The sequence below is a fragment of the Candidatus Methylospira mobilis genome (assembly GCF_009498235.1).
GTDB lineage: Bacteria > Pseudomonadota > Gammaproteobacteria > Methylococcales > Methylococcaceae > Methylospira > Methylospira mobilis.
On sequence record NZ_CP044205.1, the window covers coordinates 4,543,842 to 4,601,512 of the forward strand.

Here is a 57,671-nt window from a genome sequence, read left to right on the forward strand (position 1 = left end):
GAACGCAAGCAAACGCTTTTTGTCAACACCGAAAATAGCGTGCTGGCGCGCATGCTGATGTTGAAGCATTTGAATCCGCTACCCAAAACAGACCGCTTGCCCGACAGCTTCGACTTTTCGCTGGACCGCGACAGTCAGCAGTGTCCAACCGCTGAAGAGTTCGACCGGTTTGCCGGCGAGCATGCGCTGTGGGGGATGCCCTACGGTCTGCCCGGTTTGAAAAAAAACGAGGAAGACGCGCTGTTGCGCTGGCTCAAGGCCGGCTCTCCGTATAAACCTCCGGAGCCGCCGGGCGGCGTGTTTCAGGCGCATATCCAGCAGTGGGAGGCGTTTTTCAATGGGGACAGCTTGAAGCAGCGGCTGATGAGTCGTTATATTTTCGAACATCTGTTTCTCGCCAATCTCTATTTTGACGACGTTGCGCCGTTGAGTTATTTTCAATTGGTGCGCTCGAAAACGCCTCCCGGCGTCCCGATTGAATTGATCGCGACGCGCCGTCCGTACGACGATCCCGGCGTTGCGCGGGTATATTATCGGCTCCGGCCATTGCCGGGCACCGTGCTTGTCAAGACGCATTTACCTTATGCGCTGAACAGCCGGCGCATGGAGAAATACCGAACCTGGTTCCTCGACAACATTTCCACCGTCAATTTCCTGCCGTCCTACCGGCCGGAAGTGGCGTCCAATCCGTTTGAGACTTTCAAGGATATTCCCGTCAACAGCCGTTACCGTTTCTTGCTGGACGAAGCGCAATTCATCGTAATGGGCTTCATGAAAGGGCCGGTATGCCGGGGTCAGGTGGCGCTGAACGTAATAGACGACCGATTTTGGGTTTTCTTTGTCGCCCCGGAGAAAAAGCTAATGCCCGAAGCCGAAGCGTTTCTGGCGCAGGAAAGCAATAATTTGCGTTTGCCCAGCGAAGAAGGCAGTGAAATCGACCCGTTGTCGTCCTGGCTGAAATATTCCGCATTGCAAAACAAATACCTTGAATCGCGCTCCGCGCGTTTGACGCGGCTGTTCAAGGAAGGAAACGGCATCAACCTGGATTTGATCTGGAATGGCGATGGAGTCAATTCGAACGCGGCTTTGACCGTTTTTCGTAATTTCGACAGCGCTTCCGTCGTCAAGGGGTTGATAGGCGAATCGCCGAAAACGGCATGGGTGGTCGATTATACGCTGCTGGAACGCATGCATTACCTGCTGGTCGCCGGTTACGACGTATACGGCAACATCGGTCATCAGCTCGCCAGCCGGCTCTACATGGACTTTATGCGCATGGAGGCCGAATTCCATTTTCTTGGGTTTCTGCCGCAACAAGCGCGGGTGGAAGAACGCGACTACTGGTATCGCGGCGCCAGCGACAGCGTAAAGAATTATATTTTCGGCAATCGTTACAATGTCGATTTGCAGACGGCGATACGCTATGCCGGCAATAAGCCCAAGGAAGAGTTCTTTGGCATGTTAAAACAGCGATTATCGCCGGTTCTGGATCGGCGGCACGAGATTGCCGGAGATGCGGATCAGTTTGTCGCCGAACAATTGGCGCGTCTGGTTAAAACCCCCGGTTTAAGCGCTTACTGGATGCCGGAAACCGCATTTCTTCTCGTCGAGAACGACGACGCTGCCGAAAAGAGCAAACTGATCGGTATCTATACGCTTATCCATGATGATGCGCATAGCAATATTTCACAGCCCTTTCGGGAAAGCAACAACAGGCTTCCGGAAGAGGACCGCTTGAGTATCGCCAAAGGCATCATCGGCGCTTATCCGAATGTTTTTTTAAGGGCGCCCAAAAGCCGGCTCAGGGAGCTGGTTATCGAGATGCAGCATCTGAACAGCGAAAGCGATTATCAAGCCTTGTTAAGTAAGTTCGGCGTTCGCAGGACTCACCCGGATTTTTGGCAAATCAGCGATAGCATGCATCGGGAGTATGGCGCGACCGATCCGGTTGAAGCCGGCTTGCTGGACTATAATCGCTATGAAAATCGTTGAACGCGGTCTGTAAAACTGTGGTTTATCCTGCTCGCCATAGTTTCAGCATGTTTGAAGCGCGTAGTTAAAACAATCAAAACCTCGATTCAATGAGTCAAGCTGGTTTAGAATAGCAGGTTTGTTCACATCAGGAATGGATGGTGGTAGTCGTTATGAACACATCGAATAAGAATCTGCCGGCGGAAACCAGCGCGGCGCAACTGACACTGGGCATCCCCGGCTTTGCTTATGCCGATTTGTACGACAGCGCGCGTTTGCAGGATTTAACGGCGGTTTTCAACGCCAGAACGCAGGCGAATGATCCGGACGGTTATCAGGCGCTGGAAGACTACCGCTGTTCGGGCGGCGAAGGACTTACTCCGGAACAAATTTCGGAAGTCATCGTCCGCGTGGCGCCGCATGTCGGCGATTTTATCGCGGAACTGTTTCAGGTACGTGACGTGCGTGCGGAACAACAAGCCGAAACTCAAGCCGAGTTCGATAGCATTTTTGCGTTTCGCACAGAGATTGTCGGCAAGCTGGCCGCTCGCTTCAAGGGCGTCGACATCAGTTCCTGGCACATCGACACGCTACGCAGGCAGTTCAAAGACATCAGCGCGGCATTGATTCCGCTGGCGCAGCGCGATGCCGATCTCGAAAAAGCGGTTGCCGCACTCGCGCTACAGATTCATTTGCTGGTCTCGATGGAAACACCGGATGCGGACGCGATCGCCAAGCTACGCCACGCATTGAGCGTATCCACCGATATGCGCGAGCTTTCCGCGCTGGACGATGCCGCGCTGCTGGGTACTCTTCATGACCTGATATTGCGCTGGAGCTACGCGGCTACCCAGGATAATGCGCTGAAACACGATGTAAGCGATTGGGTCAGTTTCAAAACGCCGGAAAAAACCGATTTCAATCATCTGGTCGAACACGAAACCATTGAACGCGGCGGCTACAAGGCCTGGGGCGTCGCGCCGGAGCACCAGCGCCGCCGCGACGGCTTTGCGTTGACCGATCCGCGCTTTCCACTGCGCAAGGTGCTATACGAAGTCGATCATTGTATCTATTGCCATGACCGCGACACGGATTCCTGCTCCAAGGGCATGCGCAACAAGAAAGACGGCAGCTTCAAGACCAATCCGCTCGGCGTCACCAACAGCGGCTGTCCGCTGGAAGAAAAAATTTCCGAGATGCATGTGCTGAAGCGCAGAGGCGACAATATCGCCGCGCTGGCAATCGTCGCCATAGACAACCCGATGTGTCCCGGCACCGGCCACCGCATCTGCAACGATTGCATGAGGGGCTGCATTTACCAGAAAACCGAGCCGGTCAACATACCCCAGATCGAAACCAATGTGTTGACTTCCGTGCTGTTCATGCCGTGGGGCTTTGAAATCTACAGTCTGCTGACGCGCTGGAATCCGCTTAACGTCAAACGTCCCGTTGCTCTTGCCTATAACGGCAAAAACGTACTGGTGGCCGGCATGGGGCCGGCAGGCTACACGCTGTCGCATTACCTGCTGAACGAAGGCTTCGGCGTAGTAGGTATCGACGGTCTTAAAATCGAGCCGCTGCCGCCCGAACTGGTCGGCAACGCCGATACCCCGCCGCGCCCGGTTTTCGATTTCAACGAACTGTACGAAGATCTGGACAAGCGCGTGATGCTGGGTTTCGGCGGCGTAGCCGAATACGGCATCACCGTGCGCTGGGATAAAAACTTCCTGAAAGTGATTTATCTGAACCTGCTGCGCCGCGCCGCGTTCCGTTGCTATGGCGGCGTGCGTTTCGGCGGTACCCTGACAGTGAACGAAGCATGGGACATCGGCTTTGATCATATTGCGATTGCGTCCGGGGCGGGCAAACCGACCGTCATCGACCTGAAAAATAATCTGACGAGAGGCATACGTAAAGCGTCTGATTTCCTGATGGCGCTGCAACTGAGCGGCGCGGCCAAGGAATCGACTTTGGCCAATCTTCAGGTACGGCTGCCGGCAGGCGTGATCGGCGGCGGTCTGACTGCGATCGATACCGCCACCGAGCTGCTGGCCTATTACCCGGTGCAGGTGGAAAAAATTCTGCACCGCTATCAAAAACTGGTAGGAGTGTACGGCGAGGACAGCGTGCGCGCAAATTATGACAGCGAGGAATTGCTGATACTGGATGAGTTTTTGGGACACGGCCGCGTTATTCAGGACGAACGCGCTCGCGCAGCCGCTGCCGGCGAAAAGCCGCATTTCCAGCCCTTGCTGGCGCAATGGGGCGGCGTCACGATGTTTTACCGCAAAGGCATCAAGGACTCGCCCGCCTACCGGCAAAACCACGAGGAAATCGCCGAAGCGCTGGATGAAGGCATCTGGCTGGCGGAAGGCATGAGTCCGCTCGAAGCTTTGGAAGATCAGTACGGACATCTGTCGGCTGTCGTATTCGAAACGTTGGAGGAGCAGGAGGGCCGCTGGCGTAAAACCGGGGAGCGGGAAATAGCGTTGCGCAGCCTGTTCGTCGCGGCGGGCACTTCGCCCAATACCATCTACGAAAGCGAACATCCGGACACCTTCGTGATGGATAAAAAATTCTATCAACGCCATGAACCGCAAATCACTGCGGAAGGATACGTGCTGGCGGCTACGGCCGATCGCACCGAACCAAAAATCGGCAAACCGGCGCCTTTCACTTCTTATCAGCGCAATGGCCGCTACATCACTTTTTACGGCGACAATCATCCGGTCTACGCCGGCAACGTGGTCAAGGCCATGGCCAGCGCCAAACACGGCTATCCTTATATCGTCGACCTGTTCGCCAGGGTGCTTGCCGCACAGAACGATGAGGGACAGGCCGAACGCGACAAGGCGCTTACCTGTTTTCAGCAGCATCTCGACTCCGCGCTACGCGCGCAGATTGTTTCCATTACCCGGCTAACGCCGACCATAATCGAGGTGCTGGTGAAAGCGCCGCTGGCGGCCAAACACTTCCGGCCGGGCCAGTTCTACCGGGTACAGAACTACGAAGCGCTGGCGCCGGTGCGCGAAGGCACGGTTTTAGCCACCGAGGGATTGGCGTTGACCGGAGCCTGGGTAGACAAGGAGCACGGCCTGATTTCGCTGATTACGCTGGAAATGGGCAGTTCCTCGCGGCTGCTGGCGACCTGGAACCCCGGCGACGCGCTGGTGGTGATGGGGGTAACCGGCACGCCGACCGACATCCCGTCGGGCCAGACCGTGCTGCTGCTCGGCGGCGGCCTCGGCAATGCCGTGCTGTTTTCGATAGGCAAGGCTCTGCGCACGGCGGGCAATCAGGTTATCTACTTCGCCGGTTATCGCAGCAGCGAAGACGTATTCAAGGCGGAAGAAATCGAAGCCGCTTCGGATCTTATTGTATGGTCGGTCGATAATCGTCCCGGTAATACTGCGATCACGCCGACACGGCTTCAGGATAAAACCTTCGTCGGCAATATCGTCGAAGCGATGCTGGCTTATGCGCGCGGCGAGCTCGGCGCTACGCCTATCCATCTGGATGATGTCGATCACATCGTCGTCATCGGTTCCGACCGCATGATGGCGGCGGTCAAGGAAGCGCGCCGAGGGGTTCTGGCGCCCTACATCAAACCGCATCATGCCGCCATCGGTTCGATCAACTCGCCGATGCAATGCATGATGAAAGGCGTTTGCGCTCAGTGCCTGTGCAAACATATCGATCCTGAAACCGGCGCGGAAAGCTTTGTTTATTCCTGCAACAACCAGGATCAGGATTTGGACAGGGTAGACTTTCCGAATCTGCATGCGCGCCTGAGACAGAACTCTGTGCAGGAAAAGCTGTCTTCCTTATGGCTGAACTATTTGCTGAGCAGCAAAAAATTGGAAACGGCATAAGGTTTTCCTTCGTTGTACAGTCCCGCAGAATAGGCATACATCTACACATCCTGCGGGACTGCCAAACCAGCCAGGAGTTTGGGGCTATGGAACAATTTGAGAATGACGATGAGGGATACGCGTTCGCGGAACGGCCCAACAAGTCGGCCAACAAACGCGAATGTCTGGAGATGGAGGCCTTGGGCGAAGAGCTGACGGCGTTAACGCACGATCGGCTAATGAGCCTGGACTTGCCGGAAAAGCTGCTGAGCGCGGTACAGGAAGCGCAAAAAATCAGCCATGGCAGCGCCAGAAAACGCCAGCGCAAATTCATCGGCAAACTGCTGCGCAACACCGAGGTTGAGCCCATTCAGGCCCGGCTGGCGCATTACAAACAACTCAGCGCACTCTCGATCCACGATCAGCACCGCGTCGAACACTGGCGCGACAAGCTCGTCGCCGGGGACAACAGCGCAGTCAACGAACTGCTGGAAAGCTGGCCGGAAGCAGACCGTCAGAAAGTTCGTCAATTAGCGCAGGATGCAAAAAAAGAACAGGCGCTTGCCGCGCCTCCGAAGTCCGCGCGCTTATTGTTCCGGTACCTGCGCGAAATCATGTTACAGTCTGAAGATGAAGCGTAGAGGAAGCACTTGTTTGTTCAAGCTTACTATTTAACTGTCAATCATTAAAGGTAACTATTCAGCCAACGGAACCTGCACGGGTTTTCGGCGGAAAATGTTGTAGGAGCGGGCTAAAGCCCGCTCCTACACAGACAAGGCAACGGTAGCTGAATAGTTACGGATTTTGTTTGAATGCCTGAGAGTAGTTCAGTACGCCCCTAACTTAATCCCAAATACAGAACGAAAGCGCCTATGATTTTAACGACACTCAAAACGCCTGCAACTTTACTCGGTTATCTGCTGTTGCTGGCTGCAGCGTTTAATTGCAACGCCGAATCTTCGCAGCCGGCCGGCAATACTGAATCCGCCGGCATACAATCGCTGGTCGGCGAAGGCGTTCATCCCGGGCTGCACTGGGGTAAGTTCCCTGATTATCAGGCTCCGCTTAAGCAACTTTACGAAGGCAACGGCTATCAGCCGCTGTGGACTCAAAACGGAAAAGGGACGGCCCAAGCCAAGGCGATGATTGCCAGTCTGGAAACGGCGCATACGCGCGGTTTGAACAACGAGGATTACGATGCAGCCGTGCTGGGCAAATGGCTGAACGAACTCGAGGTCGACAAGGACCCGGCTGCCGCGCCGCAAAAAAGCGCATCCTTTGACGTAGCCCTCAGTTTGATGAGCATGCGCTACGCCTCCAATGTGTACGTAGGCCGCATCAATCCTCGTCATGTGAATTTTGGCCTGGATATCGAACCGAAAAAGCTCGATCTGCCGGCCATGGTCAAGCAGCTAGCCGCAAGCAGTAATCCCGATGAAATCATCGCCGGCCTGGAACCCAAGCTGCATCTGTACAGGCTGCTGAAAAATGCGCTGCATTCATTTGATGGACGCTCGTTGTCGACAACCAGCCCCGCGATCAATCTGCCGGCAAAATTTTCTCCCGGCGATCAGCATCCCGACGTATTAAAACTACGCCAGCTACTGCTCGAGGAAAAAGACAACAATCATTCCGAAGTGTACGACGACCAGCTGGCCGAGCGCGTCAAGGATTTTCAGCGCCATAACGGACTGGCGGCGGACGGCGTGATCGGTAAAGGTACGCAGGCGCAATTGAATATTTCGCCGGCAGGCAAACTCAAGCAGATTCAGCTCAGCATGGAACGTCTGCGCTGGCTGCCCGATCGGCTGGACGGGCGTTACATCATCGTCAACATCCCCTCCTTCGAGCTGTTCGGTTTCGATGCCAACGACGCGAAACCGGCCCTGACCATGAATGTGATCGTCGGCGAAGCCATAGACGGACGCAACACGCCGGTGTTTCATTCGGATATGACTTACATGAATTTCCGGCCTTACTGGAATGTACCCTATAAAATTGCCGCCAAGGAGTATCTGCCGAAACTGCTGAACAATCCCGGCTATCTGGAGCGCAACAACATGGAGCTGGTATCCAATCTTGCGCCCGGTTCCGCCGTCTATCAGCCCAGCCTGGACAATATCGAAATGCTGGCCAGCGGCGAAGTCAAGCTCAGACAGAAGCCCGGCCCCAAAAATGCGCTGGGACTGGTCAAGTTCGCGTTTCCCAACAATAACAATGTCTACCTGCACAGCACGCCGACGCCCAGCCTGTTCAAGAAGTCGAGGCGCGATTTCAGCCACGGCTGCATTCGTGTCGAGCGTCCGTCCGACCTTGCCGAGTATGTGCTGAAAGAACAAAGCGAATGGAGCCGGGAAAAAATAGATGAAGCGATGAACGGCGACAAAACCCGCACCGTCACGCTGAAGACGCCGATCCCGGTTTACATTTTCTACGCCACCGCGCTGGCTGAGGAAAACGGCGAAGTTCGCTATTTCCAGGATATTTACGGCCATGATCAGATATTGCAGGACTTGCTGGCGCGCGGTTTTCCATACCCGCCATAATCAAAAGCTTTGCATGCTGTTCATTCATATGGCTCGTCATACCGGCATGGATTGCCGGTATCCAATCGACAAGGATGTAACTCCGAAGCCATCCCTTCGGTTTCCGCTCAGGGCAAGTCGCTCAGGCTAGGCCATGACGTCTCGGTCCCGGCATTCCCCTTCGGCATGGACGCGCTCGACCGCGCTCGGGTTGTTGCCTTTGGCCCGGAACAGCTGGAAGAAACCGCTCGGCCAGCCGCCTACATACCGGAAAGGCTATGCCCGGCTAAATATCAGGGATATCGGCGTTTGGCATACATAGCGTCAGTGGGTCATCAAGAATAGGAACAAACCCAAATCGCGCGTAATACTTTGCCAGACCATCATCCTTTTCATCGACAAACAAGAAACTGCCGCCAATTAAGTTGAACGCAACTTTCGCCTGACGCACAGCATAGACAACGAGAAGTTCGCCAAGGTTCTCCACGACTACGTGCGGCATGCGGCAATGAGAAAATATGAAAAAAGAGTAGTATATTGACCGACCCTGTTTAAATTTCAAACGCGAAGAACACATGAATACAACAGATGCAATCAATCGCCGCCATTTCTCGCGCATACCTTTTCAGGTTGATGTGCTGTTACATTTCCATCCGGCACAAGAAATTCAAACGGCTCATTTGCTGGACATATCGCTGAAAGGTGCGCTGGTTAATATTATTCAATCCATCGCCAACACCTCTCACAGGGGAAAAATCTGCAGCATGGATCTTCAACTGGATGAGGGTGAAGAACATATCGTCATGGAAGGCAAGGTGGTTCATCAGGAAGGCCAATGCATTGGCATCGAATGCCAGCATATCGATCTGGACGGCATGACCAACCTTCGCCGATTGGTTGCTTTGAATATGGGCGACGAGAAACTGCTGGAAAGGGAGTTGGCCGAAATGTTGAAGTTGAAATAGGGGGCAACTCACGAAATGGAAAAAATAGCAGGCTAAGGTTGCGCCGAGGCTGGAATCCATCGGTATAGCGTTGGTACGGAAACAAGCAAGCAAGGGGCCAAGTCTAGTAGCAAAATAGCATTCCTTGTTACATTCTCACTATGTCCCACCCAGTCCGCAACTTATCTAGACATGACCCTATCGGTCCATCACATGGTTGACATTTGTATTTACAAATGTCAATGTTATGACTATGCAAATCCATGGCGTAACAGGTTTTGATTGGGATGACGGAAACGTGAGCAAGTGCCAAAAGCACGGAGTTTCTCTTTCCGAGATTGAAACCGCTTTTCACGGAGAAATGAAAGTTTTTCCTGATCTTGCTCATTCGCAAAACGAGACAAGATATATCGGACTGGGTAAGACGGAAGAAGGGCGCAATCTTTTTGTTTGCTTCACCTTGCGGCAACGCGAAGGGGAAGCTTATATCCGCCCCGTCAGCGCGCGCTACATGCACCGAAAGGAGGTTGAATATTATGAAAAAGCAATTACCCGTCCTCAACACTGACAAAGAAGCCGAGGATTTTATCGGCCAAGCCGATCTGACAGAATACGACTTGTCTTCTCTAACTCCCGTCCGCTTTGAATTTCAGCCAAAGGAACGCAGCATAACCATGCGTCTGTCCGAATCGCTGCTCGAAGCCATCAAGGAGGAAGCAGGACGTTCAGGGATACCCTATCAACGGTTTATCCGTCAAACGCTCGAAAACGCAGTGCATCCTAAACGCTAGAACTAAAAACAGGCGCGGGAGCCTTGGTCGTTCGTTTCGTCTCATGTTTGAGAGTATCGTGACCCCTGGAAGCCGCTAAAATCAAGGAGCGGGCTTCTGGACATCGGACAATTTGGCTCATTCTGTCCAATCACATCAAGCAGCCGTTACACGCCAACGAATTTTTGTGGTAAAAATACAATGCTACTAGACAAAGGTGAGATAACTTATGGCCGCATGTAAAAAATCCGCATCAGACGCGTCGAATGAGATAAAAAAGGCGATTTCATTGGCTTTCTATGACGAGTTTAAAAAAGGAAATATGGACTATTGTCCAAATGGAATTAATAAAACTTCGGCAAAAATGACTATGAATTGGCTTGACCATATGCTATATCCAGGAAAGTATTCAAAACCTTGGGGTCGAGGATGTAGCCTTATGCAATATAGCGTTATCTTAGAAAAAATCACACAGGATCATGGTAGTCAGAGAGCAAAAGAAGCGGCATTATCACAAATGGAGTATTGCAAAAAATATAAAAAGCAATCCCATCTAATGATATTAGAACGGTTTATAAATATTTAAAAACTCTATTGTCTTGCGATAATAGCCATACAAGCTTTGTCATGCGTAAATATGAGACAAAACGGCACGAACTGTCTAATCGGTAAACATGAGACAATTTGTGCCGTTTTGTCTGATTTTTCAAAATCCCCGCCTGCGGCGGGAAAGAAATAGTTAAATGGGGCGGATGCAAGCGCGCTATCTGTTCCATCGAAAAACCGTCAGATAAGAAGCCTGGGGCGACTGGTACACCGTTTCCAGTTCTGCAAGCGGATTTTCCAGCGAGCCGGTAAAAGGCAGCAATTTCGCCAACAAGGTTTCCCCGGTTTCCGCATTTTCGATGCGCCAGGCGCGTATGCCGCTCCCCGGCGTGTTTTGAATCAGATAACTGCCGCTCCCTTTCTCCTGCGCCCAGCGTTTTACTTCGGCAATTTGCGCGTGGATATCGCCGGCGCGCGGGAACTGCGCGGCTTCGATAGCCGGCTTTTTTCCAGCAAGCCGTTCGATCTCGGCCAGCCGCGCCAGATCGTCCAGGCACACCAGAAAATAGACCGGCGTAGCGGCGGGCAGGGTTGCGGCCATTTCCGCCAACGCGTCGTGCGCGTTCATCGTCAGCCAGCGCGCCAGTTGGCGCAGACGCGTTTCGTCGCCGGCAAACGGCCCCGCCAGCTCCGCCCAAAGCTTCCGCTCGCTGCGAGCGGCAAAAGCCGTGGCGATGGGAGCGCCGGCCCAGGCAGCGCGCCCGGTAAACCAGTCGATGCGTTGCGCGTTGTCCCACCAGGTTAAAAACAATGCGTTTGCTTCGGCGTGACGGTTTAAAGCCTCCATGGCATTGGCCCATAACTCCCGGCGCGAAAACAGCGCGTCCGGCCCGGTTTCGACCGCTTCGGCGTTTAGGCCGGGATACAGAACCGCCCGCCGCCTCTCGCCGTCGGCAGCGCGGTAGCTTACGGCATCGAGCGGAAACGAAACCTCTTCGCCTTGCCGCAGCCGGTAATGGTCTATGCGTTCGGCCGAATAATGTCCGCCCAAGGCCGGAAAACCGGGCTCGCCCGCGATCTGTTCTCCGGTTTTTTCCGCCGTCAATGCAGACGGCAAGCGCTCGATAATGGCGAGACCCAGTATCCATGCGCCGGCAGTAAGGCAGATCAGGCCTATCAGCAAACGAACGGAAATACTTTTCCTGAAGCCGTGGCCGGCTCCAACAGAGGCGCTACGCTTATCCACCCCGCGATTTTTTCCATTCGTCCGTCAGCAGCCCGGCGTATCCCCAGTTTTCCTCGTCTATCTCCTGAATGACGACATGCGTATGCTCCGGATTCTTGCCAAGCACGCGCACCAGGGAATCGGTGACCTCCCTGACCAATTGAGCCTTCTGTTCTCTGCTTGCGCCCTTGGTGATTTGGATATTGACATATGGCATGTTGCTCGTTTCCAAAATCCGTTATGAGCGTTTATTGCGCGTCAGGATGAATGCGACGCCCGCGCCGATCAATACCAGCCCCAGCAGATATCTGCTGGTTAAAAACTCGACAAAGCCGTTTTTAGCCGGTTTAGGCAGATTTCTCGCATGTTCTTCGCGCAGCACGGTGTTTTCATTCATGATGAACGCATAATCCTTCATCAGTTCCGACCAGCCTTCGGTATAGGTAAAGCCGCCCGGATTGGCGTGAACCAGACCCTTATACAATTTCACCAGGTCATGCTCCCACATGTCGGCATGAACGCGCTCAACCGCGCTCGGGTTGTTGCCTTTGGCCCAGAACAGCTGGAAGAATCCGCCCGGCGCATCCTTTTCCGGCGCGGGCGGGACCGGACGATTGGTTTTTTGGCCGGTCAGCTGTCCGTCTTTATACAAATTTTCGACGACATGCCTGGCTTCCTGTTCCACTTTCAACCCGGCTATCGTGCCTTTGTCCGCAGCGGTTAAATACGCTTCGGCAAAACCGGGCGAATGGCAGTCGGCGCAGGTTTTCAGCCAGGCCTCCTTGCGTTCGCTGAACCACGGATGCTGCAGATTGTCGGCTATGGCCGGCGTCGGATTAAAACCCCAGCGCACCTTGCGCACCAGATTATGGGAAAACTCACCTTCGAATTCGAAGTGGCAATACTGGCAGGTCGGCGCGGTGTAGCCGCCCTTGGTCAATGCATCCTTGAGCGGCGCTTCGAAATTCCATTTCGCCTTGCCTTGCGTCTGGTAAACCGTGCCGTGTTTGGACAACATGAAGTTTTCGAATTCGTTGTGATCGACACCGTTGTGGCAGGTGGCGCAGGCTTCCGGCTGGCGCGCTTCGGCGGCGGAGAAGGTGTGGCGGGTGTGACAGCCGTCGCACTTGTTCTGCTGGTAATGGCACATGTCGCAGCCCTGTGCGATTTCACGTTCGGGCATGCCGGCCCAGATCGCGGTTTCCACGTTCGCTTTCCAGTCCATGGAGTGCGACGGATGCCCTTTCGGCCATTGGCCTTGCGGCCAGGTTTGCGCCTTTTCCGATTCCGCCTCGGCAAATTGTTCGACATGGCAGGTTCCGCAGGCCGCCCGGTCCGGCATGATCAGCTTTTTGGCATGATCGACGGATTTGGCGCCAACGCCGGAATGACAATCGATACAGCCGACCTGGGCGAGATTTTCGCTTTCGCGAAGCAGGCCGCGTTGGCGCAGATTTTTTTCAACATCTTCGAGCTTTTGCTTCTTGTAGAAGCGCGCGTCTTCGCTGCTCAGATTCCGTATATTGTCGAGATTGGCGTGGATGCTGTTTTTCCAGGCATGAAACGCGCCGGGTGTGAGGCTCTGATGGCATTCGACGCACTGTTCGGCGGTTTTCTCGCCCTGCACCGAAGAAGGCGGCTGGTAGAAATCTTTGGGATTCCAGTATTTCTGGATTGGGATCGGCGACCACAGCGGTCCGTATTTGCCCTTTCCGGGATGGTCCTTGTAGTAGGCCGCGCTTAAATCCTGAAAGTCAGGCTCGTTGGCCTGGGAGAGCGCGGGAAGCAGCAGTGTTTGAGCGATGACCAGTACAAACAGTTTGAGCGCGGCGTTGTAATTCATTTTGCATACCCTACACTGACTCATTTTTCCCAATCAGCAGCGTCGCCGCCACCACCGCCGCCGGCGGGACTATCACGCTGAAAACCGGGATAGTCAGGCCCGCCAATACCAGCCCGCCAAAGGACAGCCACTCGATACGCCGTTTTTTGAGCAGCGCGAGCTGTTCGTCGAAGGTGGCGTCGCGCGCTTCCAGCGCATAGCCGCTGTATTCGATCGCCAGACTCCACGCAAAAAACGCCAGCGCCAGCGGCGGGGCCAGCATGTTGACGCCGGGTATCAGCATTATCAGCAGCAGCGCCAGCCCCCACCCGGCGGAAAAACGCAAGCGCCTGAGTTCGGAAGCGATACTGATACCGATCTGCTTCAGCGCCGCGGGTTTGGTTTTTTGGCTGTCTTCAGCGGAAATACCCGCCAGTTTGGCAGCCGCTTCGGCCAGATGACCGTAAAAGGGCGAGCCGATCAGATTGGCAACCAGCGTGAATGTGAAAAAAGCGAATCCGAAAAACAGCATGGCGAACAGCGGCCACAGCAGCCAGCGCAGCCATTCGAGCCACGCCGGTATCAGACGATCCATCACCTCGGCAAAATAATGCAGCGACAGCCACAGACCGAGGCCGTAGAGCAGCAGGTTGATCAGCAGCGGCCAGATCACGAAGCGCCTCAGTTGCGGGTGAGGCAGCATGGCGATGCCGCGCAACAGGCACTGCACTACGCCGGGTATGACCGGTAATGTTGTTGTGTTGTTCATAGTTGCCACTCCGTTATGATTCAATCCTGCAGCCACGCTTCCGCCAAACGGCTGGGACTATGCGGCGTTTCCGTGGAAACAGGGTGGGATCTACCCATCCGCACGCAATAGCAGACGCGCGCGGTATCCACCGCCAGCACCCAGGAAATCAGCAAAAAAAACGCCGTCAGCGCTGCATCCAGATAATCGTTAAAAATCAGCCGCGGTGCGGCGGTAGCCTGATCCGCCGGCAATGCGCCCGCCGACAGTTTCGCCGATAAATCGGCGGCGTGCGCGAGAAAGCCGATACGGATTTCCGGGCTGAACAGCTTTTCATAAGCCGCCGTGGATGTGACCGCTATCAGCCATAGCAGCGGAATCAACGTCACCCAGATATAGCGGGCGCTCGGCGACTTCATCAAAATGGTAGTGGCCACGCACAGCGCTATCGCCGCCAGCATCTGATTGGCGATGCCGAACAGCGGCCACAGGCTGTTGATGCCGCCCAGCGGATCGATCGTTCCCATGTACAGAAAATAGCCCCAGCCGCCCACCACCAGCCCCGAAGTCAATAATACGCCGGGATACCAGCCGGTTCTACCCAGCGCAGGCACCCAGTTTCCGAGCATATCCTGCAGCATGAAACGAGCGACGCGCGTTCCGGCGTCCAGCGTGGTCAGGATGAACAGCGCCTCGAACATAATGGCGAAGTGATACCACAGCGACAGCAGTTTTTCGCCGAAGGCGCGCGCAAACAGCGTGGCCATGCCCACCGCCAGCGACGGCGCGCCGCCGGTGCGCGCGAACAGCGAGGATTCGCCCATTTCACGCGCCAGGTCCTGCATCTGCACCAGCGTGACCGGGAAGCCCCAGCCGCTGATGCGCGCGACCGCATCGGCGGCTTCCTTTCCGACGATACCGGCGGGGCTGTTGATCGCGAAATACACGCCCGGTTCCAGCACCGTCGCGGCCACCATCGCCATGATCGCGACGAAGGATTCCATCAGCATCGCGCCGTAGCCGATCAGCCGCGCGTCGGCTTCGTTGGCCAGCAGCTTGGGCGTGGTGCCGGAGGAAATCAGCGCGTGAAAACCGCTGATCGCGCCGCAGGCGATGGTAATGAACACGAACGGAAACAGCTTGCCGCCGAAAATCGGGCCGCTGCCGTCGATGAAGCGCGTCAAAGCCGGCATCTTGACTTCCGGGTGCAGCACGATGATGGCGACCGCCAGCGCGCTGATGGTGCCGAGCTTCATGAACGTCGACAAATAATCGCGCGGGGCCAGCAGCAGCCAGACCGGCAGAACCGCCGCCAGAAAACCATAGGCGATGATCATCAGCGCCAGATCGGGACCGTCGAAATCGAACCAGCCGCGTAATGCCGGGTTATGGTCTATCCAGCCCCCGGCGGCAACCGAGCGAGCCGATCAGCAGGCCCACGCCCAACAGAGTGGACTCCATCACGCGTCCGGGGCGCAGATTGCGCATGTACAATCCGACGATCACCGCGATCGGTATCGTCGCCGCCACGGTGGAAGTCGCCCAGGGACTATGCTTCATCGCGTTGGTCACCACCAGCCCCAGCACCGCGATCAGTATGATCATGATCATCATCACGCCCACCAGCGCCGCCGTGCCGCCGATCGGCCCCAGCTCGTCGCGCGCCATTTGCCCCAGCGAGCGCGCATCGCGGCGCAGCGAGAAAAACAGGATCACGAAATCCTGCACGCAGCCGCCCAGCACCGCGCCCGCCAGTATCCACAGCGTACCCGGCAGATAACCGAACTGCGCGGCCAGCGTCGGCCCGATCAGCGGCCCAGGACCTGCGATAGCCGCGAAGTGATGCCCGAAAACCACCCAGCGATTGGTTGGAACAAAATCCCGCCCGTCATCAAGACGTTCCGCCGGGGTGGCGCGGCCGGCGTCGAGCATCAACACCCGCGCGGCGATAAAGGCGCTGTAAAAACGATAGCCCAGCGCGTATACGCAGATCGCAGCGATAACAAACCACAGACTGTTCAGCGTTTCTCCCCGGCTCCAGGCGATAACGCCAAGCGCCGCGGTTCCAAGAACAACCAGCGTCAGCCAGCCCAGAGTTTCGAGTAGCGGAGGATAAGTAAGCCGGTTGGCGTGCGATTTCTGCATGATGGTTCAGGTTGCCGGAAGGAGGAAAGTCAAATCGTCAATGAGGTATACTGAATTATTATCAGGAGGTGATGTGTTCTTGTTTATCTCTGTTCATCTGTCCTGCGTCAGGCGGTTTATGCGCGCACTGTGCGGCGAAGATCAATACGAGCGCTATCTCGATCACTGGCATCGTCATCACAGCGGCGCGGGCGCGCCGCTCAGCCGTAAAGCCTTCTTTCGCGAACAGACCGAACGCAAATGGAACGGCGTCAAGCGCTGCTGCTAGCCCGCTTCCGCCAGCAGACGCTCGATCATTCCCAGCGCCTGGCCCTGGTAGCCGCCGCCGAACAGGTTCAGGTGATTGAGTATGTGATAAACATTGTAAAGTGTTTTGCGCACCGGATATCCGGCATCGAGCGCTAATGTTTCACGATACGCCGCATAAAAATCCTGGCCGAAGCCGCCGAACAATTCCGTCATCGCCACATCCGCTTCACGGTCGCCGAAATAACAGGCCGGATCGTATATCAGCCCCTCATTGCGCGAGTTGCTGGCGGCATTGCCGCCCCATAAGTCGCCATGCAGCAATGAAGCGTGCGGGCGGTAATTCTTGAAAAAAGCAGGCAGCAACTCCATCAAGCGTTCGCCTTGCTGCTGCAAGCGCCCTCCATAGCCGTTGCGCGCGGCAAGATCGAGCTGAAAACCCAGACGGTTGGCGCGCCAGAAAGCGACCCAATCCAGCCGGTCCGGGCAAGGCGCATTCGGTTGCGGATTGGTTCCTATCCAATTATCGTCGCGCCAGCCGAAACAGGGTTGAACGATTGCGTGCATTTCCGCCAGCTTTTGTCCCAGATTCCGTGCTGAACCGCCTCCCAGCGCGTTCATGTCCAGCCACTCCAGCACCAATACCGCCTGATTGCCAATGATACCGCAGCAAAGCGGATTCGGCACATTTACGGTATGTGTTGCCTGAATCGCCTGAAGACCAGCGATTTCCGCTTCGAGTATCCCCAGACAGCGGGCAGGCAGACATTTAACGAAGTAATCCCGCTCCCGGCCTTTCGCGCGATAGCTTTCGCCTATACAGCCGCCGCTTACCGGTACTTTTTCCGTTAGATGAAAAGCTTGTCCGGAAGCATCGGCAATCAATTTTTCAAGCGCGCGCAAGCAAACCCCCTGTTATTTTTCGTAAATTTCGATGAAATATACGCCATGCGCGTCGATAGCTGTTGGCAAGTATACAGAACTGCCAGTAAACTCTGAGTGGGCGTACGGATAGGAGTTCAACAATAGCTGTTCCTTCTCTCCGCCGTTATTTTCGCGCATCCGAATCTCTTATCACGAGGAACTCATGGACTACTCCAGCTTTACCCGATTGAAATACGGCATTGCCGGTATTATTGCAAGCACTGCGCTGTTCGGCTGTGCCGATAAAACCACCAAGCCGGAAACGCCGCCCGTTGCCGCAGCTCCGGCTGCAGAAGCGCCAAAACCGCCCGTTGCCGCTAAAAAGCCGGACGCCATCGAAGGCGAACTGATAGTGCTGAAAGCAACGGTTAAAGCCATCAACAAGAAGAAGCGCATTGTTACGCTGCTGGATGAAAACGGCAAGCAGTTCCAGGTAACCTGCGGTCCGGAAATCGAAAACTTTTCGCAGATACGTATCGGCGACAAGGTAACGACCCAGTTCCTCGAAAGCGTCGAAATCGAAGTGACCGCCAGTAAGACCGCACCGCATGCCGACCAATCGGAAACAGTCGAGCGCGCGCCCAAAGGCAACAAACCGGAGCTGCTCGTAGTCGATAAAGTGGAAGTTTACGCTACGGTGCAGAGCATAGACTACAATACCCGGCAAGTGACCCTGCTCGGGCCGGAAGGCAAGGTGCTTAAAGTCAAGGCCGGCCCGAACGTAGAGCGGTTTAACGAAATCAAGGTGAACGATACGGTTATCGCCCGCTTGACAGAAGCTGTGGATGTCAAAGTCGAAGCGCCGGCAAAGGCGAGTAAATAGAGCCGCGCTCGCGCCCCCCTGGATTAATATTCTTTTTCTCCCTGTGTTCTTGTATCGAAGACGCAGGGACTCTCGCCTCCTTAAGTTCAAGTAATGATTAAGTCTCCCCTGTATTCGGGGCCGAGGAACTGTCTTAAACAAGTGAACCCGCAGGTTACGCTATGCATATATCGTAGACAGGCTTATTAAAGGCACCGGCAGCGTACCGTACCCTACGGATTATAGATGTAAGACAAGAGCGTAAAACTTAATCGGAAACATTCTTTCTGTTTCGTATAGCTTTGGCTATGCCGCTCAAATCACGCTGCGTGCCTCAATAACAGAGAGCGTCAGTTTCTAAGCAATACCTTTGATATGATGCGCCTATGACCACGGCATTAATAATGCCCCAAAGAATTCGCAATAGCCGCCACATGACAACCTCGAAAATTTCACCCCATAACCATAAGCGCTGCATAGACAGCGCAATGAGCAATGCCGAACAGTTATGCGCGCAAAGAGGTTTGAGGCTTACGCCGATACGTCGCAAGGTCTTCGAGTTGATTTGGGAAAGTCATCAGGCGGTGAAAGCCTATGACTTGCTGGAGCGTATCCGTCCGTTTGAAATGTCCGCCAAACCACCCACCGTATACCGTGCGCTGGAATTTCTGCTGGATTTGGGGGTTATCCATCGCGTTGAAAGCCTCAATGCCTTCATAGGCTGCATCGATTCGGGACGCACCCACGAACAGCTTTTACTGATTTGTACGGAATGTCAACAAGTGACCGAATGCTCCGCGCCGGAAGTCATGGGCGCACTCGCTGCCGAAATCCGCATGCAGGGTTTTAGCGCGCGCCAGAAAAGCATCGAGATTCACGGTACCTGCAGGACTTGCGCGCAAAACGCCGATACTAAAGACACCCTGCCGTCATAGACATCTTGCTCTCACCAAGGCGCGCAGGCGAGCGCGTGAGCGCTAGCCTTCAGATGGAAGCTCTTTTGAAACCGCTTTGTAGGCAAGGACTTTAGCCCGCGATCGCCCTTTTGTCGCGGGCTAAAGCCCGCTCCTACGAAATAGGCAACGCGAGCGGAATAGCTACCGTACTATTTATTGGCCATGAACTCGGCCATCGCATTGGCGCGATCTGCGGCGACAGCCTGCACATGCAGGCGCTTTCCGATCATGCTCATATAATCCGCGGTAGCCGGCAAATATTTGGCTATGAAATCCTCGCCATACATTTTTTGCGTCGTCATCGAAATCAGGCCGAAATGTATCCAGGCGACACTATCAGCAGCGGTGTAGACGTTTCCTCCGATATATGGTGAAAATTTCGCCAGTTTGGACAATCCCTTCAAACTGAGCTCCAACCTCTCCCTGACTTCGGTCCTGGTTTCATCCGATGCGGTGCCGCCGAAAAAGGCCGCCTTGTATAAACGGCGCGCGATCAACTCGACATTCAGTTCAACATGCTGTATCAATTCGCGGCATTTCGCGCGTTGGAACGCATCACGCGGATAAAGCGGAAGCTCCGTATAACTATCTTCGAGGTATTCGAGAATAGCCTGCGATTCCGATAAACAGCCGTGTTCGGTCTCTATAAAAGGGACCTTCCCCAAAGGCGAACGCGCCAGCAGAGCTTCGTCCTGTGACGGATATACCAGCTCCTCGCTGAATGCTATCTGTTTTTCCAGCAACACCAGTTTGATCTTGTTGTAATAGTTGCTTAAGCCAAAACCGCATAACTTAATCATCATCATCTCCTGAATATCCATCCAAACCGGTCATGACCGGACAGTAAGCGATAATATCCGAATCGTTGCCGTTCAACCATAAAAAAAGCCCCGGCGCCATGGCGTCCGGGGCTTTTTAACGAGTAGCGGGGATCAGTTGGGCACAACCACAAAATAGCCCAGAATCAGATAGCACACGACAGCAAGCGCAGCGTGGGCAAACACGATACCTTTCGGCGCTACGCCGGTTTTATGCTTGCGTATCGAAAGCACCAAACCCAGAGCGATAATAACGACCGCCAGGCCGATATTGATAAACACGCGAGTATCCCCTTGCAGCGCGTCCAGAATGACCAGCGCTGAGCCGATCACCGCCAGTATGGCATGAGCGACAGCGAACTGACGATCCGATGGACGTCCCTTAAAGTGGTCGACGGCCAAAAACAGGCCCATAATTGCAACCAGGGTAAAAACTAACAGTGCAAACAATAACATTATTAACTCCAAAGGAACTATTATTAAACAATATTTTACAAATGTGCCTTAAAAGAGTAATGTTTTTTAAAACAACAAACAATGGGACAATTTGTCGCACCGGTGTCTAACCGTTGAATCGCAACGAATCCGTTACATGCGGCGCTATCGTCTCATACATCAGCGCATGCAGTTTCGGGTTTGCGCCCAGAATATTTCCTGTTTCAAAGAGTTTGTCGCCTTCCTCAAAATCGGTAACGATACCGCCAGCTTCCTGTATCAACAGGATCCCGGCAGCAATATCCCAGGGCATCAAGCCGATTTCCCAGAAGCCATCAAGCCGTCCGCAGGCGACGTATGCCAGATCCAGGGCGGCGGAACCGGCGCGGCGAACGCCGGCGGCGTCTTTCATCAAATCACGGAACATGCCAAAGTAGGCATCGTTATTGCTTTGTTCCTTGAATGGAAATCCCGTTCCCAGCAAAGCGCCTTCGAAAACCAATTGTTTGGTCACGCGTAAACGGCGATTATCCAGCATCGCGCCGCCGCCGCGCTTGGCGGTAAACAATTCCTGGCGTAATGGGTCGTAAATGACGCCGCACTCGATCCTGTCCCGGTGTAGCAGCGCTATGGAAACGCAAAATGCGGGAAATCCGTGCAGGAAATTTGTTGTGCCGTCAAGCGGGTCGATCACCCAGGTATATTCACTCTTGCCAAAGCCCTGACGGCCACCTTCTTCTCCGAGAAAACCGTGTTGCGGATAAGCTTTATGCAATATGTTGACTATTTCCTGTTCGGCCTGTTTATCGACTTCGCTGACAAAATCGTTACGGCTCTTGGCCGTTATGTGGAGCGTATCCACGCGATCCAGATAACGCATAATTAAGTCGCCTGCTGCGCGCGCCGCTCGCACCGCCATGTTAAGCATTGGATCCATTATCAACACCTGTTGCTAGTGATTAAACTGAAGTCGGCCTAGATTAGCAAATTTCTGCTAATATCGTCGCTTTTTTACGCGATCAAAGAGAGAAGCTTCTTGCTGGGAAACATTCGTATCGTCATGGTGGCGACCAGTCACCCTGGAAATATCGGCGCAGCGGCGCGGGCAATGAAAAACATGGGATTGCACGATCTCGCTCTGGTTACGCCGAAGCTGTTTCCCCATGAAGAAGCCGACGCGCGCGCGGCGGGCGCTGACGACATCCTGAAAGCCGCAAGGGTTTTCAACACTCTGGACGATGCCATTCAGGACAGGCATCGCGTCATCGGGGCCAGTGCTCGCCTGCGTACCATACGCTGGCCGCAATTGACCCCGCGCGAATGTGCTGCTTCGATCGCGGAAGGGGGAAGCGCTCTTAAAAGCGCCATCGTATTCGGGAGAGAACACGCCGGTCTTACCAATGAAGAACTGGAACGCTGCCATTATCTGCTAAACATACCCTGTAATCCGGATTTCAGCTCCTTGAATGTCGCCGCTGCGCTGCAGGTTGTCAGTTATGAGCTGTTTCAGACCAGCCTGGGCGCGCCGCTTCAAACATTGGAAAGCGACATCGAACCTGCAACCGGCGAGGAAATGGAATCCTTCCACGGCCATTTGATTCAAACCCTGTTCGACATCGGTTTTTTACATGAACGTAAAACTTCGCCGGCTCTCACCCGGCGCTTACGGCGCATTTTCAATCGCGCCGCGCTGGAAAAAACCGATATAAATATCCTGCGCGGCATATTGACGGCGGTGCAGATCAGAACACGTATGGGGAAGCCGCCAACGCCGTAACGGCGATGGGTTTACGCTGCCCCTGTGATACCCGGGACGCGAATGAATTGCTGTTGTAAAAAAACCATGGGCCAGTTGCAAGCCAGCTTATTCAAACTATCAAATCTCATATAAATATCCGATTATTATCCGACCGCAAAATGCAGCTTCAAGCCCGTATCCTCAAGCCCGACAAGATGCGGAGGGAAAAGCACCAATGATTCCAACAGCTCAAAGGCTTTAATCAACTGGATAGTTACGAACTAAATTTAGTCATGACGTGCTTAAAAGCCAGTACAACACTAAGCCAAGGTGCCGCTACTGCGGTTTCGGGCAAGATAGTCATAAAGCACGCTGCCATAAGGTAGCGTCAGGTCGGCAATATAATGAGTACCGTTGATCACTTTCCTTACCGGTAGATCCGCAACCGGCGCGTTGACGTGCGGCACCAAATGCAGTCGTGCCGGACCGCGCCAAGCGCCTTTGATTTCGATGCTGAAAAGCTTATAAACAACCAGCTGTGCGATCGCCAGCGTTCCGTCGACATCGGGAACCAGCTTAAGATTGACCTGTGACTTGCTCAACTTTTCAGCTATCGCAACGGCATCCCTGCCGCCAGGTTCGATCAGGTTTTCATGCTTGTAGCCCATGGTGCCGAGCGCGACCCGTTGACCGGCATAATCGAGCGTGCCGGTCAGCGTATCACCGGCCACATGCAATGCCGGGTTGGCGTATTTTTTCGGAAAGCCCCAAATCTCGCGTCCCCCGGCCAGCGGCGGATCGCAATCGAGATACATCTGCGCTGTGAAGTTGACGGCTTCGCCGCGATAGGCGCAGGGTATGACCACGCCCGATTCGGTGTAATCGCCGAAGCCGGAACTGTCCGGCATGCGGATGAATTCGTAGCATACGGTGTTGCTGCCATCGGGCTCCAGCGGTTCCGGCACCGCTTCGCGGATAGCTTCCGGATCGGATTCGTAAGTGATGATCAAATATTCCCGGTTGACGAATCGATACGGGCCGTGTGGATAGCTGGGGCTTGCAATCGGCATCGAAGGTTGTTTCAGGATTTCCGCTATTTTCATGACTGCTTGCGTCCTTTGTTGGTTAATGCGCCGTCCAGCCGCCATCAACGGGTACCGCCGCGCCGGTTATCTGCGCGGCTGAATCGCTGCACAGGAATACAGCCAATGCGGCGATCTGTTCGACGGTGACGAATTGCCTGGTCGGCTGCGCGGCTAACAACACGTCGCGGATAACCTGTTCTTCGGTCATGTTGCGCGCTTTGGCGGTGTCCTTGATCTGCCCTTCCACCAGCGGCGTCAACACATAACCCGGACAAATCGCGTTGCTGGTGATGCCGGACTCGGCAAGTTCCAGCGCGACGGTTTTCGTCAAGCCCAGCAATCCATGCTTGGCCACTACATAGGCTGATTTGAACGGCGAAGCTATCAGCGAGTGCGCGGAACCGATATTGATGATCCGCCCCCAGCGATTGGCTTTCATCCACGGCACAGCGGTGCGGATCGTATGAAACGCGGACGACAGATTGATTGCGAGTATGGCGTCCCATTTATCGATAGGAAACGCCTCTATCGGCGCAACTTTCTGAATACCCGCGTTGTTGACAATAATATCCACGCTGCCGAAGCGCTGTTTGGCTTCTTCCAGCATCGCGGCGATCTGTTCGGGCCGGCTCATGTCCGCGCCGTTATATATCACACGCGCGCCGGTCGAGGACGCTAGTCCAGCGCGGGTTTTTTCGATTTCATCCGCATCGCCCAGCCCATTTATCACGATGTCTGCTCCAGCTTCAGCCAGTCCTTGCGCAATCCCCAAACCGATGCCGCTGGTGGAGCCGGTTATTAAGGCCACTTTATTTTTTAGCACGTCGTAGTCTCCGTTACCTGTCTGTAGATTGCGTTTCAAGGCGAGAGCGCATCTCTATCCTAGCCGATGATACCGCGGTTTAGATGAAAAGCTCATCCAACCCGCATTGCCGTAGCATGCTCCGCAGGTTCCCCCGCCTTCGCCCCGGTGGGAGAGGCGGGTTGGCGTTCGCTACGCGATTTGCATGCTAACAGCATTGCGGACAGGAAAGGAAGCTCCGCTTAATATAACGGCTCTCGATAGAACATCAGAAAACAGCCTATCAGCAGCATGGCGGCCATCGCGATAAAACCGGCGATACGTCCTTCCAGAGTCGAGGCCTGCGAAGGCTGGGTATCGGCGGAAACGCCGGCAAGTCGAAGTTCGAGCCAGCGACCGCTGGCCATGATGACCGCCAGCAGTCCCATGCTGGTATGGGTGGACTGTATCAGAAATTCGCTTTTCAGCTCGAACTGCGCGTGCGCATGCGTCAGCAACAGGATGCCGCCGAATGCGCACAGCAGCGGGAAAATGTACTGCAGTTTGCGCGTATGATCGCTGGTGCGCGCCTGCATTTCTATGCTTCCGAGCACAAACAACAGTATGGTTGCGATTCGGTGCTGAAATACTTCGCCGTTACCGAAGGTGCTTTCCCAAAAGCCGATCGGACCCAATGGCCAGGTTTCGGCGTCGCTGCGGAAAAACAGGAAAATGCCCAGACCGATGAAGCCGACCGGCCAGTAATTTGCCCAGCTGAAACGGCGCACATAGGACAGCATTGCAGTCAGGCTCATTACTGTCAGGAAGATGCCGGCAATATTGTGGTTGTAATCCGACCATTCGGCGCCCGCGACCGAAGGCACCTTGTTGACGACCGCGACGCGGCCCGGCTCCGCCGCCATCAAAGCCTCATGCGACGGCGAGTGTATCTTGGGCAGGCGCGGCATGAACATCTGCACCACTTCCTCGACCGTGGCGGTGCGATCGGGGATATCGATGGACGGTGGCTGCGAAGAAAGCGTCGCGGCGATAAATAATATGCCGACCAGTATGAAAGTTTCCGCCTCTATGTAATAAGGAACGCGCGTATTGAGGCTATCGTTGCGCGCATTTTCCCGCCAGCGTCTGCCGGCGCGGTTATTCAGCCAGGCGAAACCCAGCGCGACGACAAGCAGACTCGCCTTGGTTACCACCAGGCCGCCGTATCCCGTTCCGAATAAACCGTTCCAGCTGCCGATATAGGTCCAGGCCAGCGGCAGCCCGGTTATCAGCAGCAATATTACGGAAAAGATGCCCAGATTGGCAAAGCGGCTGATTGCCAGCGGCCATAGGCCTCTCGCTCCGGCATCCTGGCGGCTGGTGCGCCATAATATGAGGAGCTGCGCCACGCAACCGAACCATATCGCCGCCGCCAGCTGGTGTGCGACTGTAATTATCATCAGCATTTCACGGTCTTCGAAACGTCCGACCGCATGCACCAGCCAGGCGCCGCTGATTACCAGCGGCAGGGCCAGCCATCCCGTAACGCGCCACAATGACTGCGAAGCGGGGGCCGTCTGCAACTGTTTGCCTGCCTGCAGCAGCGCCAGCGCCAACACGAAACGCAGCAGTCCGGCTTTGAACTGCACTGTATTGGCATAAGCCAGCCATGGCAGCTCGCCCAGGGTGGACCACAGCACCAGGCCTTTGATCAGCAGCTTGATGCCGACGGTGATCGCCAGCGATTTCGAACCGAAATTAAGCAGACGAACGCTGCTGAGCACCACGCTGTCGGAAGCGCTGCCGGGAGAAAACACGCGAAGAATAAAAAAACTCCATAGCACGCTGCCGACCACCAGCGCGTAGCTGATGAGCATCAAACCGCCCAGGAAGTCGTCGATAAAATTGGCAAGGCCCTGCATGTACATGGCGTGCTACCGTTTTGGCGCTACGTGGAAACGAAGGACATCTTCAGTCAAATGGCCGTCGGCCGCGAAGACCTTGTATTTGATTGCATAATCGCCTTCGGCCAGCGCCGGCAGGTGTATCAGCATCTCGCCCGGTTTCTTGCCGTTATTGATCTCAACCGGCTGATAAACATCGCCGGCGCTGACCAGGTATACGCGGGATAAGGCCAGTTCGATTCCGGAGTTGAAATACAGTATGACTTCAGTCGCCTTGCCGACCGGTATCGGCGTGGTGCGCAACGATGACTCGGTGACGACGGCATGCGCCTGAGCCTGTTCCGGCAGCGCGGCGGCCAAAGTTAAAACCGCGCATAAAGCGGCCGAGCTGAATGCCCGGGTCATTATCATCGGTAGTCGCATTGAGTTCATTGCTTTTTCCTCGTCATTGCTGTTTGCAGCCATGTGGCTTGATTTATTATTAATCAGTTGGAGCCCGCTTTTGCCTTAAGCGCATGGCCGGCGAGATTTTTACCCAGCTCCCAAATGGCCCCGCCGACTTTCTGCGTATCGCCGATCACAGTATCCATCGCGCTCAAAATCCAGTCTTTATCCTTATCGTTGACAACCAGGGGAGGCAGGAACTTGACGACGTTCATGCCATGTCCGGCAACCTGACTGAGTATCCGGTGATTTTTAAACAGCGGAATAGTAACGGTTTGGCTGAATAATCCCTTGTTGGCCGCTTCCAGAGTCAGCCAGGCCGGTTTACGCAACAGGCTGTCCGGCGCGCCGAATTCCACGGCGATCATCAACCCCTTACCGCGGACTTCCTTCAGAAAGTCGTACCTGGGTATCAGCGCCTGCAAGTCGTTAATGATTTCCGTTCCGATTCTGGCGGCATTCTCGACCAGCTTTTCTTCTTCAATGACGTTGATGGTCGCCAGTCCGGCCGCCATCGCCATGTTGTTCTTGGAGAATGTGGAACCGTGAACCACGGCTCTGTCCATGCGGTTGAACACCGCGTCCATGATATGCTGCGTCATCGCCACCGCGCCGACCGGTATGAACCCGCCCGACAGCGCCTTGGCCATCAGTATCATGTCAGGCTCCAGGTTCCAGTGCTCTATGGCCCAGAATTTTCCGGTACGGCCGATGCCGGTCTGTATTTCATCGGCTACGAACAGCGTCCCGTATTTTTTGCATAAACGCGCCGCTTCCTGCCAATAGTTGTCGTCAGGAAGGTTGACGCCCTTGCCTTGAATGGGCTCAAAGATAAATGCGGCCACATCGCGCCCGCTCAACGCCTGTTCCAGCGCGGCCAGATCGTTGAACGGCACGGAGGCGCAAGCCGGAAGCAACGGCCCGAAGCCTTCCTTGAACACTTCTTCGCCGTTCAGCGACAACGCGCCCAGCGTCAGGCCGTGAAAAGCATGATCGCAGTAGATGATTTTTTCCCGGCGCGTGCTAAAGCGGCTGAATTTGATCGCCGCTTCGACTGCTTCGGCGCCGGAGTTGCAATAAAACATGCGCGTCAGTGCGGGTGGACACAGGCTCAGGATTTTCTCGGACAGCAGGCCGCTCAGCAGAGAAACATCCATTTGCACCATGTCGGGCAAACCGGCGTCAAGCACATCCTTTAACGCCTGCACGACCACAGGATGGTTGCGCCCCAGCGCGAACACGCCGAATCCGCTCAACAGGTCGAGATATTCGTTATTCTGCTCGTCGTACAGGTACGGCCCGTTTGCGCGCGTGTAAACGCGGTCGTAGCCTATGGTTTTCAGCACTTTAACCATCTGGGTATTGAGATGTTTGTCGTGCAGATCGAAGTTTTCACCTGCTCGATCCTTGATGATTTGTGCGATGGATAGTGTCATGACGATTCCTTTTCGATCTCAGTTTGTTGCGGCGCCCTGCTTGCGTTTGATATGCCATTCGCTGAACGCCGGCAGCACCACCAGCGCGCATATCAGCGTCCACAACAGGCCCAGCGCCAACAGTATGCCCATCGACGCCGTGCCGCGGTGCGGCGTGAAGGCAAGGCTGCTGAAGCTCCATATGGTGGTCAGCGCGCCGTAGAAAACGCCGCGCGCCTCGCTGGTGTCGAGCAGGTTTTCTTCCTGCGTGCGCAAATAATGCAGGCGATGCGCCATGTGGATGCCGCTGTCGACGCCGAGGCCGAACAGCAGCGGCAATGCGATGATATTGGCGAAATTGAACGGCACGTTGAATATCACCGTGCAGGCCGCGGTAAACAGAGCCGCCAGCAATAATGGCAGCAATACAAGCAAAGTATCCTTGATGTTGCGCAATATAACCAGCAACAGCAGCGTGATGGCGACCAGCGCGATTTCAAACGCCTGTACAAATGCATCGACGACGGTCGTCATCGATTCCAGGTAGGTTACCGGCAGATCGGTCACATCGGGATCGATTTGCTGCGCGTCCCGGATGAACTCGCGCATGCTGTCCAGGTCGTTCATATCCTTTTTCGGGAATAGCTGGATGCGGTATAAACCTGCCGGACTCAACCAGCGTTGCATCAATTCTCTGGGCAGGCTATCCGGATTGACGGTCTCCGCGTTCAGGCTGAGCGCAAGATTGTTGATGGTCGCAGGCAGCTTGCCCAGTATGCTTTGCTGTAATTGTTCCAGTTCGATCCGTCTCGCTTCCGGCGCGAGCTGATCCAGTTTTCCGATATAGGCCGTCAGCGTTTCGTTGAGCGGCTGTATGTGGGCGGCGTCCGCCTGTTGTTTTGCCGGACGCGCAACAAGCGCTCGCTGGAAATTCTGCAGGGTATCGAAACCGGCTCCTTGCGGGTTGAGTGGGGCAAAGTTGCTCAAACTGGAACCGAGCAGCAGATTCATTTCTTCCATCAAGTCCAGCTTTTCCTGCTGATTGCCGGGTATGAAATCCATCAGGGTTTGTACTCGGTCCACGGTTTCCAGTTGCGCAAAGCGGCGGCTTTTTTCGCGCGCTTCCTGCTCGCTGCCGGCCAGCGCCGTCAGCGTCATCGGCGAGGTATCCCTGGATTTAAGCAGATATTTGAAGGTCTGCACCGATTCGGTAGTGGGATCGCGCAGGTTGATCGGGTTAAAGTCGACTTCAACCCGCGTCATCAGGATCAACGCGCCCAGCGTCATGAAGCCGGTGATATAGCGGATTTGACGCGCGTAAGTCAGCGGCCAGTTGGTGCCAAAAAAGCTTTTGCGCGCGCGCTTCTTCGGCTTTTGATCTATCGGCATCAGTTTTATCAGCGCCGGCAACAGGGTAAAGGTGGTCAGCAGCGCGATAAACATGCTGGTGCCGGCGATGACGCCGAGTTCGGAAACGCCGACATAGCTGGTCGGAATAAAGGCGTACAGACCGATCGACGCGGTGATCGTGCATAATATCAGCGACGATCCGGTCGAGGTCAAGGTATGCAGCAACGCGTCGCGCTGGTTTTCGCCGTAAAGTATCAATTCGCGATAGCGCAGACAGAAATGCGAGGAGTAGGCGTCGCCCATGCCGATGAACAAGACGGCGAAGGCCATGGAAATCAGGTTAAGGTGTCCGATTGCCACTGTCGCGAAACCCAGCGAATAAACCAGGCCGACCGTCAGCGTCAGAAACGTCGCGAACATCAGCTTGAAGGAACGGTAGGCAAACCACAACGTGGTGCAAACCATCAGCAACGAAACGATGCCGGCGGTCGCGGTGCTCTGGCTCAGGGTCAGCAGTTCTTCGTATTCGAGTACCACTTCGCCGGTCAACAGCATCCTGACATCGGCCAGATCGCCTTGCAAAACCTGTGCTTTTACCGCATTGATCGCGTTAACGGCCTGTTCGGCAGGCAGAAATTCCTGTTTGTGCAGGATAGGCTTTACCAGCAGAAAGCGTTTGGTAATCCCTAAGCCGTTTTTCTGATCCAGCATCAGCTGTTGCCAGGATAACTGGTAGCGCGAGCCATCCAGACGCGCCTGTATTCCTTCACGTATGTTATCGAGCAGCGGGTTAATGTCCATTTCCGCGGTATCGCCGTCCTTGTCGAGGGCTTGCCCCAGCACGCCGAACAAGCCTCGCAGGCTGTCGTCGCGCGCCAGCCGTCCGATAAACGGCTGCGCATCGGCCAGCTTGATCGACACCCGGCGCAACTCGCCGGTATCGAGGTACAGCATGCCGTTGCGCGTAAAAAACGCCCCTTCATCGGGGATATAGACCGATTCGATAGCTTCGGGTTTGGCGCGCAAGCCTGCCGCCAGAGCCTCGACCGCTGCGTTGGTTTCTTCGGGGGTTCTGCCTTCGATCAGCAGCAGCGCCGTACCCAGATCCTGCGGAAACGCGTGCTCCAGGCGATGATTGTTCTTCTGGAACGGCAAATCGGGAGAAAACATGTCCGCGGTGTTGGTATCCACGGTCAGGTTGTCCGCCGTATATTTGCCGATAGCGGCGCATGCAACCAGCGCGATCACCACAATCAGCCAGGGATGGTACAGGACTTCCTTTTCCCACCAGTGTATGGCTTGCACAAGCAGGTTAAAGCGGGATTTGCGCATGATGTCGGAATGGAGAAAAAAGAGCAGGATACAACAGTCTTGCCTAAACTCAAGCGTTCATGTAAATACGAACTGCGCGCAATGTTCTCGCCGCCGCCGAAAAATGCCGTCCGAGCCTGATCAGCGCCGCGATTTCCGCCGGTTTCAGCAGAACATGGCGCAACAGGAGCGGCAGGTGAATGTTTCCGTTTTCACCGCTTGCGGCAAGCACCGATGCAGGCACGGTCATCGCCGCGGTATCGGCGATTGCGCGCACCGCCAGAAACGGCACCTGGTTTCTGGCTGCGCATCGGGCTACCGCGCCGCTTTCCATGTCGACAGCCAGTGCGCCGTAACGTTGCAGCAACCCGGCTTTCGCTTGCGGTGTCGCCACGATTTGCCTGCTCTCCACCAGCGCGGCCTGATGGATATTTAAACGGCTTGCGCTCAGCTTTCCGGCGAGCCGGTTTCTTAATTCATCATCGGTGGGTCGCACCGAGCCGTTATACTCGATCACATGGCTGGCCAGCACCAGAGCGCCCGGCATAAGAGCGCTGTCAAGCGCGGCAGCGCAGCCCCAGCTTACCAGGAAACCCGCCCCTTCGGCCAGCAGGCGCCGGGCGGCTCGTTCTGCGGCCTCCGGTCCTACGCCCGAAAACGCCATCAGACTGCCGTCCTCCAGTCGGATGCATTCTCCGATGCGCACGCGCGTTTTTGTCAGACTGCCGCACTCGGCTTTGAGCGCAACAAGAAATCCGGCTTTGTTCACGCCACCGAACAAATATCGTTGCGGTAACGCGCCAGCGCCCACAACGGGAAGAATTTATCGTATCCGTGGTACTTCAAATAAAACACCTTCGGAAAGCCGGGCGCGGTAAAGCATTGATCTTTCCAGAAACCGTCTGCCTGCTGATGTTTTATCAGGTAATCGACGCCGGCTTTTACCTCGGGAGACTCGGCTTCTCCTGCGGCGAGCAGCGCAATCAGCGCCAGACCGGTCTGGAATGCGGTGCTGGTATGAAAGTCGCCGCGCGTTGCGTCGTCGTGATAACTCTCGTTGCCTTCTCCCCAGCCGCCGTCCGAACGCTGTTTGCTCTTCAACCAGGCGACGGCGCGCCGGGTGCTGGGATCGTCGGTCGAAACGCCGGCGGTTTCGTAAGCGAGCAATACCGACCAGACGCCGTAGATGTAATTGGTGCCCCAGCGCCCGAACCAGGAGCCGTCGGCTTCCTGCTCGGCTCTGAGGTAATCTATGCAGCGATCCAGCACCGGTCTGAACTCCGGTTTTTGTTTCGCCAGCTTGCCGAGGAACATCGCGCACCGTCCGCTGACATCGGCTGTCGGCGGGTCGAGCAACGCGCCGTGATCGGCGAACGGGATGTAGTTCAGATAATAATGGGTATTGTCGACATCGAATGCGCCGTAGCCGCCATTGCCGGACTGCATGCCGCCTATCCAGGCGCCGGCGCGATCGACATTCTCGTCAAACTCCTGTTCGCCGGACTGAATCAGCGCATGCGCGACCACGGCGGAATCGTCGACATCCGGGTAATAGCTGTTGCCGAACTGGAAGGCCCAGCCGCCGCCGGACAGGCCGGGACGCTTCACCTGCCAGTCGCCCGGCTCGTCATGCAGTTGCTTGCTTGCCAGCCAGCGCAGCCCATGACGTATCTGTTCGCGGAGAGCGGGATCGTCTTCGTAGCGGTCGACTTCCTGCAACGCCAGCGAAACCAGCCCGGTATCCCAGATCGGCGATACGCAGGGCTGACAGTAGGCGCTGTCCTCGTTGATTACCAGCAAACGCTTGATCGATTCCAGTGCAACGCGGCGCTGCTCGTTATCCGGAGGAATGCCGAGGTAATCCATGGCTTCATAGGCATTGACCATTGCCGGAAAGATGGCTCCCAGCCCGTCGTAGCCATTGAGACGCTCGGTGAACCACTCGTGTGCGCGCTGCGTGGCTTTTTTGCGCATGGATGAGGGAATCAGCGGTTCCAGCATGCGTCCGGTGCGCTCCAGAGCCAGAACCATCTTGCCCAATGGGGTTTTGACGTGCGAGAAGTAATTTTTTTCCTTCTCCGGCGCAGTCACGAACAATTCGCGCACATCCACTTTTCCCGGATTGCGCGCCTTGACGCGATAAGTGCACAGAATCAGCAGCGGCACCATCACCGTGCGCGACCAGTAGGAGATTTTGTCCAGATGAAACGGGAACCATTTCGGCAGCAGCATGATTTCAACCGGGATAAACGGCACGCCGCGCCACGGAATCTGCTCGAACATCGCCAGCATGATGCGTGTGAATACGTTGGAGCGGGCTGCGCCGCCTTGCGCGAGTATCCATTCGCGCATGCGCTTCATGTGCGGCGCGTCGATTGAATCGCCCGCCAGCTTCAGTGCATAGTAAACCTTGACCGTGCAGCTGATTTCGCCCTGACCGCCCTGGAATAACGGGTAGCTGCCGTCGGCGCTTTGGCGTCCACGCAAAAAATTGGCTATTTTCGCCTGCAATCCGGCGTCGATTTCATCCATGTAGTGCATCATCAGGATGTATTCGGACGGTATGGTGCAATCCGCTTCCAGCTCGAATACCCAATAGCCTTCGGCGTGTTGCAGGCCGAGCAGCTTTTCTCTGGCGCGCGCGATGGCTTCGTCCAGAGGAGAGTCTTTTAACGAACCCAGCAGGGCGGCATCAAATCGGGTAGTCGTCGCTTGTTTTAACATGTTGGGAGTGTTCTTCACTTGAAATCCTTGGGTTTGTCCTTCCTGCGGTGGCTCATACCTGTTGGCTGCCAACGCGCGCGGTTTCGGTGGAAGCCATGGGTAGCCTTGCGCCGGCCAAAGTAAAAGCCAGTTTTAACAGCGTATCGCTGGAGCGCGTAACGCGAGTGGTCAGTATCGTCGCCTTAACGCTGGCGCGGGTAATTTTCACCTGGGAAGACTCGCTGAAATCGAGATTTCCGTTTACCTTGCGCAGCGTGAGTACAGCCATGCCCAGCGCCCACAGGCAAAACTCGCGCATTCCGGACTCATGGACGGGTATCAACAACGTATATTCGAGCGCATTGCGTAAATGCGCATGGGCTATGCCGATCAGTTGCACGAATCCTTCACGGAATCGGGGATTGTTGTGATGCGGTTTCAAATGCTTCAGGTCGAATCCGGCAGCGTCGAAAATCTCGCGCGGCAGCCAGCATACGCCTCTGGCGTGATCGTCCCAAAGATCCTTGAGTATATTGGTCATCTGCAGGCCCTGACCGAAAGAAACGGCCAGTTCCATCATGCGTTCGCGGTGCGCCGCGATTTCCGGCGAATAGTGGCAAAACAATCGCGTCAGCATTTCGCCGACCACGCCGGCGACGAAGTAGCAGTAGCGGTTCATTTCCGCCAGGGTTTCAACGCCGTAACGCAGGTCGCGGTCCTGAAATTCGGCCATCCCGGTGCCCATGATGCGTACGCATTCGCTCAGTGCTTCGCGTTGCGGCGCATCGAAGCCATGGGTAATCGCGATCACGCGCGGAATCAGGCGGATCAGCTCATGCTCCGCAGAAATGGTTTGCGCGGACAGCAGCGGCGCAAGCTCGGAGGCGAGCGCGGCGGGATCGTCGTCGCCGGCAACGACACGCGTGAACTGCTGACAAAACCGCCGTTTCTGCAGGTTATCCAGCGAAACTTCATCCTCTATGGTATCGACGATACGGCATAGAAGATACGCGTTGGATACCGGCTTCGCCAAACCTTCCGGCAGCCGCGGAATTGTCAGCGCAAACGTGCGCGAAACGCCCTCAAGCAGCCATGACTGCAGTGCATCGTCGCCCAACTCATTCTGACAGGGTATCAATACACCACTGCGATTTTTGCTCATATCTGCATCAACCTGTTGTTTTAAGTCCAACTTTTCTCCTGCAGCATGGGTATACACACACTACCCCGCCTTGTGCGCAAGGGTTAGGACGATGGGGTGAATGTTGTTGGTTTTCTTCGGCATTATCGCACGCTTCCTGCTGGTTTTGCCCCCATCCTTGCCTTCACCCGTAGGGAACGGAGTTCAGAGTCTGACTCTTCAACATGCCTGTGCCGCCATATGGAGAGTACTTGATACCCCAAATCCGGAGTCGATAGTCGTTAAAATTTTATACTTTTAATATTTTGCGTCAAGTCGTTGTTGCATTTATGGCAAAAACGTTGCCAAAATACAACTGAAATCGCTTTTCTTGTGTGACAATAGCGCGAAGCGTTTCGGAATACCTTATAATCGAGTATTGCTCTTGCGTATTCCAAAGTATTTTACTCGGGAATAGGGTACTATTCGCAACACTTGCCGAATATATCCGATGTTCCGCCATAGAGCGATGCCCGCGTCGCCGGAGATTAAACCAGGAGATAATACAGAATGAGTGTCCCTTTACGTCAACAAATCAGCGTAGCATCCTACCTGTTCAAGCAAAAAATCAAAGGCGTCAAACGCTACCCGTTAGTGCTCATGCTGGAACCGTTGTTCCGTTGCAATCTGGCCTGCGCGGGCTGCGGCAAAATCGATTATCCGGACGATATACTGAACAAGCGGCTCAGCGTGGAAGAGTGTCTTGCCGCAGTGGACGAGTGCGGCGCGCCGATAGTTTCGATAGCAGGCGGCGAGCCGCTGCTGCACAAGGAGCTGCCGCAAGTGGTTGAGGGCATGATCGCGCGCAAAAAATATGTCTATCTGTGTACCAACGCGCTGTTGCTGAAAAAGCGCATGGATGATTACAAGCCTTCCCCCTATTTTAACTTTTCGATACATCTGGACGGCACGCGCGAGCGTCATGACGCTTCCGTTTGCCAGGAAGGTGTATTTGACAAAGCGATCGAAGTGATCAAGATGGCATTGGAGCGCGGTTTCCGCGTCACGGTGAACTGTACTCTGTTTCAGGGCGAAACGCCCGAGGAAGTTGCTGAGTTTCTCGACTTTACCAAGTCGCTGGGTGTCGAGGCGGTGACCATCGCGCCCGGTTTCAGTTACGAGCATGCGCCGGCCCAGGATGTTTTCATCAAGTTGCGCGAAGGCAGAGAGCTGTTCCGCAAGGTTTTCCAGATCGGTAAAAAGCGTAAATGGAATCTGAATCATTCCAGTCTTTATCTCGACTACCTGGCCGGCAATCAGGATTACCATTGCACGCCATGGGGAAATCCCACGCGCAATGTTTTCGGCTGGCAAAAACCTTGTTACCTGCTGGCCGACGAAGGGAACGCTGCTTCGTTCAAGGCGCTGCTCGAAGAAACTCACTGGGAAAAATACGGCAACACCAAAAACCCCAAATGCGCGAACTGCATGGCGCATTGCGGCTTTGAAGCAACGGCGGTGGAAGACGCGATTAGCAACCCGTGGAAAGCGGTATGGACAGGAATTACCGGTCCGCGCACCGAAGGCCCGATGGCGCCTGAACCGGTACACGAGTGGGAACACAACTCCACCCCCGCCGGCCATCCGCATTTCCAGATACAGGCGGTGGATTAGTTTTGCCGCCATGACCGAAACATCCGCATTGATCATCGTAACGCTGGCGGCTTTTTCCTGGATGGTCGTTCTGCTGCTGCCATGGCGGCCGTGGTTCAATACCGAAGCGCTGGAACCTTCGAAAATTGCCGACGGGTTCGATTTGTCCGAGTTGACCGTGGTGATACCGGCGCGCAACGAAGCTGATGTCATCACGGAAACGTTGCAAGGGCTGGCGGCGCAGGGTACCGGGCTGCGCGTGCTGGTGGTGGACGACAACTCCACCGACGCGACCGCGGAAACCGTGCGAACTACCGGCGGTATTTCCGCAGAATTGATCAGCGGTCAGCCTCTCCCCGACGGCTGGAGCGGTAAGCTCTGGGCGCTGGATCAAGGTGTAAGGCGCGTGGATACGCGATATATCTTGCTGCTGGATGCGGATATCCTGCTAAAACCGGGCATGCTTACCGGAATGGTGAAAAAAATGCGCGCGCATCAGCTTCACTTTCTGTCCATCATGGCGACCCTGCGCATGCACACGCTGTGGGAAAAACTGCTGATGCCCGCGTTCATTTACTTCTTCAAACTAATGTATCCGTTCCGGCTGGCCAACTCTCCCTCGCGCCATTTCTCGGCTGCAGCGGGCGGTTGTATTTTGCTGGAAACACGGTTGCTGAAAGAGATCGACGGATTCACCAGCCTGCGTGACCGGCTTATCGACGACTGTTCTCTTGCGCATAAAATCAAACAGGCGGGATATCGCACCTGGATCGGACAATCGCACTCGGTGATCAGTCTACGCGGCTACGACACGCTCAGCCCAATATGGGAGATGGTCGCGCGCACTGCATACACGCAATTGCACTATTCGATTTTGTGGCTGGCGTTCTGCACCTTAAGCCTGGTGCTGGTATTCTGGGTTCCGCTCGCGGGCTTGGCCTCAACAAACTCCACCATCTTTACATTGGCGCTTTACGCCTGGCTGGGCATGACGGGCAGCTATCTGCCCACTTTGCGATATTACCGTCAACATCCGCTGTGGGCGCTGACATTGCCGATGATAGCCGGACTGTATATGGCGATGACCTGGACGTCGGCGATACGTTATTGGCGCGGCGAACGCAGCCGCTGGAAAAACCGCAGCTACGCCACGCCGGCGCCGCATGACTGATGTCGCTCAATTCCCACCCGGCTTTCTGTGGGGCGCGGCGACCTCAGCTTATCAGATCGAAGGCTCGCCGCTCGCCGACGGCGCCGGCCCCAGTAACTGGCATTTGTTCTCGCATCGCGACGGCACGATAAGCGATGCAAGCAACGGCGACATTGCCTGCGACCATTACCGGCGTTTTGGCGAAGACATCGGTCTCATGCGGCAGCTGGGCTTACAGGCCTATCGCTTCAGCCTGTCCTGGAGCCGCATATTTCCGGCGGGTACCGGTAAAATCAATCAGAAAGGTCTGGATTTCTATCGGCGCCTGTTAAACGCGCTGCTCGATGCCGGCATACAGCCCTATCCGACGCTTTTTCATTGGGATCTCCCTGCCGCGCTGGACGAACGCGGCGGCTGGACCAACAGCGACTGCGCTCACTGGTTAGCCGATTATGCGCAAACCGTGTTTGGCGCGCTGGGCGGGCTGGCGGAAAACTGGACGACATTGAACGAGCCCTGGGTTATTGCCGACGCCGGTTTTCTGGACGGCATTCATGCGCCAGGACACCGGTCTTTGCAGGAAACGCCGCTGGTTGCGCATAACCTGTTGCGCGCGCATGCGCTGGCGGTCCAGGCGTTCCGCGCGGAAAGCAATGGTCGTATCGGCATCGTCGTCAACATCGAGCCGAAATATGCCGCATCGGACCAACGCGGCGATCAGACGGCTGCCGAACGCGCGCACGCCTACATGAATCGGCAGTATCTGGACCCGTTGTTCCTGGGCGGCTACCCGGATGAATTGGCGGAAGTTTTTGGCGATTACTGGCCGAGGCATAACGAAGCCGACATGCGGCTGCTGCGTACGCCGTTCGATTTCCTGGGCGTCAATTACTACACGCGTTCGGTTAATCGCGCAGACGGCAACAACCTGCCGGTTCGAGCCTCGCCGGTAGCGCAGCCGGGTGCGGAATATACGGAAATGGGCTGGGAAGTGTTTCCCCGAGGCCTCAAGGAAACCCTGCTGTGGATCAAGCGGCGCTATGGGGATATCCCGTTATACGTAACGGAAAACGGAGCGGCTTTTAAGGATCCGCCGCTAACCGCGCAAGGCCGTCTTCACGACGCAAGACGCGTCGAGTATTACCGAACCCATTTGAACGCATGCCGCGAAGCAATCGGCAGCGGCGTTAATCTCAAAGGCTATTTTGCCTGGTCGCTGTTCGATAACTTTGAATGGAGTTACGGCTACAGCAAACGTTTCGGGCTGATTCATGTCGATTTCGATACGCAAAAGCGTATTTTTAAAGACAGCGCCTATTTTTTTAGCGAGGCCATCCTTTCAAATGGCGCGAGTATTGATTCCGATTGATACTTCAGCGATACACTTCCCAGGTTTCCAGCAGTAATTGATAAGGCGCGGAGGAAACGCTGACCTCGCCTCGGAACGGGTTATCGACCGCTGCCGTTAAAAACACAACCAGCCCGGAAAAAACGGCCATAACGGCGGTCAAGACCACATGTGTGCGGAAGTGGGAAAAGTGATAGAAGTAAGTAACGAACATACTCAGTATCGCTCCGCTGAAAACGACTATCCATAATACTGCCGGCAATCCGCTGTCCACGGAGTCCAGACGCATGCGACGCGCTTCGACCAAGCGGTTGTAAGCTGCGAAGCCTTGCGATTGCGCAACTTTATCCCGCGCGGTGTCAGGCCTCAGCTCGAGCAGGGTATTTTGCAGGCCCAGCAGAATTTGCCTGCCGCCATGTACCCGCTGCCCTTTTGACTGCGCGGGCCATTCCGAGTCGACTACGAAATGAACATAGGTTTTCAACCGGTTCTGCAGCTCTGTTTTATACGGTTCGGGATAGCTGCTGATATCCTGATAAAAAACGCTGATCGCGCTTGCTTCGCGAGAAACCAGGGTGGAAGCGCTGTTGTAATCCTGCCATGTAGCGACCGCAACCAATCCAAGCAGCAAGCGAAAAAGTCCGCCGACATTGGCATTGTAGCCATTGACGCCGCCTCTGTTGCTCAGATCGGAAAGGCCGAAATGATTCTTGATGTAGCCGCGCGACAGATACAGCCCGCCAATGGAAACGGCCACAAAAAGCGTGACGATCGAAACGCCCAGCTGCCAGGTCGGTATATCGTAAATCCAAAACATTACGCTCTAAACCTCTTTCTAATGATCAGCAATCGACGCTCCAGCCGATCGCTGCGCCTCATCGGCGGACGGAGCCTTCGACACGGAATCGGATGCCCAGGTTTCCAGTAAACGATGGTAGGCGTCAGGAGACACGCTAACCGCGCCTCTGAATGGATTATCGACCGATGCGGCCAGAAACACCATTAATCCAGCCAGCACCGCCAGTGCGGTAGTCATCAGCAAATGACTGCGGAAATGGGTGAAATGATAAAAATAGCTAATAAGCACACTCAGTGCCGCACCCGAAATCACGATGATCCATAATACGACCGGCAAACCGTCATCGACCGCGTCCAAGCGCATTCTATGCGCCTCTATCAGTTTATTGTACGCTTGAAATGCTTCCGCCATTATCAGCTGCTTTCGGCTGTCTCCGAGGTCTACGTCCAGCAGCGACTGCTGCAGGTCGAGTAAAATTTTTCTGCCGCCGTAGAGCAGCTCCCCATGCGCCTGGGCAGGCCATTCGTTGTTAATTATATAATTCACATAAGATTTTATAGTTTCACGCATTTGCGTTCGCTGCGGCTCGGCATAGCTGCCGACATCGACATACAATGCGCCGATCGCGGCTTCTTCGCGCGATACCAGTCTGGACGCATTGTCGTAGTATTGCCAGGAAGCTACAATGACCAAGCCCAGCAATAGTCCATACAAACTGGTAATGCCGCCAAAATACCCGCTGACGGCTTCATTCATGCTCTCAGAGGTATTAAATTTCCTTTTGATATAATCGTTTGATAAAAGCAGACCACCTACAGAAAACGCTACAAAAATAGCAACCGTGGCCAGGCCGAACAGCCAAACCGGCAAATCGTAAATCCAGTAAATCGTCATGATTGTTTTGAAGGTAGACGTAAATCGATTGTAACTATTCAGCATACCTGCTGGAGAGGAAGAGATGTGGGTGTGGGGCGGGCGAGACCTTCTGCGCCCATTGATGGGTGCAGAGAGCTTCCAGGCACGGATTTGCAGCGTCGTTAAAATTCCAACATGCTTCCGCGCGTTTCGACTGGCTTACCTCATTTCCGGCTGCTTCGGTCATGACTCAAAAGCACTCACTGAATAGTTACAATCAATTTATAAAATTTAAATTCTGTTTCTAATTATGGATTTGTCGACCAGGATTCCAGCATCATCCGGTATAAATCAGGAGATATGCTGACTTCACCCCGAAACGGATTGTCGACTGCGGCAATCAAAAAAACCATTATTCCGGTGAAAAGAGCGAACTTACCGGTCAGGATCAAGTGTACTTTAAAACTGGGGAAATGAAAAAAATAGGTTGTGGCTATGCTGACAACCGAGCCGATCAACACTACATACCAAAGCGGGGCCGGCAGGCCGTCGTCAACGGCGTCCAGACGCATGCGGCGCGCGTTTAATACATTATTAAGGGCATGAAATACTTCCGCCTGCAACACCTGCTGATTTATGGTTTTAGGCTCAAACGTAAATATCTCATGATGCAGGCGATGCAGATGCCGCATGCCGTCGTGCGCAACCTGGCCGCGCATCTGCGCGGGCCACTCCGTATCGATAACCGTCGTTAGATAGGTTTTCAGAATTTCCTGCATGTTTTTTGCATAGGGCGGGGGGTAGCTGCTCACGTCAAGATAAAGAGAGCCGACTTCCGCTGCTTCGCGCGTCGCCAAACTGGCTGCATTATTAAAAGCCTGCCAAGTGGCGACCGCTACAAACCCCAGCAAAAGACCCAAAACAGCGCCGATACCGCTAATATACCCGCAAACCGCATTATTGGTTTCGTTCGAAAGCATTAATCTTTCGCGGATAAATCCGTGCGACAGCAGCAATCCGCCCAGGGAAACGAATAAAAAAACCGCTACAGCCAAAACCCCCAATAACCATGTCGGTATATCGTAGATCCAGTACATTCCTACCCCGGAAGAAAAACGAACTCGTTAGTCTGAATTAAAATATAAAATCCGCCTCCGCACCGGGCTTGTCATTCCGGCTGGGAAAGGCGCCACTGTCGGAGACGGGAATTGCTTTCGCTGAATAGCTACTCCTACTGTAATATTTTCATCAGCGCCAAGCCTTTCAGCAAATGGTAAAGAACAAAAAGGCCTACGACCACCATCGCGGTGGTCGTCAACAATTTCCCCGTGTTTTTGATCATGCTCATACGCTCACCCAGTGCAGACTGAAGAAACAAATTGACTGGAAAACCAGTCCGATGCTTATAGAAATGAGGTTAGCATGACCATATGACAGACCGGCGTATGCAGGCGGTCCGATTATAAAAGCAGGTAGGCATCAGGAGATCAGCCGGCTTGCAATAAACTGGACGGGGTGCATCACCTTGATGTTTGCAACATTGCGCGCCTTTAGTCCGGCCCGCAAATGGATTGCGCAGCCTACATTGGATGTCAATAGCAAGCCTGCCGCTGAGCCCGGCGATATCGAGTCCAGTACGTCGTCGCGCAAAGCCGCCGCCATTTCCGGCTGCTCCAGCATGTAACTGCCGGCCGCGCCGCAGCAATATCGATCGGCGACGGTTTGCAACTGCATGCCCGGAATGCGCATCAGCAGTTTCAGAGGATAGGCGCCTGCTTTTTGCGTGTTTTTCAGGGTGCAGGGCGTATGCAGAAAAACTTTGTCCTGGGAGTCCCAAAGCGCCAATTGTACATGCGCCGGCCAGGCAAGGCTATCGAGGAACTGACTGATATCCTGAACCTTGCCGCCGTCCAGTGTACTCATGAGCGCTGAACCGCAGCCGCTGGCCAAGGTAATGACCTTATCGGGTTCATGTTGTTTAAACGCAGACCGGTTGTCCTGCTCAAGCCGCAGTGCGGTTGCGATGTTGCCGCTATGTCGCGCCAGTGCGCCGCAACAGGATTGCTGCGCCGAAACGCGTACGCCTACGCCCAGCGTATTTAAAACGCGTATGGCGGCCTTGACGGTTGCAGCGTCGGCCATTTCGGCCATGCAGCCCGTAAACAGATCCACCCTACAGCGTTCTTCGCCAAGCGCTGGATGGAAGCCCACCCAATCGACCGAGTGTTCCGGGGCGGGCAAACCGTCCATAACAGCAGCAAAACCGGCTGCGCGCGTTCCACCGGCTTTATTCAAAAGTGATCCAAGACGGCTACCCAGTTGTCTTTGCGCCGAGGAGCCCTGTACAAAGCGTTGCAATGCACTCATGCGCAGTTTCGACAGCAGCGACTTTTGCTCGTTCGCGGCGGTCTCGGCCCGGAAGCGGTTGATTAGCTCAGCATAGGGTACATTGGCCGGGCAAGCCGATTCGCAGGCGCGGCATAGCAGGCAGCCTGCTATGTGGCCGTGCAGTCTTTCCGTTTCCGGCAGCTGTCCCGCCGCCCAGGCCTGTATCAGTGCAATGCGGCCGCGCGGCGACTCGTTTTCGTCCTGCGTCTTGTTGTAGGTCGGACAGTGCGGCAGACATAGTCCGCACTTCACACACAGGTCGGTATCCGAAAAGTTGCAATGCGTACTCAATGTCTGAAATGCCTGATACCGGTGAATACCATTGCCATGCCATGCTCGTCCGCGGCCGCTATTACCTCGTCATCGCGCACGGAGCCGCCGGGCTGGATTACCGCTTTGATACCGGCCTTTGCCGCTGAATCTATGCCGTCACGGAAAGGAAAAAAAGCATCCGAAGCCATTGCCGCATCTTTCAGGCTCAGCCCGACGTCGCTTGCCTTCATACCGGCTATGTGCGCGGAATAGATCCGGCTCATTTGTCCGGCACCGATACCTATGGTCTGACGGTCCCGGCAAAACACAATCGCGTTGGATTTGACGAATTTTACCGCTTTCCAGGCAAACAGCATATCCTCGATCTCGCGCTCGCTGGGCTGACGCTTGCTGACTATCCGCAGTTGTTCGCGCGTCAATCGGCCTCTATCGCGTTCCTGCACCAGCAAACCGCCGGTAACTTTCTTGAAATCCCAGCCCGCCGCTGTTTCGTCTCGCCATAATCCGCTTTCGAGAACGCGGACATTGGGCTTTTTCGTCAACAGCGGCACGGCTTCCGTAGAGACTGCAGGCGCGATGATGACTTCGACAAATTGCCGGTCGATAATGGCCTGGACAACCTCGGCATCCAGTGGCTGGTTAAACGCGATAATTCCGCCGAAAGCCGAGGTCGGGTCCACTTTGTAAGCGCGGTCATAGGCATCCAGCAACGTTGCGCCCTGGGCTATGCCGCAGGGGTTGGCGTGCTTGACGATCACGCAGGTGGGGATATCTCGCTCGAAACTCTTGACTGCTTCCAGCGCCGCATCCGCATCCGCGATGTTATTGTAGGAAAGTTCCTTTCCCTGTAACTGTCTTGCCAAAGCGATGCTGCCGACCGGCGGCTTGGGGTCGCGATAAAACGCGGCATGCTGGTGCGGATTCTCGCCATAACGCATGATCTGCACGCGCTCCTGTCCGATCAGCAGGTGCTCCGGAAACGCGTCGCCGGCTTCATCCTGACTGTTCAGATAGCCGGCAATTGCCGCATCGTAGCGAGCGGTATGGGCAAACGCTTTTGCCGCGAGTCTGAAGCGCGTCGGCGCGCTTAACACGCCCTGATTGCTCTTCAGTTCGGAAATGATGATGGGATAATCGAACGCATCGACCACTACCGCTACAGCGTCATGGTTTTTGGCAGCGGAGCGTATCATCGCCGGTCCGCCGATATCGATGTTTTCTATCGCCTGCTGCAACGAGCATTCGGGGTTGGCAATGGTCTGTTCGAACGGATAAAGATTGACCACAACCAGGTCGATCGGCAGTATGTCCTGCTCTTGCATGACGGCATCGTCGATGCCCCGCCGTCCGAGAATCCCGCCATGTATTTTCGGGTGCAGCGTTTTGACGCGACCATCCATCATTTCGGCAAATCCGGTGTACTCGGCGACATCAATTACCGCCATGCCGTTTTCACGAAGCAGACGCGCTGTCCCCCCGGAAGAAAGCAATTCGACACCCAGCCTGGAAAGCTCCGACGCCAGTTCGACCGCGCCAGTTTTGTCTGAAACGCTGAGCAGCGCACGGACGACCTTGTTATTCATGTTCAATTCCCATTATTCCAGTTTGTAGTGGGATATCTTTTTGCGGAGGGTGCCGCGACTGATTCCCAGCATCAGGGAGGCTCTGCTCTGATTGTAGTTGCAGCGTTCCAGTGTAACCTGCAACAGTGGGCGTTCGACCTCGCTCATGACCATATTGTACAAATCGGCCGCCGATTCGCCTTCCAGACTTTCAAAATATCCGGCGAGCATCAGCTTGACCTGCTCGCAAAGCGGCAGACAGGACTGCCATTGCGCATCGGTGGATGAAAAAAATGTATTGCTTTTTGTATTTAACATATCGCTAGCCATACCGTCTGTTCCGGGACAGTGTTAGTCAAACAGGAGATCCGTTAATCGATGCTGTAAGTCAGCGTCGTCCACGGCGAGAAGTTCCCTTAAGCCGGCCGGGTTAATCTCCGGCCAGTGTTTGGCATACCAAGCGATATGTTTGCGCGCGATACGCAGGCCTGCTCGCCTGCCATAGAAAACATGCAGATTATGGACATGCTCCAGTATCACTCGTTTCCGCTTCTCCGCGGAAGGAACATCCGAAACGGGAGTGCCGCTTAACTCCAGGTCGAGCTGAGTGAACAGCCAGGGTCTCCCCAAGGCTCCACGCCCCACCATGACAGCGTCGGCCCCCGTTGCGTCCATTACCTTCCGAGCCAGCGCCGGTGAACAGATATCGCCATTGGCGATAACCGGGATATTCACCGCACGTTTTACATCTGAAATTGTATTGTATTCTACCTCGCCGGAAAACCCGCATGCACGTGTACGTCCGTGCACGGTCAGGGCCTGTATGCCGGCCGACTCGGCAATTTTAGCAATTGTCACCGCATTACGCTGTTCCTGATCCCAGCCGGTACGTATCTTCAGCGTTACCGGCACCGAAACGGCAGCCACCACGGTATCGAGAATGCGCCCCACCAGTTTTTCGTCGCGCAATAATGCGGAGCCGGCCGCAACATTGCAAACCTTTTTTGCAGGACACCCCATGTTGATATCGATGATTTGCGCGCCCCGTTCGACGTTCAGGCGTGCGGATTCCGCCATCTGCAGCGGGTCGGCGCCCAGTATCTGGGTCGCGCGCGGGGCGGGTTCGCCGCTATGATCCGTGCGCAGCAAGGTACGTGCGTCCGTTTGCAAATCCGGGCGCGAACTGACCATCTCGGAAACCGCCATAGCGGCCCCATGTCGGCGGCAGATCAGCCTGAACGGCAAATCGGTCACACCGGCCATCGGGGCGAGAATCACCCGGCCCGTCAGAGTGTAAGGCCCAATACGCATATCAGTCAAAGCCGATATTTAATCGTCAAGCCCGAATCGAACGGGTTCAGCCAGGGCATAGACGTGTATCCTCCAATGATAGACCACCGGTCAAAATAAAATTATGCGCCGGTTGGCGAATATTTTCACTGCCCGCATGTCTTTCATGTGGGGGATGCGGATGGGATAGTTATCAATCTGCGGAAAAGGTTAGTGTAAGCAGCAATTTAACGATGGGCAAATCCGAACGGGTATTGTTCTGTTTGTTCCGGAAAAGTATTTCCGGAACAGCAGGAAATATTTGCCGTATCGGCGCAAAAAAGCGATGGAGTATCCTGGAGTTCTACACGGTTGAGAAAAGATTGAGTATACCGCGCATTAAATCGATCGGCGCAGGCGGACAGCCGTTTATCACTATATCTACCGGTATTATATTGTTTATCGCGCCACGGCTGGCATAAGATATGCCGAATTCGCCGCCGCAGGCGCCGCAATCACCTACGGCAATCACCCACTTTGGATTGGCCATCGCTTCATAAGTACGCCGCAACGCGGCTTCCATGTGGCGGGACACCGGCCCTGTCGCCATCAGAATATCGGCATGGCGCGGCGAGGCTACAAAATGTACGCCGTAGCGTTCAATATCGTAGTATACGTTGTTGAGCGCGTGTATTTCCAGCTCGCAGCCGTTGCAGGACCCGGCATCCACCTGCCGTATGGCGACGCTGCCCTGGAAGCTTTTGTCGATGACCGCTTTCAGGGTCTGCCCGGCGTGTATAACCGACTGGTCTTCCGGCAGCTTCAGCAATTTCTCGGTCAACATGCCGGTTTTGATTATTTTTCCGTAAAGACTCAACATGGGAACCCCATATGCATGTGTTGATATATCTGATATCGATGACTTACTAGGCTTCCCTGTTCTGCGTCCACTCACCGGTGGTTTTCGGCGGAAAACTGCCTTGGCACGCCCGATTAAATACGCAACCAGGGTTTATTAATGCGGCAACCGACTGCGGCCGGCCTGTTTTTATAAATCGTGACCCGAATAGGATGCGTTAACCGATTTGTTGCATACCGGGAAATCGGGGACGATATTGCCCAGAACCAGCTTTTCCAGCGCTGGCCAGTTGACTGCGCTGGGATCGCGCGGCCAATAACGGCTCACGGCGTTATCGCCATCGAAGCGGACAAAGCACAATACCTCGCCGCGCCAGCTCTCGATTGCGGCAAAGCCTTGAGCGCCTGCGGCGGGCGCTTGCCAGGACAGGGATACATCGCCGTAAGGCATTGTATCCAGTAAAGCTTCGATCAGATGAAAACTTTCGCGCAATTCCTTGTAACGCACCCAGAAGCGGGAAGCTACGTCGCCCTGACTTTCAACCGGTACACGAACCTGCAAACTGTCATAGGGCGCATAGGGTATGTGAGCGCGCGCATCGAAAGTCTGACCGCTGGCGCGTCCGACAAAGCCCAGCGCTCCCAGCGCATCGGCCAGTTCCACGGACAACATGCCGGCGCCGATAAAACGATCTTCCAAAGAAGAGTTATAGTCGAGTATGGTCAGCAACTCGTTGACTTCCCCTCGTATCGTGGTGACGGATTCGCGCATCAACCTGTTTGTTTGCGACGAAATATCCGAAATTACGCCGCCCGGCACGATACGGTCCATCAGCAAACGGTGTCCGAACACGGACTGGTTTTCCCGCAGCCACAGCTCGCGCAAACGGCCGAACTGGTAATAAGCAAACGCGAAGCCTACGTCGTTGCACAACGCCGCCATGTCCCATAAATGATTGCCGATGCGTTCGCGCTCCGCCATGATGCCGCGCAGGAAGGCCGCGCGCGGCGGCGCTTCAAAACCGGCTGCGCGCTCCATCGCCAGGCAGGCGGCCCAGGCATGCGCAACCGTGCAGTCGCCGGAAACTCTTCCCGCCAGACGCGCCAAACCCGCCGGGTCGCGGCCTTCTGAAATTTTTTCGATGCCTTTGTGTACGTAACCGAGCCGTTCCTCCAGATGCAGCACGGTTTCGCCTATCGCCTGGAAGCGGAAATGGCCGGGCTCGATGATGCCGGCATGTACGGGACCGACCGGAATCTGGTAAACGCTATCGCCATTCGCTTCCAGAAAAGGATATTCATGATCGGGCGCCGTTTCAGCCTGGCTTAAACCGGACGCAGGAAAACTCTTGCGTAACGGGTAGCTGCCTTGCGGCCAAGCCTGATGGCGCGTCCAGCGCCTCGGATCGGGGTGGTCCTCGAAACGAATGCCGAAGAGATCCTGTGTATGGCGTTCCGGCCGATCCGCCGCCCAAAAATACGGCGCTTGTGAAGTTAAGCCGGTTTGCCCGGGTCGTAACTGCGTCTGCAGGATCAGATAGGTATTGTTTTTCTGCAGACAGCTATAAACTTTAAGTTCGGATACGCAATCATCAGCCCAAACGCCGGCCCAGCGCCATTTTGCAGCGCTGGCTGCCGCTGCCGCGTTCCCCCAATCGGCTGCGTTCAATTTGACTACCGCAGGAAAGGAAGCCGTAGGCTCTATCAATTCGACATCGATTTTTTGCGCACGCAGCGCCGCGGCCAGACTTTCAGGCTCCGATGGCTGCGAGTGCGCGGTTTCAATAGCAACCGCAATGTCTTGATTCGTTTGCGTCATTGCGGCAAGGCTCCCGAAATCAACTGCGTAGCCTGATTAAACCAATCGCCCAAAAATCCGGGGATAGAAAGGCCCAGCCACAATACGATTACCAGATGCAGCATGACCGGCCACAGCTTGACCGGAATTGGCTTTTGTCCCTCGGGTACGTCGCCGTATACCATGGACTGCAAATGACGGAACAGTCCGGCGAAAGCGAGACCGATACCCAGCAGCAGCAACGGCGTCAGCCACGGATAATCGCGCATGGTGGCGACCAGCACCAGAAACTCGCTGGCAAACACCCCGAAAGGCGGAAATCCGGCTATCGCCACGGTGCCGATCAGCAAGCCCCAGCCGATGGTCGGCTGGGTCAGTATCAGGCCGCGGATACGCTCCATGCGCTGCGTACCTGCCAGTTGCGAGGCATGCCCGACGGTAACGAAAATGGCGGATTTGGTCAGGGAGTGCGTCGTCATGTGGAATAATGCGGCGAAAGTGGCCCAGGGGCTGCCGACGCCGAAGGCAAAGGTCATCAGCCCCATATGCTCAATTGAGGAATAGCTGAACAAACGTTTGATGTCGGTTTGCCTGTGCAGCAGCAAAGCGGCCACCAGGAAAGAAAGCAAACCGAAGCCCATCATCAGCGTGCCGGCCATATGAGTGCCGAGAGAGCCGTCGACCAGCATCTTGCAGCGCACTACCGCGTACAGCGCATCGTTCAGCAACAGCCCCGACAGTATCGCGGACATCGGCGTCGGGCCTTCGGAGTGCGCATCCGGCAGCCAGTTATGCAGTGGAACCAGTCCGATCTTGGTGCCGTATCCGACCAGCAGAAACACAAACGCCAGCGCAAGGATGGCGGGATCGAGCACCGCGGCGTTTTCGTGCAATACCGTCCATAACAAGCCGTCGCCGCCGATCCCCAGTTTTTGTTCGGCGGCGAAATAAAGCAAAACCGTGCCGAACAGCGCCTGCGCTATACCCACTCCGCACAGTATGAAGTATTTCCAGGCGGCTTCCACCGATTCCGGAGTGCGATACAGACTGACCAGCAGCACCGTGGCCAGCGTCGCGCCTTCCATGGCGACCCATAACACCCCCATATTATTGGTGGTCAGCACCAGATACATGGTCAGCATGAAGCCCTGGTACATCGCGTAATAAAGGCGCAGGCGGCGCGACGTAACCCGTCCGATTTCGCGCTCATGCTCCATATACGCCCTTGAAAACAGCGAGGTCGTCAACCCAACGAAGGTGGTCAAAACCACCAGATAAACATTAAACGGGTCGATAAGCAGCAGGCGGTCGGGTGACAGCCTCGGCCCATGCCTGAACACGTCGCCGGCCAGCCATAAGGCCTCGGCGAAAGCCAGCAGGTTCAACCATGCGTTGACTGCTCCCGCCGACGGGCGGTCCCCGCGGAACGCAAGCAGGATCATACCGATTAGCGGCGTTGTCAATATCAGGTAAACCGCGGTCATTTTTCGGTCTCGTGCAGCGTATTCAATCGATCGACATTGAGCGAATCGATGCTGGCGCGAATCTGGAAGAAAAACACGCCGAACACCACCGCCGCGACCAGAACATCGAACGCAACGCCCAACTCCACCACCATCGGCATGCCGTATGTGGAAACAACCGCCGCGAAAAACAATCCGTTCTCGATGGACATGAAGCCGACGACATGCGCCACCGCCTGCCGCCGGTTAATCATCAGCAGCATGCTGATCAACACCACGGACAGGCTGACCGCAATTGCATTGAGCGTCACCAGGGTAGAGGTAGCGACGACGGGCAGGCTGACGTAATAGCTGAAAACGACCAGCCCGATGCCTCCCATCATCCCCAGCGTCGGATGATCTATGGTATCCATGTGGCGATGCAGACCCATGCGATGAGTCAGGCGATACAACAGCATCGGGATAACGATGCCTTTCAATATCAGTGTCAGGATGGCTGAAATATACAGATGAGGATAGGCCAGAACGCCGGCCGCCAGGGCGGTCGCGGCAGCCAGCAGACATCCTTGTATAGCAAAGATCACAATCAGCCGCAGCAGCCGCGTTTGCCCGAGCATCAGGAACGAGGTCAATAATATCAGCCCTGCCAGCAGCAGGATGGCCTGTTGATACAAGGTCAGGTCAGTGATGGACATGAGCGCCCTCCAGAATGATATGGCTCAGCATGCCCAAAACAGTGAGCAGGTAGGCAAAGCTCAAGTACTCCTGCACGCGGAAGATGCGCATCTTGGCCAGAAGCGCCTCGGATAGCGTCAACAGCACCGACAATACCGCCAGCTTGAATGCGATAACCGCAATTCCTATCCCCAATGCGGATAACGACGAGTCTTCGGCAATGCCCCATGGAAAGAATATGTTCACAATAAGAGCGCCGTAAATGGCCAACTTGATTTGAGAGGCCCACTCGATCAGCGCGAGCCAGCGTCCGCTGTATTCGAGTATCATGGCCTCATGTATCATGGTCAATTCCAGGTGAGTAGCCGGATTGTCCACCGGTATACGGCCCGTCTCCGCAACCGCAACCAGCATCAAGCCGCCCAGTGCGAACGCGAAAGACGGACGCAGGACTATGCCTGCATCGTGTATGGCAAGCATGGCCTGATATAGATTCGTGGTATGGGCGCTCATCGCCAGTGTAAACACGGCCATCAGCAGGGCGGGTTCCGCCAAAGATGAAATCGTCATCTCGCGCGAAGAACCCATGCCCCCGAACGCCGTACCAATATCCATGCCGGCCAGTACCTGGAAAGTACGGCCCAGAGCAAGAAAACCCACCAGTACGATCATATCCGCAATACGAGCGGTAGGCAGGTCGAACGCCAGCAACGGAACCAGGACAACGGCCATTACCGCAGATGAAAAAATAACATAGGGCGCGGCGCGAAATATCCAGGAAGCAGTGTCCGGCAGGATGGGCTGTTTCAGGAAAAGCTTACGCAAATTGCGGTAAGGTTGCAGCAACGAGGGCGCTTTGCGGTTCTGCAGGCGGCACTTGACGAACTTGATCCAGCCGGTCAGCAGCGGCACTGCGGCAATAAACAGCAAGGTTTCGAATAACGCCAACAGCCAACCCATCAGCTGATCACCCATAATAAAAGCAGCAAGGTAAAAAACGAATAGCCGAGATAAGTACGGATATTGCCGGTCTGTAATCTCCCCAGCCACTGTGCAAGCCGTGTAACCGCCCAGCCGATGGGTTCGTACAGGGTCAACCACGCTCGATCTATTATCTGAAACCGGTAGCCGAGACGGGTTACTTGCGATTGAGCAGGGCCTTGCTGTTGTATATCTAGCGACTCCAGCACCTTGAATACCGGATTAAAAATGCGCCTTATCGGCATGCTGAATGCGCCGGAAGTGTATTGCATACTGGCATCCAGTCCGCCGAAACCACAGTCCCAGGGCTCCGCCATGCGCGGATCGAGTCCGGTGCGGCGCGACAAAAGAAAATAACTTGACCCGCCCACCATCAGTGCGCACAGCAACAGCAGCGACGGGGAATAGGTAGAAGATATCGGCGTCAACCAGAACCAACCGGAGTCGGACACGCTGGGAAGCGTTGCTCCGGTTATCTGTTGCGTCAAGGAAGCCAGCGTATTAATCAGCGGCGCCGGCAACAAGCCGATCAGGACGCAGCAAACGGCCAATAAGCCGGGACCGGCCAGCATGCGCCAATCTCCAATCTCATCGGCTTTCGCAACATGGTGCGAACGAGCGCGCCCGAGGAAAGCCACGCCGTAGATTTTGACGAAACAGGTCGCGGCAAGCGCGGACGTGAGCGCCAATACCGCGCTGGTGGTAGGAATCAGGCTGCGCAGTATGCCGCTTTCCAGTTCGGAAGCCCGTAGCGCGGTCTTGAAAATCAGCCATTCGGAAACGAAGCCGTTCAGCGGCGGCAAAGCGGAAATACTGAGGGTGCCGATCAGAAATATGACCGACAGCTTCGGCATGCGGTGGATCAGCCCGCCCATTTTTTCCAGACTGTGTTCGTGGGTTTGATGCAGGATGATGCCGCTGCCCAGAAACAGCAGCGTCTTGAACAGCGCATGATTTAGACAATGCAACAGCGCAGCCACCAGTCCCAATGTGGCCAACAGCGTCTTGCCGCTGCTTAAAAAGATAAGCGACAAACCCAGTGCGATGAAAACGATACCCATGTTTTCGACTGAAGAGTAGGCAAGTATTCTTTTCAAATTCTGTTTTTGCAACGCATACAGGATGCCCAGTAACGCTGAAGCCGAACCGACGATCAGCACCAGTACGCCCCATTGCCATTGAATACCGCCCAGCAAATCAAAAGTAAAGCGGATGAATCCGTACACCGCGATTTTAAGCATCACGCCGCTCATCAACGCGGAAATATGCGATGGCGCCACCGGGTGCGCTTCGGGCAGCCAGGCATGCACGGGTACAAGGCCCGCCTTCATGCCGAATCCGATCAGTCCCAATACAAAAGCGATGCTCGCCCATGCCGGGCTTACCACTGCACTGCGCAAGGCTTCAAAAGTCAAACCGCTGCCGAATCCGGCCAGCACGCCAAAGGCCAGAATGATAGTGATGGCGCCTATTTCCGCCATCAGCAAATAGAGGAAAGCGGCGCGGCGGTTTTCCGAGTGCTCGTGCTGGTAGGCGACCAGAAAATAACTGGCTACCGACATCATTTCCCATGCGATCATAAACAAAAAGGCGTCATCCGCCAGCAATACCAGCTCCATGCCCGCTACAAACAAGCCGGTAAATACGCCCAGGACGGACAGTCCATGCTTGCCGCGTTCAAATTCACGGATATAACCGGGGCCATAGAGGCTCACCGCCAGTAACGGCAAGCCGAGTACGCACAAGAAGAAACCGGAGAGCGGGTCGAGGCGGATATGCCAATGCAGCCAGGGCAAACCGAGCGGAAGCACGTCATTCAGCACTTTACCGTCAAGCAGGATGCTTATGCCTGCCCACACAGCGCCGATTCCGCTGAATCCGAGCAGAATAAACAGGCTGTTGCGATAAAATGCGGAATAAAGAGACGGAGTGGCTGTTGCGGTCCTTCCTTCGGCGCGCGTGCTTTGCGCTGCAACCGCTGCGAACATTGCCGAGCCAAGCGCAGCCGCGACGGAAAAATAGACAATAGACAACAGCATTATGACTCCAAAAGTCTGGTACTACAGGCGAAAATGCATTAAACGCGCCAGATTAAGTTGTCTGCTTACCAGCGTAAGCATGGCTGTCAATAGGCTGTAATTACATGAAGTTAAAGTAGGTTTTTATTTGGGCGGATTGCAGTGCGCGCACAAAATCGCAAAGTGTGCAAGAGAATTAACAGGTTTATTACAGCCACTGGTGCAAATAACCCAACCACGGTGCGTCCGGCCAGGGAATCACACCAACATTTCAGCCAGCAAATAATCCTGTTCTGTCGCCAAAGCAGTAATCCGTACCGGTGTAATCGTATTTTCCAGCTGCCGGCCATCGGTCAAGAGCAAGGCCACGCGTTGATAGTCCGGCGTATAACCGGAAATTATGTCCAAGCCTGTTTGCTCTGGGGCGGGTTTAGCCTGTTCCCAAAGTATCTCTGCGATGCTGCCAAGCAGATGAGCTTGCGCTTGTGTTTTTTGCCGCTCGGCCAGCAAATGCAGAACCCGGCTGCGTTCGCGTTTGACAGTCTCGGAAACCTGATCCGGCAGCGTTGCGGCTTTGGTGCCGTTACGTAGCGAATAACTGAAAATATGGATATGCCCGAAGCCCAGCGCTTCGATAAACGCCAGGGTGTCCTCCCATTCCTGCCCGGTTTCGCCGGGAAAACCGACTATGATATCCGTGGTGATATTGATGCCGGGTACGGCGCTACGCAGCCGCTGAACCAATGCGGCAAAATCCTGGGTCTTGCAACGGCGCGCCATGCGCCGCAGCACGCTGTCGGAACCGCTTTGCAGCGGCAGGTGCAGGTGCGGCATGAAGCGGGGGTTCTGCATCAGCGAAAAAAAACCTTCGGGTATATCCCAGGGTTCCAGCGAGCCCAGACGCAAGCGCGGAATCGACGTTCTATCGAGCACCGTTGCAACCAATTCACCGAGATTAAGCCCCAGATCGCTGCCATAACCGCCCAGATGCACGCCGGTCAGAATAAACTCCTGTACGCCCTGATTATGCAGCCGGTTTATCTCTTCGACGATTTCGTCCAGCGTGCGGCTCTTTTCCTCGCCGCGCGCGCTGGTGACGATGCAAAAGGTGCAGCGATAGCGGCAACCGTCCTGCACCTTGATGAATGCGCGCTGACGACCGCGCTTGAACAGCGAGTTTTCGCCCGGTTCGGAAGAAAATGCCGGCATAGCCGCCAGATTCAGACGCTCAGCGGCTATATCGATCAGCCGGCTTTTTTCGGTATTGCCGATCACCAGGTCGACGCCCAGCGACTCAGCCACTTCCTGCGGATTGAGCGTCGCATAGCAACCGCTGACCACCAGCTTGGCGCCGGGCGCTTCGCGATGCGTGCGGCGGATAATCTGCCGCGATTTCTTCACCGCATCCTGGGTGACAGCGCAGGAGTTCAGCACCACCAGGTCGGCATCCTGATGATGCGCCACTATCTGATGTCCGGCGGCGTCCAGCTGCTGCGCCCAAGTTTCCAGCTCGGCTTCATTGAGGCGGCAGCCGAGGGTTTTTAAGTTAACGCGCATGAAAATATTCGCGCTTTTTCTAAACTTCCGGAGGCGGCGGCGCCAGCACTTCGCGGCTGCCGTTGGTTTCCGCCGGGCCGACGATGCCGGCGCTCTCCATTTCTTCGATCATGCGCGCGGCGCGGTTATAGCCGACCTTGAAGCGGCGCTGCACGCCGGAAATGGAGGCTTTGCGCGATTCGGTGACGAAACGCACCGCTTCGTCGTACAGGGCGTCCAGATCGTCGCCGCCGTCGCCATTGCCGCCGCGCGAGCTTCCGCCGCCTTCGCTGCCGTCTTCGGTAAAGCGGGTGATTTCTTCTATGTAATCGGCGTGTCCGGTTGTCTTCAAAAACTCGACGATATCGTGCACTTCCTGATCGGAAACGAAGGCGCCGTGCGCGCGCATCGGGATGCCCGCGCCCGGCGGTAAAAACAGCATGTCGCCATTGCCGAGCAGGGCTTCGGCGCCGCTTTGGTCGATGACGGTGCGCGAGTCGATGCGCGAAGAGACCTGGAACGACAGACGCGTCGGAATATTGGCCTTGATCAACCCGGTTAAAACATCCACGGAGGGGCGCTGCGTCGCCAGTATCAGGTGCAAGCCGGCGGCGCGCGCCTTCTGCGCCAGACGCGCGATCAGTTCTTCCACCTTCTTGCCGACGATCATCATCATGTCGGCCAGCTCGTCGATCACGATCACGATAAACGGCAGCGGCGCCAGTTCCGGCGGCCCGTCTTCGGTAACGGACAGGTTCGGTTTCCATGTGGGGTCCAGCAGCGGCGCGCCGTTTTTGATCGCGGCCTTTACCTTCTCGTTGTAACCGGCGAGATTGCGCACGCCGAGCTTGGACATCAGCGCATAACGCCGCTCCATTTCCGCGACGCACCAGCGCAGGGAGTTGGCCGCTTCCTTCATGTCGGTTACCACCGGCGTCAGCAGATGCGGAATATCGGCGTATATCGACAGCTCCAGCATTTTCGGGTCGATCATGATCAGCCGCACTTCTTCCGGCGTAGCCTTGTACAACATGCTCAGGATCATTACGTTGATCGCTACCGATTTGCCCGAACCGGTGGTGCCTGCAACCAGCAGGTGCGGCATTTTGGCAAGGTTGGCGACCACGGGCTCGCCGCTGATGCTTTTGCCAAGCACCAGCGTCAGCGGCGATTCGGCGTGCTGATAAACATCGGAAGCCAGCACCGAATGCAACAAAACCATCTCGCGTTCTTCGTTGGGTATTTCCAGACCGATCAGCGATTTTCCCGGGATGATTTCGACAACCCGTACGCTGGTTACCGACAGCGCGCGCGCCAGATCCTTGGCGAGCCCGGTGATGCGGCTGACTTTGATGCCGGCGGCAGGCTGGATTTCAAAGCGGGTAATTACCGGGCCGGGATGGATTTCCGCGACGGTAACCGACACGCCGAAATCGGCCAGTATGCTTTCCACCAGCCGCGACATGTCTTCCAGCGCTTCATCGCTATAGCCCTGGGTTTCGGGCGCCTGATCATTCAGTAAATCCAGCGGGGGCAACTCGCCGCTATGCGTCGGCGGCTGCAGGAAAGCGGAAGCTGCCGGTTTGGACACCACTGGCCTGGGTTCTGCCGGTCTGCGTTGTTCGACAGGCGCAGGTTTCGGCTTGATTTCCGGAGCCGGTCTGGGGGCGTGCACGGGCGCATGGACTTCGGCTTGCTCTTGAGTCTCGACAGGCGCGCTGCTCCGCTTGCTTGCCGGGGCAAATAGCGACAGAACCGCATTGATTACATACAGCGCACTTTTTCCGGCGATATCGATCACGCTTATCCAAGACAAACCGGTATACAGCGAAACACCGGATAAAAAAGCCGCTACCAGAAATGCAAATGCGCCGGTACGCCCGAAATTGCCGGTCAACAAATCTGCGACCGCTTCTCCCATAATACCGCCGCTGCCTTCGGGCAGTTTGACCGCGACTTTGCTCAGCTTCAAAGTGGCAAGTCCGGCGCCAGCGCTCAGCGCGCTCGCCATGCCCAGCCACTGCACGACATGGCCGGCAAAACTGCGCGGCATTCCACCATTCCCGCGGCTGACGGTATAACCGTAACCGGCAAGTAGAAAAGGCAGCAGCCAGGCTATCAGGCCCAGTTGCGTCAGACTGAAATCGGAAATCAGCGCGCCTAACGCGCCTCCGCCGTTTGCCAGCTTCCTACCGTATTCGGAATGCGACCAGCCTGCGTCGTTCGGGTTAAACGTGATCAATGCCACCAGCACAAACAGCCCGACGGCCGCATAAGCCAAAAAAATCGCTTCGCGCAGACCTCGTCCGAGCATTGCCCCTATATCCGTCGCCAGACTTTTTTTGACAGGTTGTTCCAAATGATCACCGCTCGATTCGGGTATATGTGTTACAGCGGGTATTTTTTATAACTGCGGCACTATAATCAAGTGCGGATACTCTTGACCAGATAAGACAAGACGTGCAG

Annotated in this window: 48 protein-coding genes and 1 pseudogene (1 of these 49 only partly in view); 15 read left to right on the plus strand and 34 right to left on the minus strand. The window is 55.4% G+C overall.

Annotated features, from left to right (window positions below):
* The 4 genes from F6R98_RS20760 to F6R98_RS20775 all read left to right on the plus strand — a co-directional run.
* A protein-coding gene (locus F6R98_RS20760) for a fatty acid cis/trans isomerase (protein WP_153250710.1) crosses the window boundary here: on the plus strand, window positions 1–1,992 show its 3' portion. The gene continues 393 nt to the left of window position 1, outside the view; the window shows 1,992 of its 2,385 coding nt (coding positions 394–2,385); the start codon falls outside the window, past its left edge; the stop codon is at window positions 1,990–1,992.
* Between the two features lie 152 nt (window positions 1,993–2,144).
* A complete protein-coding gene (locus F6R98_RS20765; protein ID WP_153250711.1) occupies window positions 2,145–5,843 on the plus strand; it encodes a pyridine nucleotide-disulfide oxidoreductase in 3,699 nt (1,232 codons plus the stop codon).
* Window positions 5,844–5,929: 86 nt separating this feature from the next.
* Window positions 5,930–6,463, plus strand: a complete 534-nt coding sequence (gene yjgA / locus F6R98_RS20770; RefSeq protein WP_194270053.1) for a ribosome biogenesis factor YjgA — start codon at window positions 5,930–5,932, stop codon at window positions 6,461–6,463.
* Window positions 6,464–6,694: 231 nt separating this feature from the next.
* Window positions 6,695–8,368: a L,D-transpeptidase family protein gene (locus F6R98_RS20775; RefSeq protein WP_153250713.1), complete on the plus strand. Its 1,674-nt coding sequence runs from the start codon at window positions 6,695–6,697 to the stop codon at window positions 8,366–8,368.
* A gap of 265 nt (window positions 8,369–8,633) precedes the next feature.
* Here F6R98_RS20775 and F6R98_RS20780 read toward each other — a convergent pair whose 3' ends face one another.
* Window positions 8,634–8,849, minus strand: a complete 216-nt coding sequence (locus tag F6R98_RS20780; RefSeq protein ID WP_153250714.1) for a hypothetical protein — start codon at window positions 8,847–8,849, stop codon at window positions 8,634–8,636.
* Window positions 8,850–8,922: 73 nt separating this feature from the next.
* Between F6R98_RS20780 and F6R98_RS20785 the strand changes: the two genes are divergently transcribed.
* The 4 genes from F6R98_RS20785 to F6R98_RS20800 all read left to right on the plus strand — a co-directional run bounded on the left by F6R98_RS20785 (window position 8,923) and on the right by F6R98_RS20800 (window position 10,647).
* Window positions 8,923–9,312 carry a PilZ domain-containing protein gene (locus F6R98_RS20785; protein ID WP_153250715.1) on the plus strand — a complete coding sequence of 130 codons (390 nt, stop codon included), beginning with the start codon at window positions 8,923–8,925 and terminating at the stop codon, window positions 9,310–9,312.
* Between the two features lie 226 nt (window positions 9,313–9,538).
* Window positions 9,539–9,859 carry a BrnT family toxin gene (locus F6R98_RS20790; protein ID WP_228124997.1) on the plus strand — a complete coding sequence of 107 codons (321 nt, stop codon included), beginning with the start codon at window positions 9,539–9,541 and terminating at the stop codon, window positions 9,857–9,859.
* Window positions 9,828–10,082: a CopG family antitoxin gene (locus F6R98_RS20795; RefSeq protein WP_153250716.1), complete on the plus strand. Its 255-nt coding sequence runs from the start codon at window positions 9,828–9,830 to the stop codon at window positions 10,080–10,082. Before F6R98_RS20790 ends, F6R98_RS20795 begins: the two co-directional genes overlap by 32 nt.
* Before the next feature lie 208 nt (window positions 10,083–10,290).
* On the plus strand, window positions 10,291–10,647 hold the full coding sequence (locus F6R98_RS20800; RefSeq protein ID WP_153250717.1) for a hypothetical protein: 357 nt from the start codon (window positions 10,291–10,293) through the stop codon (window positions 10,645–10,647).
* Between the two features lie 177 nt (window positions 10,648–10,824).
* Here the strand turns inward: F6R98_RS20800 and haoB are convergent, their stop codons facing one another.
* From haoB to F6R98_RS20825, 5 genes and pseudogenes are all read right to left on the minus strand, one after another.
* A complete protein-coding gene (haoB, locus tag F6R98_RS20805; protein WP_153250718.1) occupies window positions 10,825–11,853 on the minus strand; it encodes a hydroxylamine oxidation protein HaoB in 1,029 nt (342 codons plus the stop codon).
* On the minus strand, window positions 11,846–12,049 hold the full coding sequence (locus F6R98_RS20810; RefSeq protein ID WP_153250719.1) for a tautomerase family protein: 204 nt from the start codon (window positions 12,047–12,049) through the stop codon (window positions 11,846–11,848). The genes haoB and F6R98_RS20810 overlap by 8 nt, the downstream gene beginning before the upstream one ends.
* A 21-nt stretch (window positions 12,050–12,070) precedes the next feature.
* A complete protein-coding gene (locus tag F6R98_RS20815; RefSeq protein WP_153250720.1) occupies window positions 12,071–13,675 on the minus strand; it encodes a multiheme c-type cytochrome in 1,605 nt (534 codons plus the stop codon).
* Window positions 13,676–13,685: 10 nt separating this feature from the next.
* A complete protein-coding gene (gene cysZ, locus F6R98_RS20820; RefSeq protein ID WP_153250721.1) occupies window positions 13,686–14,423 on the minus strand; it encodes a sulfate transporter CysZ in 738 nt (245 codons plus the stop codon).
* Window positions 14,424–14,443: 20 nt separating this feature from the next.
* Window positions 14,444–16,547: pseudogene (locus F6R98_RS20825) on the minus strand (carbon starvation CstA family protein).
* Window positions 16,548–16,620: 73 nt separating this feature from the next.
* Between F6R98_RS20825 and F6R98_RS20830 the strand changes: the two are divergent.
* Complete coding sequence (locus F6R98_RS20830; RefSeq protein ID WP_228124998.1) at window positions 16,621–16,815, plus strand: CstA-like transporter-associated (seleno)protein; 195 nt, start codon at window positions 16,621–16,623, stop codon at window positions 16,813–16,815.
* On the opposite strand, the gene F6R98_RS20835 is transcribed toward F6R98_RS20830, so the two are convergent.
* Window positions 16,812–17,696 carry a fructosamine kinase family protein gene (locus F6R98_RS20835; protein ID WP_153250723.1) on the minus strand — a complete coding sequence of 295 codons (885 nt, stop codon included), beginning with the start codon at window positions 17,694–17,696 and terminating at the stop codon, window positions 16,812–16,814. The genes F6R98_RS20830 and F6R98_RS20835 overlap by 4 nt on opposite strands.
* Before the next feature lie 184 nt (window positions 17,697–17,880).
* On the opposite strand from F6R98_RS20835, the gene F6R98_RS20840 reads away from it, so the two are divergent.
* Both F6R98_RS20840 and F6R98_RS20845 read left to right on the plus strand, forming a co-directional pair.
* On the plus strand, window positions 17,881–18,540 hold the full coding sequence (locus F6R98_RS20840) for a hypothetical protein (protein ID WP_153250724.1): 660 nt from the start codon (window positions 17,881–17,883) through the stop codon (window positions 18,538–18,540).
* A gap of 413 nt (window positions 18,541–18,953) precedes the next feature.
* Window positions 18,954–19,454 (plus strand): transcriptional repressor, encoded by a 501-nt coding sequence (locus tag F6R98_RS20845; RefSeq protein WP_153250725.1) that lies wholly within the window; start codon window positions 18,954–18,956, stop codon window positions 19,452–19,454.
* Between the two features lie 170 nt (window positions 19,455–19,624).
* Here F6R98_RS20845 and F6R98_RS20850 read toward each other — a convergent pair whose 3' ends face one another.
* From F6R98_RS20850 to F6R98_RS20860, 3 genes are all read right to left on the minus strand, one after another.
* Window positions 19,625–20,275 (minus strand): glutathione S-transferase family protein, encoded by a 651-nt coding sequence (locus F6R98_RS20850; protein WP_153251177.1) that lies wholly within the window; start codon window positions 20,273–20,275, stop codon window positions 19,625–19,627.
* 132 nt (window positions 20,276–20,407) lie between these two features.
* Window positions 20,408–20,749, minus strand: coding sequence for a hypothetical protein (locus F6R98_RS20855; RefSeq protein WP_153250726.1), 342 nt, complete (start codon window positions 20,747–20,749; stop codon window positions 20,408–20,410).
* Window positions 20,750–20,855: 106 nt separating this feature from the next.
* Window positions 20,856–21,665, minus strand: coding sequence for an inositol monophosphatase family protein (locus tag F6R98_RS20860; RefSeq protein ID WP_153250727.1), 810 nt, complete (start codon window positions 21,663–21,665; stop codon window positions 20,856–20,858).
* A 99-nt stretch (window positions 21,666–21,764) separates the two neighbouring features.
* Here F6R98_RS20860 and F6R98_RS20865 point away from each other — a divergent pair, with 99 nt between their 5' ends.
* Complete coding sequence (locus F6R98_RS20865; protein ID WP_153250728.1) at window positions 21,765–22,505, plus strand: RNA methyltransferase; 741 nt, start codon at window positions 21,765–21,767, stop codon at window positions 22,503–22,505.
* 281 nt (window positions 22,506–22,786) lie between these two features.
* Here F6R98_RS20865 and F6R98_RS20870 read toward each other — a convergent pair whose 3' ends face one another.
* The 9 genes from F6R98_RS20870 to F6R98_RS20910 form a co-directional block, all read right to left on the minus strand.
* Window positions 22,787–23,569, minus strand: coding sequence for an acetoacetate decarboxylase (locus F6R98_RS20870; protein WP_153250729.1), 783 nt, complete (start codon window positions 23,567–23,569; stop codon window positions 22,787–22,789).
* 22 nt (window positions 23,570–23,591) lie between these two features.
* Window positions 23,592–24,374: a 3-hydroxybutyrate dehydrogenase gene (locus tag F6R98_RS20875; protein WP_153250730.1), complete on the minus strand. Its 783-nt coding sequence runs from the start codon at window positions 24,372–24,374 to the stop codon at window positions 23,592–23,594.
* Between the two features lie 221 nt (window positions 24,375–24,595).
* Window positions 24,596–26,260: a copper resistance D family protein gene (locus tag F6R98_RS20880; protein WP_153250731.1), complete on the minus strand. Its 1,665-nt coding sequence runs from the start codon at window positions 26,258–26,260 to the stop codon at window positions 24,596–24,598.
* Between the two features lie 6 nt (window positions 26,261–26,266).
* Window positions 26,267–26,668, minus strand: coding sequence for a copper resistance CopC family protein (locus F6R98_RS20885; protein ID WP_228124999.1), 402 nt, complete (start codon window positions 26,666–26,668; stop codon window positions 26,267–26,269).
* Between the two features lie 53 nt (window positions 26,669–26,721).
* Window positions 26,722–28,116, minus strand: coding sequence for an aspartate aminotransferase family protein (locus F6R98_RS20890; RefSeq protein WP_153250732.1), 1,395 nt, complete (start codon window positions 28,114–28,116; stop codon window positions 26,722–26,724).
* 18 nt (window positions 28,117–28,134) lie between these two features.
* A complete protein-coding gene (locus tag F6R98_RS20895) occupies window positions 28,135–30,777 on the minus strand; it encodes an MMPL family transporter (RefSeq protein WP_153250733.1) in 2,643 nt (880 codons plus the stop codon).
* A 49-nt stretch (window positions 30,778–30,826) separates the two neighbouring features.
* A complete protein-coding gene (locus F6R98_RS20900) occupies window positions 30,827–31,525 on the minus strand; it encodes a phosphorylase family protein (protein ID WP_153250734.1) in 699 nt (232 codons plus the stop codon).
* Window positions 31,522–33,480, minus strand: a complete 1,959-nt coding sequence (gene shc, locus F6R98_RS20905) for a squalene--hopene cyclase (protein WP_153251179.1) — start codon at window positions 33,478–33,480, stop codon at window positions 31,522–31,524. Before shc ends, F6R98_RS20900 begins: the two co-directional genes overlap by 4 nt.
* Window positions 33,481–33,532: 52 nt before the next feature.
* Window positions 33,533–34,621: a phytoene/squalene synthase family protein gene (locus F6R98_RS20910; protein ID WP_153250735.1), complete on the minus strand. Its 1,089-nt coding sequence runs from the start codon at window positions 34,619–34,621 to the stop codon at window positions 33,533–33,535.
* A gap of 528 nt (window positions 34,622–35,149) precedes the next feature.
* Here F6R98_RS20910 and hpnH point away from each other — a divergent pair.
* From hpnH to F6R98_RS20925, 3 genes are read left to right on the plus strand one after another with little or no spacing between them, the layout of a single operon-like run.
* Window positions 35,150–36,253, plus strand: a complete 1,104-nt coding sequence (gene hpnH, locus F6R98_RS20915) for an adenosyl-hopene transferase HpnH (RefSeq protein WP_153250736.1) — start codon at window positions 35,150–35,152, stop codon at window positions 36,251–36,253.
* A gap of 10 nt (window positions 36,254–36,263) precedes the next feature.
* Complete coding sequence (locus tag F6R98_RS20920; RefSeq protein WP_153250737.1) at window positions 36,264–37,403, plus strand: glycosyltransferase; 1,140 nt, start codon at window positions 36,264–36,266, stop codon at window positions 37,401–37,403.
* Window positions 37,396–38,751, plus strand: coding sequence for a GH1 family beta-glucosidase (locus F6R98_RS20925; RefSeq protein ID WP_153250738.1), 1,356 nt, complete (start codon window positions 37,396–37,398; stop codon window positions 38,749–38,751). The genes F6R98_RS20920 and F6R98_RS20925 overlap by 8 nt, the downstream gene beginning before the upstream one ends.
* A gap of 4 nt (window positions 38,752–38,755) precedes the next feature.
* Here F6R98_RS20925 and F6R98_RS20930 read toward each other — a convergent pair whose 3' ends face one another.
* From F6R98_RS20930 to F6R98_RS21000, 15 genes are all read right to left on the minus strand, one after another.
* Window positions 38,756–39,547, minus strand: coding sequence for a bestrophin-like domain (locus F6R98_RS20930; RefSeq protein WP_153250739.1), 792 nt, complete (start codon window positions 39,545–39,547; stop codon window positions 38,756–38,758).
* An 18-nt stretch (window positions 39,548–39,565) separates the two neighbouring features.
* Window positions 39,566–40,468 (minus strand): bestrophin-like domain, encoded by a 903-nt coding sequence (locus tag F6R98_RS20935; RefSeq protein WP_153250740.1) that lies wholly within the window; start codon window positions 40,466–40,468, stop codon window positions 39,566–39,568.
* A 224-nt stretch (window positions 40,469–40,692) separates the two neighbouring features.
* On the minus strand, window positions 40,693–41,481 hold the full coding sequence (locus F6R98_RS20940; protein WP_153250741.1) for a bestrophin-like domain: 789 nt from the start codon (window positions 41,479–41,481) through the stop codon (window positions 40,693–40,695).
* Between the two features lie 382 nt (window positions 41,482–41,863).
* Window positions 41,864–43,063 carry a (Fe-S)-binding protein gene (locus F6R98_RS20945; protein ID WP_153250742.1) on the minus strand — a complete coding sequence of 400 codons (1,200 nt, stop codon included), beginning with the start codon at window positions 43,061–43,063 and terminating at the stop codon, window positions 41,864–41,866.
* The gene (purH, locus tag F6R98_RS20950; protein ID WP_153250743.1) at window positions 43,060–44,628 is read right to left on the minus strand and encodes a bifunctional phosphoribosylaminoimidazolecarboxamide formyltransferase/IMP cyclohydrolase; all 1,569 of its coding nucleotides are present in this window, start codon (window positions 44,626–44,628) and stop codon (window positions 43,060–43,062) included. Before purH ends, F6R98_RS20945 begins: the two co-directional genes overlap by 4 nt.
* A gap of 12 nt (window positions 44,629–44,640) precedes the next feature.
* Window positions 44,641–44,937, minus strand: a complete 297-nt coding sequence (locus tag F6R98_RS20955) for a helix-turn-helix domain-containing protein (protein WP_153250744.1) — start codon at window positions 44,935–44,937, stop codon at window positions 44,641–44,643.
* Window positions 44,938–44,958: 21 nt separating this feature from the next.
* Window positions 44,959–45,918 carry a tRNA dihydrouridine synthase DusB gene (gene dusB / locus F6R98_RS20960; RefSeq protein WP_153250745.1) on the minus strand — a complete coding sequence of 320 codons (960 nt, stop codon included), beginning with the start codon at window positions 45,916–45,918 and terminating at the stop codon, window positions 44,959–44,961.
* 322 nt (window positions 45,919–46,240) lie between these two features.
* Window positions 46,241–46,756: an NADH-quinone oxidoreductase subunit B family protein gene (locus F6R98_RS20965; protein ID WP_153250746.1), complete on the minus strand. Its 516-nt coding sequence runs from the start codon at window positions 46,754–46,756 to the stop codon at window positions 46,241–46,243.
* A gap of 168 nt (window positions 46,757–46,924) precedes the next feature.
* Window positions 46,925–48,553 carry a hydrogenase large subunit gene (locus F6R98_RS20970; RefSeq protein WP_153250747.1) on the minus strand — a complete coding sequence of 543 codons (1,629 nt, stop codon included), beginning with the start codon at window positions 48,551–48,553 and terminating at the stop codon, window positions 46,925–46,927.
* Entirely contained in the window at window positions 48,550–50,016 is a 1,467-nt protein-coding gene (locus F6R98_RS20975; RefSeq protein WP_153250748.1) for a hydrogenase 4 subunit F, read from the minus strand. Before F6R98_RS20975 ends, F6R98_RS20970 begins: the two co-directional genes overlap by 4 nt.
* On the minus strand, window positions 50,013–50,690 hold the full coding sequence (locus tag F6R98_RS20980) for a formate hydrogenlyase (protein ID WP_153250749.1): 678 nt from the start codon (window positions 50,688–50,690) through the stop codon (window positions 50,013–50,015). The genes F6R98_RS20975 and F6R98_RS20980 overlap by 4 nt, the downstream gene beginning before the upstream one ends.
* A complete protein-coding gene (locus F6R98_RS20985) occupies window positions 50,677–51,645 on the minus strand; it encodes a respiratory chain complex I subunit 1 family protein (RefSeq protein WP_228125000.1) in 969 nt (322 codons plus the stop codon). Before F6R98_RS20985 ends, F6R98_RS20980 begins: the two co-directional genes overlap by 14 nt.
* The gene (gene hyfB, locus F6R98_RS20990; RefSeq protein WP_153250751.1) at window positions 51,630–53,690 is read right to left on the minus strand and encodes a hydrogenase 4 subunit B; all 2,061 of its coding nucleotides are present in this window, start codon (window positions 53,688–53,690) and stop codon (window positions 51,630–51,632) included. Before hyfB ends, F6R98_RS20985 begins: the two co-directional genes overlap by 16 nt.
* A gap of 237 nt (window positions 53,691–53,927) precedes the next feature.
* Window positions 53,928–55,226, minus strand: a complete 1,299-nt coding sequence (gene mtaB / locus F6R98_RS20995; RefSeq protein WP_153250752.1) for a tRNA (N(6)-L-threonylcarbamoyladenosine(37)-C(2))-methylthiotransferase MtaB — start codon at window positions 55,224–55,226, stop codon at window positions 53,928–53,930.
* A 19-nt stretch (window positions 55,227–55,245) separates the two neighbouring features.
* Window positions 55,246–57,519: a DNA translocase FtsK gene (locus F6R98_RS21000; protein ID WP_153251180.1), complete on the minus strand. Its 2,274-nt coding sequence runs from the start codon at window positions 57,517–57,519 to the stop codon at window positions 55,246–55,248.
* Window positions 57,520–57,671: the final 152 nt, after the last annotated feature.

Coding starts and splice junctions, on each gene's coding strand:
- F6R98_RS20925 (WP_153250738.1), top strand. CDS start 37,396: ATGACTGATGTCGCTCAATTCCCACCCGGCTTTCTGTGGGGCGCGGCG.
- F6R98_RS20880 (WP_153250731.1), bottom strand. CDS start 26,260: ATGTACATGCAGGGCCTTGCCAATTTTATCGACGACTTCCTGGGCGGT.
- F6R98_RS20845 (WP_153250725.1), top strand. CDS start 18,954: ATGACAACCTCGAAAATTTCACCCCATAACCATAAGCGCTGCATAGAC.
- cysZ (WP_153250721.1), bottom strand. CDS start 14,423: ATGAACAACACAACAACATTACCGGTCATACCCGGCGTAGTGCAGTGC.
- F6R98_RS20790 (WP_228124997.1), top strand. CDS start 9,539: ATGACTATGCAAATCCATGGCGTAACAGGTTTTGATTGGGATGACGGA.
- hpnH (WP_153250736.1), top strand. CDS start 35,150: ATGAGTGTCCCTTTACGTCAACAAATCAGCGTAGCATCCTACCTGTTC.
- F6R98_RS20980 (WP_153250749.1), bottom strand. CDS start 50,690: ATGTCCATCACTGACCTGACCTTGTATCAACAGGCCATCCTGCTGCTG.
- F6R98_RS20860 (WP_153250727.1), bottom strand. CDS start 21,665: ATGGATCCAATGCTTAACATGGCGGTGCGAGCGGCGCGCGCAGCAGGC.
- F6R98_RS20970 (WP_153250747.1), bottom strand. CDS start 48,553: ATGACGCAAACGAATCAAGACATTGCGGTTGCTATTGAAACCGCGCAC.
- dusB (WP_153250745.1), bottom strand. CDS start 45,918: ATGCGTATTGGGCCTTACACTCTGACGGGCCGGGTGATTCTCGCCCCG.
- F6R98_RS20975 (WP_153250748.1), bottom strand. CDS start 50,016: ATGACCGCGGTTTACCTGATATTGACAACGCCGCTAATCGGTATGATC.
- F6R98_RS20965 (WP_153250746.1), bottom strand. CDS start 46,756: ATGTTGAGTCTTTACGGAAAAATAATCAAAACCGGCATGTTGACCGAG.
- F6R98_RS20785 (WP_153250715.1), top strand. CDS start 8,923: ATGAATACAACAGATGCAATCAATCGCCGCCATTTCTCGCGCATACCT.
- F6R98_RS20890 (WP_153250732.1), bottom strand. CDS start 28,116: ATGACACTATCCATCGCACAAATCATCAAGGATCGAGCAGGTGAAAAC.
- purH (WP_153250743.1), bottom strand. CDS start 44,628: ATGAATAACAAGGTCGTCCGTGCGCTGCTCAGCGTTTCAGACAAAACT.
- F6R98_RS20810 (WP_153250719.1), bottom strand. CDS start 12,049: ATGCCATATGTCAATATCCAAATCACCAAGGGCGCAAGCAGAGAACAG.
- F6R98_RS20840 (WP_153250724.1), top strand. CDS start 17,881: ATGGACTACTCCAGCTTTACCCGATTGAAATACGGCATTGCCGGTATT.
- F6R98_RS21000 (WP_153251180.1), bottom strand. CDS start 57,519: ATGCTCGGACGAGGTCTGCGCGAAGCGATTTTTTTGGCTTATGCGGCC.
- F6R98_RS20920 (WP_153250737.1), top strand. CDS start 36,264: ATGACCGAAACATCCGCATTGATCATCGTAACGCTGGCGGCTTTTTCC.
- F6R98_RS20895 (WP_153250733.1), bottom strand. CDS start 30,777: ATGCGCAAATCCCGCTTTAACCTGCTTGTGCAAGCCATACACTGGTGG.
- F6R98_RS20930 (WP_153250739.1), bottom strand. CDS start 39,547: ATGTTTTGGATTTACGATATACCGACCTGGCAGCTGGGCGTTTCGATC.
- F6R98_RS20775 (WP_153250713.1), top strand. CDS start 6,695: ATGATTTTAACGACACTCAAAACGCCTGCAACTTTACTCGGTTATCTG.
- mtaB (WP_153250752.1), bottom strand. CDS start 55,226: ATGCGCGTTAACTTAAAAACCCTCGGCTGCCGCCTCAATGAAGCCGAG.
- F6R98_RS20885 (WP_228124999.1), bottom strand. CDS start 26,668: ATGAACTCAATGCGACTACCGATGATAATGACCCGGGCATTCAGCTCG.
- F6R98_RS20765 (WP_153250711.1), top strand. CDS start 2,145: ATGAACACATCGAATAAGAATCTGCCGGCGGAAACCAGCGCGGCGCAA.
- F6R98_RS20985 (WP_228125000.1), bottom strand. CDS start 51,645: ATGGGTGATCAGCTGATGGGTTGGCTGTTGGCGTTATTCGAAACCTTG.
- yjgA (WP_194270053.1), top strand. CDS start 5,930: ATGGAACAATTTGAGAATGACGATGAGGGATACGCGTTCGCGGAACGG.
- shc (WP_153251179.1), bottom strand. CDS start 33,480: ATGTTAAAACAAGCGACGACTACCCGATTTGATGCCGCCCTGCTGGGT.
- F6R98_RS20795 (WP_153250716.1), top strand. CDS start 9,828: ATGAAAAAGCAATTACCCGTCCTCAACACTGACAAAGAAGCCGAGGAT.
- F6R98_RS20935 (WP_153250740.1), bottom strand. CDS start 40,468: ATGCTGAATAGTTACAATCGATTTACGTCTACCTTCAAAACAATCATG.
- hyfB (WP_153250751.1), bottom strand. CDS start 53,690: ATGCTGTTGTCTATTGTCTATTTTTCCGTCGCGGCTGCGCTTGGCTCG.
- F6R98_RS20855 (WP_153250726.1), bottom strand. CDS start 20,749: ATGTTATTGTTTGCACTGTTAGTTTTTACCCTGGTTGCAATTATGGGC.
- F6R98_RS20815 (WP_153250720.1), bottom strand. CDS start 13,675: ATGAATTACAACGCCGCGCTCAAACTGTTTGTACTGGTCATCGCTCAA.
- F6R98_RS20850 (WP_153251177.1), bottom strand. CDS start 20,275: ATGATTAAGTTATGCGGTTTTGGCTTAAGCAACTATTACAACAAGATC.
- F6R98_RS20955 (WP_153250744.1), bottom strand. CDS start 44,937: ATGGCTAGCGATATGTTAAATACAAAAAGCAATACATTTTTTTCATCC.
- F6R98_RS20940 (WP_153250741.1), bottom strand. CDS start 41,481: ATGTACTGGATCTACGATATACCGACATGGTTATTGGGGGTTTTGGCT.
- F6R98_RS20870 (WP_153250729.1), bottom strand. CDS start 23,569: ATGAAAATAGCGGAAATCCTGAAACAACCTTCGATGCCGATTGCAAGC.
- F6R98_RS20800 (WP_153250717.1), top strand. CDS start 10,291: ATGGCCGCATGTAAAAAATCCGCATCAGACGCGTCGAATGAGATAAAA.
- F6R98_RS20780 (WP_153250714.1), bottom strand. CDS start 8,849: ATGCCGCACGTAGTCGTGGAGAACCTTGGCGAACTTCTCGTTGTCTAT.
- F6R98_RS20910 (WP_153250735.1), bottom strand. CDS start 34,621: ATGAGCAAAAATCGCAGTGGTGTATTGATACCCTGTCAGAATGAGTTG.